The organism is Eubacterium sp. AM46-8, assembly GCF_003466705.1.
In the GTDB taxonomy this organism is placed as follows: Bacteria; Bacillota; Clostridia; order Lachnospirales; family Lachnospiraceae; genus Lachnospira.
In genome coordinates this window covers 1-57671 of sequence record NZ_QSEU01000002.1, presented here as the reverse complement: position 1 = coordinate 57671, position 57671 = coordinate 1, and the positions used below count along the sequence as shown (strand labels likewise).

The 57671-nt window shown below is 42.7% G+C and carries 57 protein-coding genes and 5 pseudogenes; 34 read left to right on the top strand and 28 right to left on the bottom strand.

Annotated features, from left to right (window positions below; genetic code table 11):
- Positions 1-78 precede the first annotated feature (78 nt).
- The 15 genes and pseudogenes from DW963_RS01720 (at position 79) to DW963_RS01650 (ending at position 17454) form a co-directional block, all read left to right on the top strand.
- Positions 79-561: a PcfB family protein gene (locus DW963_RS01720; RefSeq protein ID WP_074430170.1), complete on the top strand. Its 483-nt coding sequence runs from the start codon at positions 79-81 to the stop codon at positions 559-561.
- Positions 558-2348, top strand: coding sequence for a VirD4-like conjugal transfer protein, CD1115 family (locus DW963_RS01715; RefSeq protein WP_097771237.1), 1791 nt, complete (start codon positions 558-560; stop codon positions 2346-2348). The genes DW963_RS01720 and DW963_RS01715 overlap by 4 nt, the downstream gene beginning before the upstream one ends.
- Positions 2341-2511, top strand: a complete 171-nt coding sequence (locus DW963_RS13365; RefSeq protein WP_179860393.1) for a hypothetical protein — start codon at positions 2341-2343, stop codon at positions 2509-2511. Before DW963_RS01715 ends, DW963_RS13365 begins: the two co-directional genes overlap by 8 nt.
- Positions 2512-2696: 185 nt before the next feature.
- A complete protein-coding gene (locus DW963_RS01710) occupies positions 2697-2912 on the top strand; it encodes a Maff2 family protein (protein ID WP_009906233.1) in 216 nt (71 codons plus the stop codon).
- Positions 2913-2930: 18 nt separating this feature from the next.
- Positions 2931-3800, top strand: a complete 870-nt coding sequence (locus DW963_RS01705; RefSeq protein ID WP_117913599.1) for a VirB6/TrbL-like conjugal transfer protein, CD1112 family — start codon at positions 2931-2933, stop codon at positions 3798-3800.
- Between the two features lie 21 nt (positions 3801-3821).
- Entirely contained in the window at positions 3822-4226 is a 405-nt protein-coding gene (locus tag DW963_RS01700; RefSeq protein ID WP_097771236.1) for a PrgI family protein, read from the top strand.
- Complete coding sequence (locus DW963_RS01695) at positions 4174-6603, top strand: VirB4-like conjugal transfer ATPase, CD1110 family (protein ID WP_117913598.1); 2430 nt, start codon at positions 4174-4176, stop codon at positions 6601-6603. Before DW963_RS01700 ends, DW963_RS01695 begins: the two co-directional genes overlap by 53 nt.
- 152 nt (positions 6604-6755) lie before the next feature.
- Positions 6756-8542, top strand: a pseudogene (locus tag DW963_RS01690) (CHAP domain-containing protein).
- Positions 8543-8573: 31 nt separating this feature from the next.
- The gene (locus tag DW963_RS01685; protein WP_005933780.1) at positions 8574-8843 is read left to right on the top strand and encodes a DUF4315 family protein; all 270 of its coding nucleotides are present in this window, start codon (positions 8574-8576) and stop codon (positions 8841-8843) included.
- Positions 8833-9558: a DUF4366 domain-containing protein gene (locus DW963_RS01680; RefSeq protein ID WP_015529207.1), complete on the top strand. Its 726-nt coding sequence runs from the start codon at positions 8833-8835 to the stop codon at positions 9556-9558. Before DW963_RS01685 ends, DW963_RS01680 begins: the two co-directional genes overlap by 11 nt.
- Before the next feature lie 197 nt (positions 9559-9755).
- Positions 9756-11846 carry a DNA topoisomerase 3 gene (locus DW963_RS01670; protein ID WP_117913597.1) on the top strand — a complete coding sequence of 697 codons (2091 nt, stop codon included), beginning with the start codon at positions 9756-9758 and terminating at the stop codon, positions 11844-11846.
- A 216-nt stretch (positions 11847-12062) separates the two neighbouring features.
- Positions 12063-15935 (top strand): antirestriction protein ArdA, encoded by a 3873-nt coding sequence (locus DW963_RS01665; RefSeq protein WP_117913596.1) that lies wholly within the window; start codon positions 12063-12065, stop codon positions 15933-15935.
- A gap of 3 nt (positions 15936-15938) precedes the next feature.
- Positions 15939-16883 (top strand): hypothetical protein, encoded by a 945-nt coding sequence (locus DW963_RS01660; protein WP_117767613.1) that lies wholly within the window; start codon positions 15939-15941, stop codon positions 16881-16883.
- A 2-nt stretch (positions 16884-16885) separates the two neighbouring features.
- Positions 16886-17092, top strand: a complete 207-nt coding sequence (locus DW963_RS01655; RefSeq protein WP_015529203.1) for a transposon-transfer assisting family protein — start codon at positions 16886-16888, stop codon at positions 17090-17092.
- Entirely contained in the window at positions 17089-17454 is a 366-nt protein-coding gene (locus DW963_RS01650) for a cysteine-rich VLP domain-containing protein (RefSeq protein ID WP_005933796.1), read from the top strand. Before DW963_RS01655 ends, DW963_RS01650 begins: the two co-directional genes overlap by 4 nt.
- Positions 17455-17600: 146 nt before the next feature.
- Here DW963_RS01650 and DW963_RS01645 read toward each other — a convergent pair whose 3' ends face one another.
- The 5 genes and pseudogenes from DW963_RS01645 to DW963_RS01625 form a co-directional block, all read right to left on the bottom strand.
- On the bottom strand, positions 17601-17894 hold the full coding sequence (locus DW963_RS01645; RefSeq protein WP_025579757.1) for a hypothetical protein: 294 nt from the start codon (positions 17892-17894) through the stop codon (positions 17601-17603).
- 46 nt (positions 17895-17940) lie between these two features.
- Positions 17941-18210 (bottom strand): helix-turn-helix domain-containing protein, encoded by a 270-nt coding sequence (locus DW963_RS01640; RefSeq protein ID WP_015529202.1) that lies wholly within the window; start codon positions 18208-18210, stop codon positions 17941-17943.
- A gap of 60 nt (positions 18211-18270) precedes the next feature.
- Positions 18271-19619: pseudogene (locus DW963_RS01635) on the bottom strand (relaxase/mobilization nuclease domain-containing protein).
- Positions 19580-19909 (bottom strand): plasmid mobilization protein, encoded by a 330-nt coding sequence (locus DW963_RS01630; RefSeq protein ID WP_015529200.1) that lies wholly within the window; start codon positions 19907-19909, stop codon positions 19580-19582. The pseudogene DW963_RS01635 and the gene DW963_RS01630 overlap by 40 nt, the downstream one beginning before the upstream one ends.
- Before the next feature lie 264 nt (positions 19910-20173).
- On the bottom strand, positions 20174-20527 hold the full coding sequence (locus tag DW963_RS01625) for a helix-turn-helix domain-containing protein (protein ID WP_005933802.1): 354 nt from the start codon (positions 20525-20527) through the stop codon (positions 20174-20176).
- Between the two features lie 160 nt (positions 20528-20687).
- On the opposite strand from DW963_RS01625, the gene DW963_RS01620 reads away from it, so the two are divergent.
- From DW963_RS01620 to DW963_RS13230, 13 genes are all read left to right on the top strand, one after another.
- Positions 20688-20876 carry a helix-turn-helix domain-containing protein gene (locus DW963_RS01620; protein ID WP_025578756.1) on the top strand — a complete coding sequence of 63 codons (189 nt, stop codon included), beginning with the start codon at positions 20688-20690 and terminating at the stop codon, positions 20874-20876.
- Positions 20869-21567: a response regulator transcription factor gene (locus DW963_RS01615; RefSeq protein ID WP_005933804.1), complete on the top strand. Its 699-nt coding sequence runs from the start codon at positions 20869-20871 to the stop codon at positions 21565-21567. The genes DW963_RS01620 and DW963_RS01615 overlap by 8 nt, the downstream gene beginning before the upstream one ends.
- 1 nt (position 21568) lies before the next feature.
- Complete coding sequence (locus tag DW963_RS01610; RefSeq protein ID WP_005933807.1) at positions 21569-22492, top strand: sensor histidine kinase; 924 nt, start codon at positions 21569-21571, stop codon at positions 22490-22492.
- Between the two features lie 105 nt (positions 22493-22597).
- A complete protein-coding gene (locus DW963_RS01605) occupies positions 22598-23365 on the top strand; it encodes an ABC transporter permease (RefSeq protein WP_021421428.1) in 768 nt (255 codons plus the stop codon).
- Between the two features lie 15 nt (positions 23366-23380).
- The gene (locus DW963_RS01600; protein WP_021421427.1) at positions 23381-24304 is read left to right on the top strand and encodes an ABC transporter ATP-binding protein; all 924 of its coding nucleotides are present in this window, start codon (positions 23381-23383) and stop codon (positions 24302-24304) included.
- Positions 24297-25028 carry an ABC transporter permease gene (locus tag DW963_RS01595; RefSeq protein WP_021421426.1) on the top strand — a complete coding sequence of 244 codons (732 nt, stop codon included), beginning with the start codon at positions 24297-24299 and terminating at the stop codon, positions 25026-25028. Before DW963_RS01600 ends, DW963_RS01595 begins: the two co-directional genes overlap by 8 nt.
- An 8-nt stretch (positions 25029-25036) precedes the next feature.
- Entirely contained in the window at positions 25037-25774 is a 738-nt protein-coding gene (locus tag DW963_RS01590) for an ABC transporter permease (RefSeq protein ID WP_005933814.1), read from the top strand.
- 463 nt (positions 25775-26237) lie between these two features.
- Complete coding sequence (locus DW963_RS01585; protein WP_021421424.1) at positions 26238-26678, top strand: RNA polymerase sigma factor; 441 nt, start codon at positions 26238-26240, stop codon at positions 26676-26678.
- Positions 26659-26919, top strand: a complete 261-nt coding sequence (locus DW963_RS01580; RefSeq protein ID WP_005933821.1) for a helix-turn-helix domain-containing protein — start codon at positions 26659-26661, stop codon at positions 26917-26919. The genes DW963_RS01585 and DW963_RS01580 overlap by 20 nt, the downstream gene beginning before the upstream one ends.
- 431 nt (positions 26920-27350) lie before the next feature.
- Positions 27351-27554: an excisionase gene (locus DW963_RS01570; RefSeq protein ID WP_009905235.1), complete on the top strand. Its 204-nt coding sequence runs from the start codon at positions 27351-27353 to the stop codon at positions 27552-27554.
- Positions 27555-27633: 79 nt separating this feature from the next.
- On the top strand, positions 27634-28827 hold the full coding sequence (locus DW963_RS01565; protein WP_117913595.1) for a site-specific integrase: 1194 nt from the start codon (positions 27634-27636) through the stop codon (positions 28825-28827).
- Between the two features lie 200 nt (positions 28828-29027).
- On the top strand, positions 29028-29885 hold the full coding sequence (locus tag DW963_RS01560) for a hypothetical protein (RefSeq protein ID WP_147347572.1): 858 nt from the start codon (positions 29028-29030) through the stop codon (positions 29883-29885).
- Positions 29886-29893: 8 nt separating this feature from the next.
- Positions 29894-30046: a hypothetical protein gene (locus DW963_RS13230; protein ID WP_158568603.1), complete on the top strand. Its 153-nt coding sequence runs from the start codon at positions 29894-29896 to the stop codon at positions 30044-30046.
- 60 nt (positions 30047-30106) lie between these two features.
- Here DW963_RS13230 and DW963_RS01555 read toward each other — a convergent pair whose 3' ends face one another.
- From DW963_RS01555 to DW963_RS01500, 12 genes and pseudogenes are all read right to left on the bottom strand, one after another.
- Entirely contained in the window at positions 30107-30799 is a 693-nt protein-coding gene (locus DW963_RS01555) for a Fic family protein (protein ID WP_117913593.1), read from the bottom strand.
- Positions 30800-31087 carry a nucleotidyltransferase family protein gene (locus tag DW963_RS01550; protein WP_117913592.1) on the bottom strand — a complete coding sequence of 96 codons (288 nt, stop codon included), beginning with the start codon at positions 31085-31087 and terminating at the stop codon, positions 30800-30802.
- A 506-nt stretch (positions 31088-31593) separates the two neighbouring features.
- On the bottom strand, positions 31594-32427 hold the full coding sequence (locus DW963_RS01545; protein WP_286168895.1) for a formate/nitrite transporter family protein: 834 nt from the start codon (positions 32425-32427) through the stop codon (positions 31594-31596).
- Positions 32428-32778: 351 nt separating this feature from the next.
- Positions 32779-33201 carry a FoF1 ATP synthase subunit delta/epsilon gene (locus DW963_RS14105; RefSeq protein WP_502694393.1) on the bottom strand — a complete coding sequence of 141 codons (423 nt, stop codon included), beginning with the start codon at positions 33199-33201 and terminating at the stop codon, positions 32779-32781.
- 24 nt (positions 33202-33225) lie between these two features.
- Positions 33226-34617, bottom strand: coding sequence for a F0F1 ATP synthase subunit beta (gene atpD, locus DW963_RS01535; RefSeq protein ID WP_055216024.1), 1392 nt, complete (start codon positions 34615-34617; stop codon positions 33226-33228).
- A gap of 20 nt (positions 34618-34637) precedes the next feature.
- Positions 34638-35530 (bottom strand): annotated as a pseudogene (atpG, locus tag DW963_RS01530) (ATP synthase F1 subunit gamma).
- 35 nt (positions 35531-35565) lie between these two features.
- A complete protein-coding gene (atpA, locus tag DW963_RS01525; RefSeq protein WP_117913591.1) occupies positions 35566-37071 on the bottom strand; it encodes a F0F1 ATP synthase subunit alpha in 1506 nt (501 codons plus the stop codon).
- Positions 37068-37589 (bottom strand): ATP synthase F1 subunit delta, encoded by a 522-nt coding sequence (gene atpH / locus DW963_RS01520; protein WP_022098939.1) that lies wholly within the window; start codon positions 37587-37589, stop codon positions 37068-37070. The genes atpA and atpH overlap by 4 nt, the downstream gene beginning before the upstream one ends.
- Positions 37567-38019 carry a F0F1 ATP synthase subunit B gene (gene atpF / locus DW963_RS01515; RefSeq protein WP_012739711.1) on the bottom strand — a complete coding sequence of 151 codons (453 nt, stop codon included), beginning with the start codon at positions 38017-38019 and terminating at the stop codon, positions 37567-37569. Before atpF ends, atpH begins: the two co-directional genes overlap by 23 nt.
- Positions 38020-38071: 52 nt before the next feature.
- Positions 38072-38299, bottom strand: coding sequence for an ATP synthase F0 subunit C (atpE, locus tag DW963_RS01510; RefSeq protein WP_012739712.1), 228 nt, complete (start codon positions 38297-38299; stop codon positions 38072-38074).
- 46 nt (positions 38300-38345) lie between these two features.
- Positions 38346-39032, bottom strand: coding sequence for a F0F1 ATP synthase subunit A (locus DW963_RS01505; RefSeq protein ID WP_117913590.1), 687 nt, complete (start codon positions 39030-39032; stop codon positions 38346-38348).
- 321 nt (positions 39033-39353) lie between these two features.
- Positions 39354-40253, bottom strand: a complete 900-nt coding sequence (locus DW963_RS01500; RefSeq protein ID WP_117913589.1) for a LysR family transcriptional regulator — start codon at positions 40251-40253, stop codon at positions 39354-39356.
- Positions 40254-40415: 162 nt separating this feature from the next.
- Here DW963_RS01500 and DW963_RS01495 point away from each other — a divergent pair, with 162 nt between their 5' ends.
- Positions 40416-41114 carry a DUF6198 family protein gene (locus DW963_RS01495; RefSeq protein ID WP_117913588.1) on the top strand — a complete coding sequence of 233 codons (699 nt, stop codon included), beginning with the start codon at positions 40416-40418 and terminating at the stop codon, positions 41112-41114.
- A 12-nt stretch (positions 41115-41126) separates the two neighbouring features.
- On the opposite strand, the gene DW963_RS01490 is transcribed toward DW963_RS01495, so the two are convergent.
- From DW963_RS01490 to DW963_RS01470, 5 genes are all read right to left on the bottom strand, one after another.
- Positions 41127-42305, bottom strand: coding sequence for an iron-containing alcohol dehydrogenase (locus tag DW963_RS01490; protein ID WP_117913587.1), 1179 nt, complete (start codon positions 42303-42305; stop codon positions 41127-41129).
- A gap of 2 nt (positions 42306-42307) precedes the next feature.
- On the bottom strand, positions 42308-42889 hold the full coding sequence (locus DW963_RS01485; RefSeq protein ID WP_117913586.1) for a xanthine phosphoribosyltransferase: 582 nt from the start codon (positions 42887-42889) through the stop codon (positions 42308-42310).
- 84 nt (positions 42890-42973) lie between these two features.
- The gene (locus DW963_RS01480; RefSeq protein WP_117913585.1) at positions 42974-45268 is read right to left on the bottom strand and encodes a xanthine dehydrogenase family protein molybdopterin-binding subunit; all 2295 of its coding nucleotides are present in this window, start codon (positions 45266-45268) and stop codon (positions 42974-42976) included.
- Entirely contained in the window at positions 45269-45736 is a 468-nt protein-coding gene (locus tag DW963_RS01475; protein ID WP_012739721.1) for a (2Fe-2S)-binding protein, read from the bottom strand. It abuts the gene before it with no gap.
- An 18-nt stretch (positions 45737-45754) separates the two neighbouring features.
- Positions 45755-46555 carry an FAD binding domain-containing protein gene (locus DW963_RS01470; protein ID WP_117913584.1) on the bottom strand — a complete coding sequence of 267 codons (801 nt, stop codon included), beginning with the start codon at positions 46553-46555 and terminating at the stop codon, positions 45755-45757.
- A gap of 655 nt (positions 46556-47210) precedes the next feature.
- On the opposite strand from DW963_RS01470, the gene DW963_RS01465 reads away from it, so the two are divergent.
- Genes DW963_RS01465 through DW963_RS01450 form a run of 4 tightly spaced genes read left to right on the top strand, consistent with a single transcriptional unit; the run spans position 47211 to position 51157 of the window.
- The gene (locus DW963_RS01465; RefSeq protein ID WP_117913583.1) at positions 47211-48278 is read left to right on the top strand and encodes an ABC transporter substrate-binding protein; all 1068 of its coding nucleotides are present in this window, start codon (positions 47211-47213) and stop codon (positions 48276-48278) included.
- Positions 48279-48291: 13 nt separating this feature from the next.
- The gene (locus DW963_RS01460) at positions 48292-49293 is read left to right on the top strand and encodes a FecCD family ABC transporter permease (RefSeq protein ID WP_117913582.1); all 1002 of its coding nucleotides are present in this window, start codon (positions 48292-48294) and stop codon (positions 49291-49293) included.
- The gene (locus tag DW963_RS01455; protein ID WP_117913581.1) at positions 49290-50090 is read left to right on the top strand and encodes an ABC transporter ATP-binding protein; all 801 of its coding nucleotides are present in this window, start codon (positions 49290-49292) and stop codon (positions 50088-50090) included. The genes DW963_RS01460 and DW963_RS01455 overlap by 4 nt, the downstream gene beginning before the upstream one ends.
- 11 nt (positions 50091-50101) lie before the next feature.
- Positions 50102-51157, top strand: coding sequence for an NTP transferase domain-containing protein (locus DW963_RS01450; RefSeq protein WP_117913580.1), 1056 nt, complete (start codon positions 50102-50104; stop codon positions 51155-51157).
- A gap of 51 nt (positions 51158-51208) precedes the next feature.
- Here DW963_RS01450 and DW963_RS01445 read toward each other — a convergent pair.
- Positions 51209-52631, bottom strand: a pseudogene (locus DW963_RS01445) (uracil-xanthine permease family protein).
- Positions 52632-52767: 136 nt separating this feature from the next.
- On the bottom strand, positions 52768-53472 hold the full coding sequence (locus DW963_RS01440) for a 4Fe-4S binding protein (RefSeq protein WP_117913579.1): 705 nt from the start codon (positions 53470-53472) through the stop codon (positions 52768-52770).
- A gap of 141 nt (positions 53473-53613) precedes the next feature.
- On the opposite strand from DW963_RS01440, the gene DW963_RS01435 reads away from it, so the two are divergent.
- Positions 53614-54264 (top strand): Crp/Fnr family transcriptional regulator, encoded by a 651-nt coding sequence (locus DW963_RS01435; RefSeq protein WP_117913578.1) that lies wholly within the window; start codon positions 53614-53616, stop codon positions 54262-54264.
- Here DW963_RS01435 and DW963_RS01430 read toward each other — a convergent pair.
- From DW963_RS01430 to DW963_RS01410, 4 genes and pseudogenes are all read right to left on the bottom strand, one after another.
- Positions 54261-54719, bottom strand: coding sequence for an NUDIX hydrolase (locus DW963_RS01430; protein WP_117913577.1), 459 nt, complete (start codon positions 54717-54719; stop codon positions 54261-54263). The genes DW963_RS01435 and DW963_RS01430 overlap by 4 nt on opposite strands.
- A gap of 78 nt (positions 54720-54797) precedes the next feature.
- Positions 54798-56111 (bottom strand): MATE family efflux transporter, encoded by a 1314-nt coding sequence (locus DW963_RS01425; RefSeq protein WP_353652610.1) that lies wholly within the window; start codon positions 56109-56111, stop codon positions 54798-54800.
- Between the two features lie 387 nt (positions 56112-56498).
- A complete protein-coding gene (locus DW963_RS01420; RefSeq protein WP_117913576.1) occupies positions 56499-57248 on the bottom strand; it encodes an SDR family NAD(P)-dependent oxidoreductase in 750 nt (249 codons plus the stop codon).
- A gap of 282 nt (positions 57249-57530) precedes the next feature.
- Positions 57531-57671 (bottom strand): annotated as a pseudogene (locus DW963_RS01410) (sensor histidine kinase); the annotation flags it as partial.

Genomic DNA, 57671 nt, shown 5'->3' with positions numbered 1-57671 from the left:
AGCGGACGCTCTTTTTCATGCCCGCCCCGCTTCCCGGCGGCGGGCATACCACCATAGAACACGAAAGGAGGACACCCATTGCAGGAGGAAACTAACGAAAAGACCATAGCCCTTTACATCAAGACCGGGAAGCTGACGGCACAGCAGCTCCAAAAGGCTATGAAAGCCCTGCTTGCACAGATGAAAAAGCAGCATGACAGACAGAAAATCCCGCATGGAAAGCAGACCCTAAAGCAGCTTATGAAGCAGAACGCGGGCGTTTCCAACATTGAAATCACAAAGGACAATATCAAAGCCTTTGAGAGTACGGCGAAAAAATACGGGATTGACTTTGCCCTAAAGAAAGACAGCACCGAAACCCCGCCCCGTTATCTTGTGTTTTTCAAGGGACGGGACGCGGACGCACTGACCGCAGCCTTTAAGGAGTTTTCCGCAAAGAAGCTGACGCAGGAACAAAAGCCCTCTATCCGCAAGCTGATTGTTTCCCTCAAAGAAAAGGCGGCGGCTCTGAACGCGCAGCGGGACAAAGTAAAAAACAAAGACAGGGGGATTGCAAGATGAACGCTATCAACTGGAAAAAGCTGCTGCTTCCCAACATTCCCTATCTGCTCTTTGTGTATCTCTTTGATAAAGTCGGGCAGGCGGTACGCCTTGCGCCGGGGGCTGACCTGTCCGGCAAGGTGCTTTCCCTTGCAGACGGCTTTTCCGCTGCCTTTACAAATCCGCTTCCGAGCCTTGCCCGTATGGATTTGCTTATCGGTATTGTGGGGGCTGTCCTTATCCGGCTGATTGTCTATGTAAAAGGCAAGAACGCGAAGAAATACCGCAAAGGTATCGAATACGGCTCTGCCCGTTGGGGGACTGCCGAAGATATTAAGCCCTACACCGACCCGGTATTTCAAAATAATGTGCTGCTGACACAGACGGAACGGCTTACCATGAACAGCCGCCCAAAGCAGCCGAAGTATGCAAGGAATAAAAATATCCTTGTTATCGGGGGAAGCGGCAGCGGCAAGACGAGATTTTTCGTGAAGCCCAACTTAATGCAAATGCACTCAAGCTACGTTGTAACTGACCCGAAAGGTACGGTTTTAGTCGAGTGCGGGAGGCTCTTGCATCGGGGCGGCTACCGGATAAAAGTGCTGAACACGATTAACTTCAAAAAAAGCATGAAATACAATCCCTTTGCCTATCTCCGCAGCGAGAAAGACATTTTGAAACTGGTAAACACTTTGATTGCCAACACCAAAGGGGACGGGGAAAAAGCCGGGGAGGATTTTTGGGTAAAATCGGAACGGCTCTTTTACTGCGCCCTTATCGGCTACATTTGGTACGAAGCCCCGGAGGAAGAAAAGAACTTCACGACGCTGCTTGAAATGATAAATGCGTCGGAAGCCCGCGAGGACGACCCGGAATTTCAGTCCCCCGTTGACCTTATGTTTGAACGGTTGGAGGGAAAAGACCCGGAACACTTTGCCGTCCGGCAGTATAAGAAATTTTTGTTATCTGCGGGAAAGACAAGAAGCTCTATCCTCATTTCCTGCGGTGCGCGGCTTGCCCCCTTTGACATTAAAGAGCTGCGCGACCTTATGGAAACCGACGAAATGGAGCTTGACACCATAGGCGACCGCAAGACCGCCCTGTTTGTTATCATTTCCGACACCGACGATACATTTAACTTTGTTGTGAGTATTCTTTACACGCAGCTTTTCAATCTGCTTTGCGACAAGGCAGATGATGAATACGGCGGCAGGCTGCCAGTCCATGTGCGCTGTCTGTTAGACGAGTTTGCAAATATCGGGCAGATACCGAAGTTTGAAAAGCTCATAGCCACCATACGAAGCCGGGAAATCTCCGCTTCAATCATTTTGCAGAGCCAGTCGCAGCTAAAAGCCATTTACAAGGACAACGCCGATACCATAGCCGGCAACTGCGACACCACCCTGTTCTTGGGCGGCAAGGAGAAAACCACCCTCAAAGAAATGTCGGAAATCTTGGGGAAAGAAACCATTGACAGCTTCAACACTTCTGAGAACCGGGGGCGGGAGGTATCACATGGACTGAACTATCAGAAGTTAGGCAAGCAGCTTATGACGGAAGATGAAATAGCAGTCATGGACGGCGGGAAATGTATCTTGCAGCTACGAGGGGTGCGCCCGTTCTTCTCTGATAAGTACGACATTACAAAACACCCCAACTATAAATACCTGTCCGACTATGACAAGAAAAATACTTTTGATATGGAAAAGCATTTAAGACGCAGACCCGCCCTTGTGAAGCCGGACGAACCCTTTGACTATTACGAAATCAGCGAAGCAGATTTGCAGGAGGACACCGCCCATGAATAGACGTATCCGAAAGAAACAGGATAAGAAAATCACAGAAGCCATAAACGGGCTTATTTTCATTGCCGAGCGACGGGAGCAACAGCGACAGGCAGCTATCCGGCAGTTTGTAAAACGGTGTGAAACCCTGTATGAGCAGCAGCGAAAGGAGGAATTGACGCAGTAACAAAGAAACAGATAACTTACAGAATACGCGCCCCTACAAAAATTCCTATCGCTAACAACTGAATACCGCCGCGCGGCAGACACATAGGCAGCGCGGGGACTTATGACCGCGGCAGTTACAAAACTGACCGCCGTTTTTTATGCCCTTTTATGGGGCAAGCCGCATTTGCGGCAGAAAGGAGCTTTATGGAATTTTTTAACTCTGCTATCGACGTATTACAGACCCTTGTTATCGCACTGGGCGCAGGCTTAGGCATTTGGGGCGTTATCAACCTCTTAGAGGGATATGGAAACGACAACCCAGGTGCAAAATCACAGGGCATTAAGCAGCTTATGGCGGGCGGCGGCGTTGCCCTTATTGGCACTATCCTTGTACCGCTTCTTTCCGGTCTGTTCGGATAAGTTTACGGAGGGTAGCCTATGGAGAGCATACTTGACGCGATTAACGAATGGATAAAGGAAATCCTTATCGGCGCGATAAACGGTAATCTGTCAACGATGTTCGGGGACGTAAACGAAAAAGTAGGCACCATTGCAGCGGAGGTAGGCAAGACCCCGCAGGGGTGGAACGCGAACATTTTCAACATGATACAAAATCTGTCCGAAAATGTGATTGTACCCATTGCGGGGCTTGTCATTACCTATGTCCTCTGTTATGAGCTTATCAGCATGGTAACGGAAAAAAACAATATGCACGACGTTGACACATTCATGTTCTTTAAGTGGTTTTTCAAAGCCTTTGTTGCCGTTTTCTTGGTAACACATACCTTTGATATTACTATGGCGGTGTTTGATATGGCGCAGCATATTGTGTCCGGCGCGGCGGGGGTAATCGGCGGCGATACGAATATCGACGTAACCGAAGCCCTTGCCGCCATGCAGGAGGGACTAAAAGATATGGAAATCCCCGAACTACTGTTACTTGTCATGGAAACGAGCCTTGTAAGCCTTTGTATGAAAATCATGTCCGTACTGATAACCGTTATCCTCTACGGCAGAATAATTGAGATATACGCCTACTGTTCCGTTTCCCCTATCCCTTTTGCCACCATGACAAACCGGGAATGGGGACAGATTGGGAACAACTACCTAAAGGGGCTGTTTGCACTTGGTTTTCAAGGCTTCCTCATTATGATATGCGTCGGCATTTATGCGGTTTTGGTAGGCGAAATGGTCTTAGCGGACAACCTGCACAGCGCGATTTTTTCCCTTGCAGCCTATACCGTTATCCTCTGTTTCTCCCTGTTCAAATCCGGCGCACTGGCAAAATCCATATTCAACGCCCACTAAGGGCAGAAAGGAGGTTTTTTCTTGGCGTATGTACCTGTACCCAAAGACCTTTCCAAAGTCAAAACAAAAGTCGCTTTCAATCTGACAAAGCGGCAAATCCTTTGTTTTTCAGTGGCACTTCTTATGGGACTGCCGCTTTTCTTTTTGCTCAAAGACAGCGCAGGGACGAGCCTTGCGGCAATGGTAATGATTGTCGTCATGCTTCCCTGCTTCTTGGTTGCCATGTATGAAAAGCATGGGCAGCCCCTTGAAGTGGTAATAAAGAACATCGTTCAGACAAAATTTACCCGCCCCAAAGTGCGACCGTATCAGACAGAAAACCTATATGCACTCTTGGAGAAACAGCGGGCATTAGAAAAGGAGGTATCAGCGATTGTCAAAAGGACAGACAAAAAAGACGCGGGAAGCCGCAGGAAACAGGCGTAAGCTGACCCGCGCGGAAAAGAAACAGATAGCGGCGGTTATCCGGCAGGCAAAGGGGGACGGCAAAGCCCACACCGCACAGCAGACCATTCCCTACCTTGCCATGTACCCGGACGGTATCTGCAAAGTGGCGCAGCGGAAGTATTCAAAGAGCATTGCTTTTGAGGACATTAACTATCAGCTTGCGCAGGCAGACGATAAGACCGCCATTTTTGAAAACTGGTGCGATTTCCTCAATTACTTTGACGCAAGCGTGAACGTGCAGCTTTCTTTCATCAATCAAGGCTCACAGCAGGAACAGGCAGCGCGGGCAATCCATATCCCGCCGCAAAATGACGATTTTAACTCTATTCGCACCGAGTATTCCGATATGCTGAAAATGCAGCTTGCCAAAGGGAACAACGGGCTTGTAAAGCACAAGTACATCACGTTTTCCATTGAAGCGGACAATCCGGCGGCGGCAAGGGCGCGACTTTCCCGTATCGAAACGGACGTACTCAACAATTTCAAGGTGCTTGGCGTATCGGCGCACCCCTTATCCGGCTATGAACGCTTAAAGGTGCTGCATGGGGTATTCCACCCGGCAGGCGAGCCGTTCTCATTCTCCTATGACTGGCTGACCCCGACAGGGCTTACCACAAAGGACTTTATCGCCCCGTCCTCTTTCAAGTTTGGGGAGGGACGCTACTTTGCTATGGGGAAAAAGACGGGGGCGGTGTCGTTCCTTGAAATCCTTGCCCCGGAGCTGAACGACCGTATCTTAGCGGATATGTTGGACTTGGAAACAGGGGTTATTGTCAATCTCCACATTAAAAGTATCGACCAGTCGGAAGCAATCAAGACCATTAAGCGCAAAATCACAGACCTTGACAAGATGAAGATTGAGGAACAGAAAAAAGCGGTTAGAAGCGGCTATGACATGGATATAATCCCGTCTGACCTTGCTACTTTTGGGAATGAAGCAAAGAACTTGTTGCAGGATTTACAGAGCCGAAACGAGCGAATGTTTCTCCTTACGTTCCTTGTGGTAAACATGGCAGACACGAAACGGAAACTGGAAAATGACATTTTCGCGGCGGCGGGCATTGCACAGAAATACAACTGCGCCTTGACCCGTCTTGACTATCAGCAGGAAGCGGGGCTAATGTCCTCTATCCCTCTTGGGGAAAACCTTATCCCTATTCAGAGAGGGTTGACGACGAGCAGCACCGCTATTTTTATCCCGTTCATCACGCAGGAGCTATTTCAGACCGGGGCTGCCCTGTATTATGGCTTAAATGCCCTGTCAAACAACATGATACTCTGCGACCGTAAACAGCTTAAAAACCCGAATGGGCTTATCTTGGGAACACCGGGCAGTGGAAAATCCTTTGCAGCAAAGCGGGAAATCACAAATGCCTTTCTCATTACTGACGACGATATTTTTATCTGCGACCCGGAAGCGGAATATTATGCCCTTGTAAAGCGGCTTGGCGGGCAAGTGATACGCCTATCCCCAACTGGGAAAGGCATGGACGGTACGCCCCAGTATGTAAACCCTATGGATATAAACCTTAATTACAGCGAGGACGACAACCCCCTTGCGCTGAAAAGTGATTTTATCCTTTCCCTTTGTGAGCTTGTCATTGGCGGCAAGGAGGGCTTGCAGCCCGTTGATAAGACCGTCATTGACAGGGCTGTAAGAAATGTGTACCGCCCGTTCCTTGCAGACCCCGACCCGGCAAAAATGCCTATTTGGGGCGACCTTTACGACGAGCTGCTAAAACAGCCGGAGCCGGAAGCTGCCCGCATTGCGGCAGCATTGGAGTTGTATGTTTCCGGCAGCCTTAATGTATTCAACCACAGAACGAATGTGGAGCTTTCTAACCGCCTTGTCTGCTTCGATATTAAGCAGCTTGGAAAACAGCTCAAAAAATTAGGTATGCTCATTGTGCAAGACCAGATATGGAACCGCGTTACCATTAACCGGGCAGAGAAAAAATCTACCCGCTACTATATGGACGAATTTCATCTGCTCTTAAAAGAGGAACAGACCGCCGCGTACAGCGTGGAGATTTGGAAGCGTTTCCGTAAATGGGGCGGCATACCCACAGCAATCACGCAGAACATCAAAGACCTTTTGGCAAGCCGCGAGGTGGAAAATATCTTTGAAAACTCTGATTTTGTCCTTATGCTCAATCAGGCACAGGGCGACCGGGCTATCCTTGCAAAGCAGTTAAATATCAGCCCACAGCAGATGAAGTATGTAACCCACACCGAAGCAGGCGAGGGACTTATCTTTTATGGGAATGTGGTGCTTCCCTTTGTAGACCATTTCCCGAAAGATACCGAGCTTTACCGCATTATGACGACGAAGCCGGAGGAAGTGAGCAGCCTATGAAACAGTTAAAACCACGCGATAAAATCACGCAGAAAATGACCCGCGACGGTGCGGTGGAAATCAATGAAACACAGCAGACTGCCGAGCGTATCAGCAGCCGGGAAGCAGACAGCGACTTTTCACAGCCGGACACCGCTACCGCAGAGCGTGTCATGGAACACCTTGACGCAGCCCATACCCGAAAGGCAAGCAAAAAGGCAGTCAAGAAAGCACAGGAAGCGGCTGTTTTGCGTACTTCCACTTCACGCTTGCAGTTTACCGACGAGGAACGGGAAACGCCAAAACTGCAACCCTACATCAAAAAATCGGAAAAAGCAGCCGACAAACTGGACGCAGCAAAGGCAGCTCTCCCGAAGCAGAAGAAACTTGTAAAAGAGCGCACCTTTGAGGAAACCACCGGAAAGGCAAAGACCCGTTTACGCTTTGAAGAACAGGAAAAGCCGATACCCGGCGGCAAAGCCCACAGTAACCCGTTATCCCACCCCGCGCAGGAAGCGGGTATTTTTGTTCACAACAAAATCCATAGCGTCGAGAAAGATAATTCCGGTGTGGAGGGCGCGCACAAATCGGAGGAACTTGCCGAGCGCGGCGCAAGGTACGGGACAAGAAAATTAAAACAGGGCTACCGCAGCCATAAGCTGAAACCCTACCGGGAAGCGGCAAAGGCAGAACAGGCAGCGTTTAAGGCAAACGTCAATTTTCAGTATCACAAAGCCTTGCAGGAGAACCCGCAGCTTACAAGCAATCCCTTTTCCCGGTTCATGCAGAAACAGAAAATCAAACGCCAGTATGCAAAAACCGTAAAGAAAAGCGGCTCAGCCACCGCCAAAGCTGCCGCCGGAGCGTCCCAAACAGCAGCAAAGAAAGCGGCTGCCTTTGCAGGACGACACCCGGCAGGCGTGATAATCGCTATCGCCGCGCTGCTTCTGTTCATCATGGTATCCGTAGGGCTTTCCTCTTGTGGGGCAATGTTTTCCGGCAGCATGAACAGCGTGTTAGGGACTTCCTACACGTCCGAGGACAGCGACCTTGTGGCAACGGAACAGAGCTATGCTGCAATGGAAAATGAGCTGCAACAGGAAATTGACAATATCGAAAGCACCCACAGCGGCTATGATGAATACCGCTATGACCTTGATACTATCGGGCATAACCCCCACGAATTAGCGTCGTACTTGACTGCCCTTTTGCAGAGTTACACCCCGCAGAGCGCACAGGCAGAGCTAAAACGGCTGTTCGGCTTACAGTACACCTTGACGCTGACGGAAGAAATCGAGATACGCACCACCACCGACGAGGAGGGCAACGAGGAAGAATACGAATACCGTATCTTAAATGTGAAACTGACAAACAAGCCGATTGCTTCCCTTGCGGAAGAACTGCTGAACCCACAGCAGTTTGAAATGTTCAAGGTGTACTTACAGACACAGGGCAACAAACCGTTGATTTTTGGCGGCGGCTCTCCCGACGGAAGCCCGTCCGAGGATTTAAGCGGCGTGGAGTTTGTAAACGGCACACGTCCCGGAAACCCGGAGCTTATGGAGCTTGCAAAACAGCAGGTCGGAAACGTGGGCGGCTACCCTTACTGGTCTTGGTACGGCTTTAACAGCCGCGTGGAATGGTGCGCCTGCTTTGTGTCATGGTGCTACAATCAAGCCGGAAAAAGCGAACCCCGCTTTGCGGGCTGCGAATGGCAGGGCGTTCCTTGGTTCCAGTCAAGGGGACAATGGGGCGCACGCGGCTATGAGAATATCGCACCGGGCGACGCTATCTTTTTCGACTGGGATTTAGACGGCGTTGCCGACCATGTGGGGCTTGTGCTTGGCAGGGACGGAAGCCGCGTCTATACCGTTGAGGGCAATTCCGGCGACGCCTGCAAGATTAAAAGCTATGACCTCAACTATCAATGTATCAAAGGCTACGGCTGATGAACTGGTAAGCAGCCCCGAAAAGAAAGGAGAATTTATTTTATGGCAAACAACAAAATCGACCGTATCAATAAGGAAATCGCAAAGACCCGCGAGAAAATCACAGAGTATCAGAACAAGTTAAAAGGACTGGAAGCGCAGAAAACCGAAGCGGAAAACCTTGAAATCGTGCAGCTTGTACGCGCTATGCGACTTACCCCGCAGGAATTAAATGCTATGCTGTCCGGCGGCGGTATTCCCGGCATGAACGCCGCACCCGCTACCGAAGCGGCAGACTACGAAGAACAGGAGGACAATGCAGATGAAAAATAAACTCAAACAGACCATGACTGCCCTTTGTGCCGCCCTTATCCTTATGGGCGGTTTTTCTGTCCCTGCCTATGCACAGGGAACAGCCGCAGAGCCACCCACAGAGGACGCGACCAACGACAGCAATGTAGTGGTGGAAGAACCGGAAACGCCGCCCCTTACCCCAAAGGGCAACGCAACACTGGTGGACGATTTCGGCGGCAATAAGCAGCTTATCACTGTTACCACCAAAGGCGGCAACTACTTTTATATCCTCATTGACCGGGCAGCCGAGGGGGAACAGACCGTACATTTCCTTAATCAAGTGGACGAAGCCGACCTTATGGCACTGACCGAAACCGGGGAAGCCACGAAAAAGCCGGAAGTCTGCAACTGTACGGAAAAATGCGAAGTCGGAAAGGTAAATACGTCCTGCCCGGTATGTGCAACTACTCTGACAGGCTGCACAGGCAAGGAACCCACGCCAACACCCACCGAGCAGCCGGAAGAACCCAAAGAAAAAGACGGCAATCCCGGCGCGGTGCTTGCCTTAGTCCTCTTTGTGCTGCTTGGTGGCGGCGCGGCGTTCTACTACTTTAAGTTTGTAAAACCGAAGCATAACGTGAAAGGAAGCACCGACCTTGAAGATTTTGACTTTGAGGATTACGACGAGGACGAGCCGGAAGCAGATACCGGGGAAGTTTCCAAAGAGGAAGAAACGGAGGACGAGGAAGTATGACCCTGTTTACCGACAATCCCTTTGAAAAGATGATGATACAGAAGCCGGACTATGGCAAACGGGAAAAATCCCCGCCGGAGCTTTCTTCCCCACGCTGCGCGGGCTGCCCTTACAAGGGGCAGTCCCCTTGTGTGGGGTACTGTATGAGAAAACTGGAAAACAAACGACAGACCGAACGATAAAAGGAGGAATTATCATTGATTTTAGTTATCGCAGAAAAGCCCAGTGTGGCACAGACAATCGCTGCTGTACTTGGGGCAAAGGAAAAGAAAGACGGATTTCTCACAGGAAGCGGCTATATCGTTTCTTGGTGCGTGGGACATTTGGTAGGGCTTTCCGAAGCTGCCGCCTACGGGGAGCAGTATAAAAAGTGGAGCTATGACAGCTTACCGATTTTGCCGCAGGAATGGAAGTACACCGTTGCTTCTGACAAGGAAAAGCAATTCAAGACCTTAAAGGAACTTATGCACCGGGCAGACGTTTCCGAAGTCGTCAATGCCTGCGACGCGGGGCGCGAGGGAGAACTCATTTTCCGTTTTGTCTACGAAGTTGCCGGGTGCAGGAAGCCCACGCGCCGCTTGTGGATTTCCTCAATGGAAGAAGCTGCTATCAAAGAGGGCTTTTCTCATCTGAAGAACGGCGAAGCATACGACGCGCTCTTTGCTTCCGCATTATGCAGGGCAAAGGCTGACTGGCTAATCGGTATCAACGCCACCCGTCTTTTTTCTGTCCTTTACAACCATACCTTGAATGTGGGACGCGTACAGACCCCGACCTTAAAAATGCTTGTTGACCGGGACGCGGCGATTACCACGTTCAAGAAAGAAAAATACTATCATGTGCGCCTGTCCTTATCCGGCGCGGAAGCTGCAAGCGAAAAACTGTCTGACCGTTCCGAAGCTGACAGGCTGAAAGCTGCTTGTGAAGCGTCAAAAGCAGTCTGTACTTCCCTTGTGAAAGAGAAAAAGACCGCAGCCCCGCCGAAGCTCTTTGACCTTACTTCTTTGCAGAGGGAAGCAAACCGCCTGTTCGGATATACCGCAAAACAGACCCTTGACCTTGCACAAGCCCTGTATGAAAAGCGTTTGCTTACTTATCCGAGAACCGACAGCGCATTTCTGACCGACGACATGGGCGACACAGCGGCGGGCATTATCAAGCTGCTTTGTGGGAAATTTTCTTTTATGGCGGGCATGGACTTTGCGCCGGAGCTTGCAAAAGTGCTGAACAGTAAAAAGGTATCAGACCACCATGCCATTATCCCGACTATGGAGCTTGCAAAGACCGACCTTGCCGCGCTGCCGGAAAGCGAAAGGAATATCCTTACCCTTGCCGGGGCGCGTCTGCTCATGGCGACCGCCGCAGTACATACCTTTGAAGCGGTTACGGCTACATTTGAATGTGCCGGACAGTCCTTTACCGCAAAGGGAAAAACAGTGCTGTACGACGGGTGGAAAGAGATTGACCGCCGTTACCGGGCAGCCTTAAAGAACAAGCCCGAAACGGACGACGCAGACAGCGACACAGAAAAGACCCTGCCGCCATTTACCGAGGGACAGACCTTTGAAAATCCGGTGGCAACGGTAACGGAACATGACACAACACCGCCAAAACCTCACAACGAAGCGTCGCTGCTCTCTGCTATGGAGCACGCCGGAAGCGAGGACACCGACCCGGACGCAGAACGCAAAGGGCTTGGAACTCCCGCCACCCGCGCCGCCGTCATTGAAAAACTGGTAAAGGGCGGTTTTGTGGAGCGAAAAGGCAAGCAGCTACTTCCCACAAAGGACGGTATCAACCTTGTGTGCGTCCTGCCGGACACCTTGACAAGCCCGCAGCTTACCGCAGAATGGGAAAACAATCTGACACAGATTGCAAAAGGCAAGGCAGACCCCGCCGCATTTATGGAGGGTATTGAGAATATGGCGCGGGAACTGGTAAAGACGTACCCGTTTCTTTCTGATGATAAAGCGCAGATGTTCAAGCCGGAACGGGAAGCGTTGGGAAGCTGCCCCCGCTGCGGTTCTCCTGTCTATGAGGGCAAGAAGAATTACTATTGCAGCAATAAGGAATGTATCTTTACCATGTGGAAAAATGACCGTTTCTTTGAAGAACGAAAAGTAACCTTTACCCCGAAGATTGCCGCCGCGCTCTTACAATCCGGCAAGGTAAATGTGAAAAAGCTCTATTCCCCAAAGACGGGCAAGACCTACGACGGAACTATCGTATTGGCTGATACGGGCGGGAAATATGTCAACTACCGGGTGGAGCTTCCGAAGAAAAAATAACTGAATAGCAAGCATAGGAAAAGAGTACCCTTTTCCGTAAAATTCCTGCTTTCTCTACCGAGAACGGCGGGGATTTTTGCTTGTTGGGAAGTTCCCAAACCCTCTGAAATCTTGAAAAAATATCTAAACTCTTTGGCAAAAACGCGGGCGCGGGGTACTGAATGATGAAACTGGAAAGCGCAGCGTCCGCGCTGCCTTTGGGAAAGGAGGTTACACATGGCAAATTTACGGGACACCGTAAAAGACTATCAAGAAGAATTAAGGGACGGTATCGCTTGGGTGGCGTTTTGGAAAACGGGACGTTCTTGGAACGCGGAATATTTCCACCTTGAAATGGGCGATATTCTCTACCCGGAGGACAGAAGCCGCATGGAAGAAATCAAACAGGCTGACCCTGCCGCCGTTGTGGTAAACGGCTATTATTCCGGCTATCTTGGCGAGGACAGGAACCTTGACGAACTGACCGCCGGGGTGCGCCGCCACTACGAAAACGGATATAGCAATATCGGGGAATTTATCGAAGCCCACGACGACAGGCTGCCGCCGGAGCTTATCGAGGAAGCAAGAGCCGCCGCCCACGCTGCGGGGCTGCCTTTTTCTGAAAAAGCCTACCGGGGCGGCGAAGAACCCGACCCCTATCTATTTGACGGGAGCATGAGCATGGAGGACTACGAGCTTATGCACCGCATGATTGAGAAAGAAAGGAGTGAGCGCATGGAAGAAACGATTTTAAGCGGGTATCTTTCTAATCTTGGAAAGTACACCGAGGGCAGACCTGCGGGCGAATGGGTATCATTCCCCACGACTGCTGAACATTTGAAAGAAGTCTTTGACCGTATCGGGATAGACGGCAAAAACTACGGGGAGCTGCACATCACAGAATATCAGTCCTCTATTCCGGGACTGGCAGGGAAATTGACCGAGCTTGAAAGCCTTGACGAACTGAACTATTTGGACGAGCTTTTGAAAATGCAGTTTGACGACGACCGGGAAAAATTTGCTGCGGCTATCACATACGGCGACCATACAAGGGACTTGCAGGACATTATAAACCTTGCACAAAATCTTGACTGTTACTGGATTTATCCGTCCGTAAAAACCGAGGAAGATTACGGGCATTATCTGATTGAAGAACTGGACGAGTTGGAGCTGCCGGAAGAAGCAAAAAACTATTTTCTCTATGAGGAATACGGGCGGGACGCTGCTATCAATGACGGGGGCAGATTTACCGAGCAGGGATATATCTACAACAACCGCAACACCTTTACACAGTGGTATGACGGACGGGACGTGCCGGAGGAATATCGGGTAACACCGCAGCCGCCAGTACAGGAAAAGGAACAGGCAGACCTTGACGCTGCCGCAGCCATACCGACCACTGCCACAGAGCAGCCCCCGGTTCTCCCGATTATCCTATCTTCCGAAAAGCCCGCCAACAAAATGAAAGAGATTACCGACCGACTGGAACAGGGCATTTTGGGGATTTATGAAAGCGACCGTTACGCCGACTATCTGCGTACTATGTCTAAATTCCATGATTACAGCCTAAACAATACAATCCTTATCGCCATGCAGGGCGGCAACCTTGTAAAAGGCTATAAACAATGGGAAAAGGAATTTGACCGCCATGTAAAGCCGGGGGAAAAAGCTATCAAGATAATTGCGCCCGCGCCCTTTACCGTTAAGAAACAGGTGGAAAAAATCGACCCGGACACGCAAAAGCCTGTTTTCGATAAGAACGGGAAAGCCGTTACCGAGGAAAAGGAAATCCAAATCCCCGCCTTTCGTGTGGTATCTGTTTTTGACGTGTCGCAGACCGAGGGTAAGGAGTTGCCCGACCTTGGGATAAAGGAGCTTACGGGCGACGTGGAACAGTATCAGGATTTTTTCGCTGCCCTTGAAAAAACTTCCCCCTTTGCTATGGGATTTGAAGCACTAAGCGGCAGTATAAAAGGACGCTGCAATTATGAGGAAAAGTGTATTCTCATCAACGAGGGCATGGACGAATTGCAGAATATCAAGACCGCTATCCATGAAATTGCCCATGCGACACTCCATGACATAGACAAAGACGCGCCGGAACGTCCCGACCGCCGCACCCGCGAGGTACAGGCAGAAAGCGTCGCCTATGCCGTTTGCCAACACTACGGGCTTGATACGTCGGACTATTCCTTTGGATATATCGCCGGGTGGAGCAGCGGAAAAGAACTTGCAGAACTGAAAGGCTCTCTTGAAACAATCCGCAGCACCGCCGCAAGTCTGATTGATACCATAGACGGACATTTTGCAGAAATCCAAAAGGCACAGGATAAGGAACAGACCACCGAACAGGCACAGACCCCACAGGAAGCTACCATACAGCCCGAAGCAGAAGCAGCCGCGCCGGAGCTTCCCGAAGAAACAGCCCCGGTACAGGAAAAAGAAGCACAGACCGAGCCGGAAGCTGATACAGGCGCAAGCAGCGAAGCACCACAGCCGGAACAAGCTGCACCCGTCGCACCTTATTACACAATCAACGAAGCTGCCGCCAAACGTGCAAAGGACGCAAACAGTTTTTCCGATTATAAGCAAGGCAGCGCGACGGCTGAATACAGGCACTATGTAGATGAAGCCGTACAGCTTGCAGAAAGGCAGAAACAGCGGGTAGACCCGATGTACCATGAGAAAATCGACAGCCTGCTTGACACCTACGCCCGGAAACTGGCGGCGAACATGAACAAGGGCTATGAGATTGACGCGCGTGTTCCCTCTATCCTCATTGCGGGCGGCTCTAACTTCCCCACAAGGAAGAAAGAAAAGCAGAACGCAGCCCGCGACAGCAATTACCGGGAATGGCAGGACATACAAGGACTTCTTGATAAAATCCGCAGTACCGGCATGGGCGGTATCAGTGCAGACGACCCACAGGCAGTACAGAAGTTAGAAAAGAAACTGGAAAGCCTTGAAAAATCACAGGAAACCATGAAAGCCGTAAACGCCTATTACCGTAAGCACAAGACCCTTGACGGCTGCCCGCATTTGTTGCCGGAACAGCTTGAAAAATTAAAAGCGGACATGGCGAGCAGTTGGCATTTGGGGGACAAGCCCTTTGCGACTTGGGCGTTATCCAACAACAGCGCGGAAATCCGGCGCGTGAAAGACCGTATCAAATCCCTTTCACAGCAAAAAGAAATCGGTTTTGTGGGTTGGGAATTCGACGGCGGCAAGGTGGAAGCAAACACCGAAGCGAACCGTCTGCAAATCTTCTTTGAGGATAAGCCGGACGAAGCTACGCGGGAAGCCTTAAAAAGCAACGGCTTCCGTTGGTCGCCAAAAGCCGGGGTATGGCAGCGGCAGCTTACCAGTAACGCCTATTATGCGGCTGATTATGTCAAGGCGATTGCACCTCTTACCGGGGAAAAGCCTACCGAGTTACAGCGGGCGCATATCCGGGCGCAAAAGGTAGCTGCACAGGAACAATTCGCACAAGGGCAGCCGGAGCAGGAAGCCCCACAGGATAAAGACACCTTTTCCATTTATCAGATAAAAGGCGGGGACGAAACAAGGGACTTGCGTTTTGAGCCTTACGACCGTCTGATTGCCGCCGGACACCGGGTAGACGCGAAAAACTATACACTTGTCTATTCCGCACCTCTTACGCCGGGGACTTCCCTTGAAGATATTTACACCCGCTTTAATATTGACCACCCGAAAGATTTTAAGGGACACAGCCTTTCCGTTTCCGACGTGGTGGTACTTCATCAGAACGGACAGGACACCGCCCACTATGTAGACAGCTTCGGTTATAAGGACGTGCCGGAGTTTTTGCAGCCGGAAAATTATCTGAAAGCTGCCGAACAGACCACCGAGCAGAATTACAACATGATTGACGGGCAGATAAACAACACCCCGACCGCTACGGAACTGGAAGAAAAAGCAAAAGCCGGAGGACAGATTTCCCTTGCAGAATACGCCGAAGCCCTCAAAGCAGAAAAGAAACAGGCAGAGCCGGAGAAAAAGTCCTCTATCCGGGCGCAGCTTAAAGCAGCGAAAGAACAGGCACCGAAGAAACAGGCAAGACAGAAAACACAGGATTTGGAAAGGAGCTGACCTATGAAGTTACAAAAATTTGAAAATGTGGACGTTATTGCTTCCCTTGAAGCCATAATGAAACAGAACACCGCTTTTTATCAGAGCGATTTTGACATAGACAAACAGATTTTGCGGAAAGCGGCGGTAAGCCTTATCCCGGAGGACAAACGGCTTTTGTGGTTTTCCCGCCCGTCCGGGACGTGCTGCTTCCGGGAACGGGACGTTTTTCTAAAGGACACAAGGCAGCATAATACATGGCGGTTTTACGGGGAACAGACCCGCGATACTATCCTTGCCTATGCGGTGGAACTGACAGGCACAGAGCAGGAAAAAATCAAGGGCAATCTTTATGAACTGGATTATTTGCAGCATTTCCGGGAAGTAATCGAAAAATCAATCCCTGCCGACAACTACACGCTGATTTATGAGCATGGGGAGCTGACAAAGCCTGCCGGACAATATTTTGACGGGGACACTGACCCGCAACTTGGAAAGTTTATACGTTTTGAAGCACAGCCAAACGACCCGGAAGCCTTAAAAAGCCTTTTGAGGGAACAGCAGAAAAAACGAACACCGCATACGCAGAGGGATTTTCAGTTACATATCGCCGCCCTGCATGATAGACAGATTGAAACAGAAGCCCGCCGGATTGTGGAAAATGTAAAAGGGCTTGGAGAACCGGACAGCCCCGAAAAGACCCATTGTGCGGTAGAACTTTCTCCCTACTTTGTTCCACTGGCAACGGATAAGGATATGGAACGGCTGCTTTCCATGCTCCCTTACAAAAGCCTTTCCTTATCTACGTTGGAGGGCAGGCATGGCGTTTATGCGCTGATAGATAAAAGCGAGAGGAAGAAAGAGATGAAACAGTCCCCTCCCTCTGTCCGGGCGCAGTTACAAACAGAAAAATCCCCAAAAGTCCCGAAAAAGACAGCAAAATCAAAACATCACGAATTGGAGGTATGAGCATGATTAGACTGACCGTTGAAGAAATGAACCTGTTGAGTATTTACCATGAGGGAAGCAAAGCACAGCTTATGGAAAATATGACGGCTGCGCTGCCGTTCATGGACGAGGATATGCGCCCCTTTGCAGAACGCACCTTACAGAAAATTTCCCCGCTAACAGAAAACGAGTATGCGGAGCTTGCCATTTTCGCCGCTGATGAAGTATGACCGGGGGTAAGCGGCTTACGCCGCCACAGAGCCGAAAAGTCAACAGCCTTGTAAAAAAGGAGTGCTGCAACTGCGAGCGCGGACACTGTATCTTACTGGACGACGGGGAGGAATGTGTCTGCCCGCAGCTCATTTCCTGTTCGCTTTTATGCAAGTGGTTTCAAATTGCCGTACTTCCTCTTGATAAGCTACTGTATGCAGAGCTTTTCAAGACAGAGGACAAAAAGCGTTGTACCGAGTGCGGCACGTTCTTTGTATCAAAATCGAACAGCGTCAAATACTGCCCGGACTGCCGGAAGCGGATTACCCGCAGACAGGCAGCCGAGCGCATGAGGAAACGGCGTGCGGCGGTTACGCGATAAGGGCAAAAAAAGCCTTGATTTACAGGGCATAAATGACGTGAAACTGGCATAGGCGATACAGAATACCTTTTCCCTTAAAATGGGGGTTCTACTGCGTAACATTTTAAAATCAGTACCTATATAAAAGAACAGGGTGCGGGAGGTCATTACTGGCTTCCTGCGCCCTGTTCTTTTTGTGTCTGACTGTCTTTATCCTGCATTTCCGGCTTCGGCTGTAATTCTTTTTCTATCCGGTTCCGGTAATGGGTTTTCCTGCGGTAAAAATATTTTGTTACTTCCTGTTCCGGCAGCCATATCCCCGCAGCTTCTATCCGTTCCATAACAGCGGCAACGATTTCCCGGTTGTTGTACTTATGCGGCTCCTGTCCCTTTTCTATCCAAAGACGGCGGTATTCCTCATAAAGCCATGTACTGATAGTTTCTTTCTGCCGTTGCTTCAAATGCCGGAACTGCTTATCTGTCCGCAGCAGCTTCCCGTCTACCTTTTTATGATTTTTTGTCCCGATTTCTTTTTTCCTCTCTTTCCATTTCTTCAAGGGGAAACTGGGGGAGGGCTTCTATCAGCTTCATTGTGATATACTGGCGCATATCTTCATCAATTTCCAGTTTGAATGTTCCGTCCGGCTGACGTTTCTTTACAGTTGCCTGCCTGTCGATTTCGTCCTTGTAGCACATAAGCACCTTTTCCACCGCCCATGTTTCTCCGGTAACGGCGGCGCTTATGGTTTCATAATCGGGTATCGTTTGGTCTGCCATGTTTTCACGCTCCTGTCTATATTGGAATACCTTTATCCTACCACGCTTTTATAGATATTTCTACTGTAAGCGTTCGGTTTCCCTGCCCCGTTCCGGTTCTTTTTCCAGTCTTAAAATACTGTCTATGTTCTGTTTGATAACGTCGTATTCCTTGACCTGTTTTTTCAGCTTGCCATAATCAGTGTAAAGGGCTTCTTTCTGCGCTTGGAGCTTCCCGTATTCTTCCTGCATGGCGGCAAGATTGGGGAGCTTGGTAACGCCCGCCGCTTTCAATGCCTTTGCCGCCGCTTCATGGAGTATCAGACTGCTTTCCTGCTTTGCCCGGTATGTGTCCTTATCCTTTGCCCTGCGGTATGCTTCATAGACGGTTTTTGTTTTTTGGTAGGTGGTAACGTGCTTCATCAGCACCGCCATGTCTGCAAGACGTTTCTCCACGCTCTTTAATGCGTCTGCTGTCTTTTCATTTTCCGCATTTATTTCTTCAATCCGGCTGACTAAATCCGCGTACTGCTCAATCTTGTGTTCTGTCAAGAAATTCATAGTTTTTGCAGCCAGTTTCAGATTATGGATTTTCGCCCACTGTTCATAGCCCCGGCTCTCTTGTGCTTGATACTACTTTCAATGTCGATAAGCAGCGATACGCCGCGCTGCTCTTTGGGAGCTTTCGCTGCCTTTGTGCGCTTGCCTGCAATCCGTTCTTTGATTGCTTCCTCTGTATAATCTGCACCGAGGGTTTTTAAGCGGGTAAAGCGTTCCTGTCCGGGAGCGCGGCAGGAGATATATTTTCCCGGCTTTATCTCATAGCCCGCCGCCTGTAACCGCTGCAATAATTCTTCAAAACTTGCTACTTGGGGGATAAGTGTATCAACGGCAATTTTTAGCTTGCCTTTCCAACTTGTTCCCGTCTTTTCCGCTTGATATTCTGCATAGCTTTTTCCCTTACTGCCTTTACCCGGAATGACAACGGACAGCCCGTTTTCCCTGCACAGCTTATCACTTATGTTCCGTATGCCGTAGTAACTGCGCTTATTGGAATTGTACTTATGGTAGTCAACAAAGTTGACCGCACAAAAAATGATATGGTTATGGATATGCCCTTTGTCTATGTGGGTAGTCAAGACGTATTCATGCTGTCCCTTTGTTACCGCGTCGGCAAGCTGTTTTCCGATTGTGTGGGCTTTCTCACAGTCCACCTCTCCCGGTTCAAACGATTGTATCAGATGAAAGGCTAAGTTGTTCCCTTTCTGCCGAGCCTGCGACAAAGTATATTCAAACTCAATATCTGCCGTTTCATAGCTGCACCCAAAGGAGGACACAAGCGTTTTCCCGTCTGTCTTATCCGGGTTTTGGATATAATCAAGGGCTTTGCTCAACGTGCTTTTAATAGGCTTAATCTTTGTAACCGCCATATCTCCGCAAGCACCCCCTTTATTTCCTCTATGTCCTCTTGGTAGACGCTGCCTGTCGCATTGACACGCTTTGCAATCTGATTGACGTTGACCCCGATTTTCTGTATCTCCGCTGTCATGGCTTTTATGTCGCTATGGTCTGTCTGAATGATATACCCGTCAATGGCAATCTTGCGAAGATACGCCGCCATATTTTGGGTAGGGACGAGCTTCATTTTCTGTTCAATCAATGCCCGTTCTTCCTCTGTTACATAGAATTTGATTTGTACTTTTCTTTTGCGTCCGTTCATGCAATCGTTCCTTTCCATTCCGAGGGTTTGGGACACTTCCCAACAAGCAATTTTTAACCGACGCACCGCAGGGCGGGAGGGCGAAAATACGGAAAAGGGTACTCTTTTCCTATGCTTGCTAAGAAAGTTTTTTATCTTTTATGTCCTTATTTCCCTCTACGGAGAAAAAACCATTTTGCCGAACTTATGCAAAAGAAAAACGCTGCAATCTCAAAAAAGATTACAACGCTTCCGAAAATCCATATTCAATTTTGCCGGACGTTTCTATTTGTCCTCTTTTTCGACTTCTGAAATTTCCTTTGCGGTTGCTGTTACAATCCGTATGCCGTTATCGCTCATATCATCAAGCAGAGCGTCGAGCTGCCGCCGCTTTGTATCTTTTCCGACGGGCGTATCTAAAAGAAACTGGTCTACGGATATATTGTAACGGAGCATAAGCTCAAAAAAGATTTGCAGACTGGGGTGCTGTCCTTTATTCTCAATATTCGCAAGGTAGCGAGGGGAAATATACATTTCATCACTTACCTGTTTGCGGCTTTCCTTGCGTCCTGTCCGCGCAGCTTTTATCGCTTCTCCAAAGGCTTTGAAGTCATATTTTTCTACTGGTCTTTTTGCCATATTTATTCACCCAGTTACATTTTACTGTTCCCCTTTCTTCTTGGATATGTCTATACAGTTCCACTAATTAGCCATAATAATTCATATTTATATACTTGCTATTATTCGTATGTCCGACTATAATTATACTGATATGATTTGTAGAAAGGACTTGGGTGTTATGGAATATATGTCTTGCCCCGAAGCAGCGAAGAAATGGGGAATTTCTGAAAGGCGGGTACAGGTACTTTGCAGAGAAAACCGCATACCGGGTGTTTCAAAACTTGGATATATGTGGCTGATACCAAAGGACGCTGAAAAACCGATTGACGGGAGAACAAAACGAGGAAAGGAGCTGCACCATGAATAAAGTTTTGATTATAGATGATGATAAAGAGCTTTGCGCTCTTATGAAAAAGTGCATAGAGCAGGAAAAATTATCAGCCGTAACTGTATATAACGGTATTGAGGGGGTTCGTCTAATTGATGAAAATAAAGATAGCTATTCCCTTATTATTTTGGACGTAATGCTGCCGGATATAGATGGGTTTCAGATTCTCCAAAAAATTAGAGATACAAGCAATATCCCGGTGCTTATGCTTACTGCAAAAAGCAGCGAAGAAGATAAGGTTTTCGGTCTGCGACTGGGAGCAGACGACTACTTGACAAAGCCATTTGGTATTAACGAGCTTTTGGCGCGTGTCAATTCCCTTATCCGGCGATATACCACCTTAAACCCCTTTACGGCAGACATAGACAGCATATCGTTGAAAGATATGGTAATTGACAAATTAAATCGTACAGTTACGGTCAAAGATATTCCCGTTTTGCTTACAGGAAAAGAATTTGATTTACTTCTCTTTCTTGCTTCCAACAAAGGACGAGTATTTACCAAAAAACAAATTTATTCACAGGTATGGGAGGAAGAATACGCTTTTGATGATAGCAATATTATGTCTTTTATTAGTAAATTAAGGAAAAAGATTGAGCCAGACCCCGACCACCCCTTTTACATTTTAACTGTCCGGGGTGTCGGCTACCGTTTTAACAAGGAGGCGTAACATGGATATAAATGTTTATCTTTTCATAGTGATAGCCCTTATGCTGCTTATTATTATGTATCTCCTTTTTGTCTTACGGCGTGTGCGGACACAGCTTGCGCTGATAAAAGACGCCTTAGAGGATATAAAGGGCGGGAATTTGAACCGACGTATTTTAGCAGGCGAAAACGATATGACAAAAACAATTTGCTATGACATTAACAAAATAGCAGTAAACAGTCAGGCGCAGCTTATACGGCAAAGACAATCTGAACAGGCATATAAACGGCTGATGACAAGTCTTTCACATGATGTAAAGACCCCGCTTGCTTCTCTTGTAGGTTATCTGGAAGCGGTTGAAAACAAAATTGTTATTGGAGAGGAAAAGGACGAATATATCCATGTCGCACATGAAAAAGCCCACTATATGAAATCCTTTGTGGAAAATTTGTTTGAATGGGTAAAACTGGATTCCGGAGAGCAGATTTTTCATTTTGAAAAATTTGACCTTAACGAGTTATCCCGCAACATTATAGCGGATTGGATTCCCGTCTTAGAAAGCAATCATTTTGAATATGAGTTTGTCATACCCGAAACAGAGTATTTTATTCACATAGATGTAAACGCATATACCCGCGTACTTAACAATCTTTTTCAAAATATTATTATCCATAGTGCGGGAGATAAAATGGCACTGCATATTTGTGAAGATATACAACAAGCTAAAATTATAATTTCAGATAATGGAAAAGGAATAGCTCCCGATAAGCTGCCACATATTTTTGAAAGAATGTACCAGTGCGACCAGTCGCGGTCTGCAAAGGGAAATGGTTTAGGACTGGCGATTGCTAAAGAGCTTATCAGTGTTCACAAAGGAACCATTACCGCTGAAAACAGCTCTGATAAAGGGACTGTATTTACTATATTGCTTCCCAAAGCCCTGTAAATAATGCGGGGCTTTCCTGCTATAAAACAAGAAAAAAGCAAGGTTTCGGCAAGGTTATGGCAAGGTTGATACTATATAATGGGAGGTAGAAAGGAGGAAAAGACAATGACTATCATTTCTACTGAAATGCTGAAATGGAAACGCAATAAGACAGTCTTAGGTATCTTTATTCTAACTGCAATTTTAGGAATATTCGCAGTTGAACGTGCTTTCAGTATATCAAGAAGTAGCTCACTAATGAATAGTTTTAGTGATTTATACACATTGGCATTTAAGAACCTTACAAGTTTGTTTCTGCCTATTGTGTTGAGTATGTTTGCAACCACATTGTTCTTTGATGAACAGAAAAATGATACCTTAAAAGGACTTCTGATTATTCCGATTTCCAAAACGCAACTTTATTTTTCAAAGATAGCAGTGGTAATTTTTATGTCATTAGCACTATGTCTGCTTACTTTTGCAATCTGTATTCTTGGCGGCTTTCTTGCAGGCGGCTTTACAGATTTGAATACGGAAACAATTTTACAGGCGGGATTATTATTTTTAGCCGGTGGCGTGTTAGTTCCACTTGCAATGCTCCCCGTTATTTTTTTAGCAACATTGGCAAAGGGATATGTTCTACCGATTGGGGCTGCATTACTTTATCTTGTGCCTGTCGTGCTTATTCCGTCGGGGATTATGGGACTGCACCCACTGGCGAGTGTTATGGGAATTTATCCCTATATTTCATCTGACGCAGCAGAAATGGTTAAGAAATGGGCGGGAGGAATAGAAATAACTATATCTCCGAATATCTGTTTAATTTCTCTTTTGGTAATTGGAAGTATTTCAGCCATTGTTTCCGTACTTGCATTGCGGAAACAGACCTATTGAAAGTGAGGATATATGATGAATAAATATGTAATTGAAACAAAACAACTGACAAAAACTTATGGAGAGCAAACGGTAGTCAATTCTGTTAATATCCATGTGAAACAAGGACAGATATATGGGCTGTTGGGGCGTAATGGGGCGGGTAAAACCACAATTATGAAAATGATTTTGGGGTTGACCGATATTACTTCCGGCGAAGTAGACGTATTCGGTCAAAATATCAAAGGGAGGGAAAAAAGAGTATATCCCCGGATTGGTGCTATTATTGAAACACCCGGCTTTTATCCGAATTTAACAGGTACGGAAAACTTGGAGATATTTGCAAAACTGCGCGGTACTGCTGCGCCAAATGCAGTAAAAAACGCCTTGGAGATTGTCGGTCTGCCTTATCGGGACAAAAAATTGTTTAGCAAGTATTCTCTTGGAATGAAGCAGCGTCTTGGAATAGCAAATGCTATTTTACATGACCCTGAACTGCTAATCTTAGATGAACCCACAAACGGTCTTGACCCGATAGGCATTGCAGAAGTAAGGGACTTTATTAAGACTTTAAGTATCGAGCGCGGAAAAACAATTCTTATTTCCAGTCATATTCTGTCCGAAATTGCACTACTGGCTGATGACATCGGCATTATTGACCATGGTGTACTACTGGAAGAAAACAGCATGAATGAGCTACAAAAGAAAAACAGTAAGTATATACTTCTGCAAGTTTCTGATATACCGAAAACTTCTCTTGTTTTGGAAAGGCAGTTTGGGGTTACCGAATATTCCGTACAGGACGAACACACCCTGCGGATTTATGACACTTCGTTGGATATGGCTGCTGTCAATAAAGCTCTTGTGGTACAGGATATAGCTGTTATCAGTTCTCAGCTATGCAATGATACATTAGAGGACTATTTCAAAAAAATCACAGGAGGAGAAGGAATTGCTTAGGCTGATACAGGCAGAGTTTCTTAAACTGCGTCGAAAAAAATTTATTGTGTTAATGCTGTTATCCGCTCTTTTCATGCCACTTCTTGCAGTTTTTTATTTCAGAAGTGCTGATAAAACAGTTATTGAACCATTACAATTTTATAAGTGGACTACATTCAGCTATACAGCTTGGATTATACTTCCTGTTGTATTGGGTTTGGTTTCTACTATGCTCATGTATGACGAAAATCAAAACGATATGCTCAAACAGTTGTGGATTATACCGATTAGCAAGACAGGATATTTTTTTAGCAAATTTATTGTTGTACTGTCTTATTCCGTTTGTTTTATGTTGCTTACAGCCATAGCGTCTGTATTTTTCGGTATGCTTCCCGGTTATATAACCTTTGAATGGAATAGTATCAGTTATCTATTTAAGAAATGTATTGAAATCGCCATACTTACCGCATTTTCCATATTACCACTTTTAGCGGTTGCAGCTGCCGGGAAGAACTATATACTCCCTGTATGTGTGACACTGGTTTACACCTTTCTTAGCTTTATTTTGCTTATGGTTAATATGTACCTACACCCTCTATCCAGTGCAACAGCAATTATCATGCGAGATATTCCCGGTGTTATTTTGGCACAGGAAGTCAATATTCCGGCTGCACTTTTTTGTATCGGTATATGGACTATTGTTTCTATCGTATTTGCGTACATTTCCTTAAAGCATAGAAAGTGAGTGATTGAATGATGAAAGAATTGATTTGGGCAGAACATCAAAAACTCCGACGTTCAAAAATTGTGTTGGTCGCCATATTCGCAGTTATTATGGTTGCAATTATTGTTTTTACTCAAGGGCAGTTTTCTTTTGGGGAAAAACGCTATATAGATGACGCAGGGTGGTTTATGAACGCAGCACAGTCTTTAGCAACTTTTTTTGTTCTTCCTGCGGTTATTGCACTTTTGGGGAGCTATATGATTTGTCGTGAGGAACAAGAAGATACTATTAAATCATTACGTTTAATTCCTATAAGTGAAGCTAAAATGACGATTGCAAAATTACTTATTACTTTTGCATTTAGCGTACTCTTTTATTTGCTGCTTTTCGGCATTACATTTTTAGTTGAAGTTATTTTACATTTTAGGGGCTTGTCTATCAAAATGATTTTAAGTTTTTTCAAAATCTATTTACTTGACGGCATTGGGATTTTCTTTGCTATTGCACCTGTTATTGCGGTTGTATCAAGAATAAAGAAAGGCTATTGGCTTGCTTTGATTTTTACAGTAATTTATTCTTTTGCAGGATTATTCACAAGTATATCCGATGTTCTTTCGGCTTGCTATCCTATTACTGCTACATTCAATATTTCCGGCTATTATTCTGCCACCTTTGGAGAAATCATTATTAGCCTTATGAGTTTGTTCTTTTGTGGATTGTTTTCTGTCTTGATTTTAATATCTAAAAAAACAATCAAAAATAAGTAATGATACAACCAACATCTGCCGGACGACGGCAAAGAAAAAAAGCCGTCGCAGAGCAGCCATATTTTCACGCGCCTATTCTATTTCGGCGGCTTTGATTTTCAGAGCCGCCGTTTCTTTTTGTCTGTACGACGACCCTTAACCATGTAGACATGGCGGCTTTAGGAGGTAGCCGCCATGAGTTATAAACCACAACAACAAATTCTTACATTCTTTGATTTATCAAAAAAAGCCCGACCGCCACCGGGGATATTCCTACCCTTAGATATGAACTATTAAATCATCTAAATACTTTTTATTATTCCTATGCGCCTGTCCGCGTTTTTTTGCGGACGGGCGCATTTTGTATGCTTAAAAAAATTTTTGAAAAAATTTCCGAAAATATTTGGCATTTTTTCAAAGCTCCGTATTACCCCGCGAAAAGGGGGAAGCACCACCAACTTTCAACGAGAAAGGAGGTGAGAATGTGGAACCTAATAGCAGGGAGTTTTATAAGCAATGTTCTTTTCAGAAGTATTGCAATGCGGTATTGCACAATGAAGCGTGCGACGCTCATAGAGAGCTTCGTACACATAAGGCAAAGGAAGTAACCTTTTCCGACATGACCTTAGATGAAGCGCGACAGCTACATACCTTTGATGAATATTTCAAACGGGAAACTGCTGAAACCGTCTTTGAAAAAGCCGGAAAGAAAATCACGCCGAAGTTGCTTCTTGAAGCAATCCGTACTTTGCCGGAAGAAAAGCGCAAAGCCATATTGCTGTATTATTTCGAGGGAATGAGCGATACAGAAATTGCAGAGTTGCTCAATACACCGAGAAGTACAATACAGTACAGACGGACAAGCTCTTTTGAACAATTAAGAAAATATTTGGAGGAAAATGCTGATGAATGGGACGAATGGTAATCAACCCGGCTACCCTGAAAATGCCCTTGTTCCTTATCCTGTCATTGTGGCAGCGACAAAGGGCGACCCGGACGCTATGAAAATGGTCTTGCAGCATTTCAGCGGTTATATAGCCCGTTTATCCATGCGAAAGTTATATGACGAGCGTGGAAATGTTTATTTTGGTATAGACAACGACATTCGGGAACGGCTGCAAGCCAAACTGATGATGGCTGTCCTCAATTTTAGAACAGAAAAATAACCGCAATCGGCGGTGGAACGTCTTTACTCCCCCTTTTCCGTTCCGCTGCTGACGCGGCAGCACAGCCATTTTGAACCTTGACAAAGAAAGCGACGCAAGAGAACGGCGACGCAGCATAAGGCAAATCGGATACGTTCCTTTTGTGCCGAGCCATGCGGTGGGTACGCCATGACCTTTTTCTTAACCGAAAAGCGAGCGAGAAATACCACACCGTAAAGTAGGGATAGCACCCTGCGGGCGATAACGCACAGAATATATAATGATACTTCCTTACAGCCATAGTCCGAGCGTTAGAAGCGTCGCAGGCAATGGGTAGGGCTTCGGCAGACCGCCGGAGGGGTGCAACTCCCATGAGGTTACGCTAATAGCCGTCCGATTAAAGCCTATGTCACAGATTGATTTTTGACCCGTTAAGAAAGGGGGACGACAAATTGAACAATAACGACGTGCCGATTTGGGAAAAGTACACGCTTACCATAGAAGAAGCAGCAAAATATTTCCGTATCGGAGAAAGCAAGCTGCGGAAACTGGCAGAAGAAAATCCCGTCCCGGACTGGGTAATGATGAACGGAAACCGTATTCAGATTAAGCGTAAGCAGTTTGAAAAAATGATTGATACGGTGGACGCAATCTGATAGTGAAATCGAGCCTTGAATGTGGTACAATGTAGTCAAGCATATCAAGGCTCTTTCCATTATGGAAAGGAGCATAACGATGTCGGAAAAAAGACGGGATAATAAAAATCGTATTCTCCGAACCGGAGAGAGCCAGAGAAAAGACGGAAGATATGCCTACAAATATATAGATACCTTTGGGAAACCGCAGTTTGTTTATTCTTGGAAGTTAGTGCCTACGGACAAAACCCCGGCAGGAAAGCGCGACGATATAGCGTTGAGGGAAAAAGAGAAAGAAATCCAAAAAGACCTTGTCGACGGTATCGACCATATCGGAAAGAAAATGACGGTCTGCCAACTCTACGCAAAGCAGATACGCCACCGGGCAAATGTGCGGCATGGTACAAAGCAGGGGCGAAAACAGCTCATGCGGATTTTGCAGGAGGATAAACTTGGAGCCTGTCGGATTGAAAATGTGAAGCTCTCCGACGCAAAGGAATGGGCGTTACGCATGAAAGAAAAAGGTTACGGCTTCAAGACTATTAACAACCACAAGCGTTCCTTAAAGGCTGCCTTTTACACAGCCATACAGGACGATTGTATTCGTAAAAATCCATTTGACTTCCAGTTGAACACCGTCCTTGAAGATGATACGGAACCAAAGGAACCTCTATCCCCTACGCAGGAAGCGGCTTTTCTGTCCTTTGTGCAGCATGATAAAGTCTATCAGAAATACTACGACGAGATTATCATACTGTTAGGGACAGGGCTTCGCATTTCGGAACTCTGCGGACTGACGGAAGCTGACATTGACTTAGACAAACAGCTTATCAATGTAGACCACCAACTTTTGAAAATTGCAGACGTGGGCTACTATGTGGAAACACCTAAGACGAAAAGCGGCAACCGGGTTATTCCTATGAGTGAAAAAGTGTTGGAAGCATTTCAGCGGGTGCTGAACAAACGGAAATATGCACAGCCTATTATTTTAGAGGGCTACACAAAATTTCTGTTCCTTAACCGGAACGGCTTGCCAAAAGTGGCGGTCAACTATGAAAGTATGTTCCGAGGACTTGTGAGGAAATACAACAAAACGCAAAAGGTAGCATTGCCAAAAGTAATGACACCGCACACCTTACGCCACACATTCTGCACCACGTTAGCAAATGCGGGAATGAACCCCAAAGCATTGCAGTACATCATGGGACATTCCAACATCAATATGACGCTGAACTATTACGCGCATACGACTTCCGAAACGTCGATAACAGAAATGAAGCGGCTAATTGCATAAGTAGTAAACGGAGAATTTACTACTCCACATACTACTTTTGAACATCAAAACATACGGGGATATAAGAAGATTTGAGAGTATCTTCCATAACAAAAAATGCCGGAAAAGCCTGTAACAATAGGCTATACCGGCATATAAGAACTTTTGAAAAGATAATCAAAAATTACTTTGTGATTTAATTTAAATTTGTAGAAAATATCATGATTGGAGAGATTGGCAATATTCTACAAGATGGCATGCCGCATTTTACTCCTAACTGCTCATTGCAGGGAACACTTGAAAAGAGCTGGGTAATAATAAATGGGGAAAGAGGTCTGTTGAAAGGCAACAGTAATAATTACTCATCAGAAAGCATTAATGAGATCATATCTTCAAGACTTCATGAACTGCAGGGATTTGATAATTATACCAGATATTATCTTAAGAAAATAAGTGGCAAGAATTATGATTATGGCTGTTTTTCCAAGCTGTTTACATCCCAGAAACTGGAACTTGTACATGCTTATGACATAGAATGTTCAGAGAAAAAGCCTAATGATATATCAACATATGAACATTTTCTTAGTGTGTCTGCAAAACATGGTCTTAATAAAGATGAATTACGGTCATATATGGATTATATGATAGCAACAGATTTTATACTTTCAGAACGAGACAGACATTTATGCAATATAGCAGCCTTAAGAGATGCAGATACGCTGAAGTTTGTTAAGCCTGCACCGATATATGATAGCGGAAAATGTCTATTTGTAAATGACAGCATACCATCAACGGATAAAGGATTGTTAAGCATACATACAGTAAGCTTTATGGCTGATGAGTTAAGAATGTTAAAGCTTGTAAAAGACCGCAGCCTGGTTGATGTTACAAAGCTTCCATCAAGAAGTTTTATAGAAAAGATATATACAATGGATTCACAAATGGATGAAAAGAGAATATCTGCTATCTGTAACGCATATGAGCGAAAGATTGACCTGTTCAGAATGTATCAGCTTGGAGAAGATTTAAGCGAAATTAAGTTGCAGTCAATACTAAGTCAAGAGACAATACTGGGATGAATTCTTATTTGCTTGATAACGAACTAAATAAATTGGATAATTATAAGAAGAATGAAAAAGATGCTGCATTAGAGGAACTTCTTCAAATGACGCATGAGGGAACTATAACAGATTATAAAAAAGAATTAGCGTCACACAGGGAAGAAAAATATTCAAAATAAAATTTTTGATACAGATTTTATCAAACTGAGTTGGATGATACACTATTTTTGCCCAATCATTCAAGCCTCTATATCATCCTGAACCTGAATTTTATTAACCCCATCCAGACAGTTATCGCATATCCATGATGCGAGTTCATCTGCATTATTACTCTCATAATATGAAACCAGCATCTGCTTAAATGTACCATCAAGTTCTACAGGAACTTTAAATATACCTCTGCCATTTTCTATAAGAATCTTATTTATTGCACAGCTTCCGATTCTTTTATTGCCATCCTTAAATACCTGACAACGCATAAGCCATAAACCTGTCCTTATTGCCCTGTCTGTTACATTAGGATTATCCTGCAGTTCCATAAGTCCTTTATGATAATATTCTACACTATGGACTTCTGGTCTCCAATTTGTACCACTTATGATAACATCGTCTGTTCGTACTATTCCAAGATAAGAATATGGGACATCAAATCTCGCAATCAGCCTATGAAGATTCACAAGATATTCAATATTTAATTCATCATGGATATGTTCCAGCACATATTCCCAAGTGTCTTTTAAACAACATATTTTATTAATATCCTTTGGTGTAAATTGTGATACATTTACATTATTCATAATATCCTGTGTCTGTGCAAATGTTACCGCTATACCCTCAAGATTAGCAGATGTATATACCAAATCTACCAACAATCTTTTAGCAATCCAGATATTTTCTTCTATATCCATGGCATATTTATCTTGTAAAATCATTTAATAAACCTTAACCTTATCTCTTTCTATGCTTTTGGGCATTATTTCATACGCTTCCTTTTCACTTATAACATCAACATTTTTCCCAAATTCCTCCTGAAGAAAATGGTATAATCCAAAAAACTCCAATCCAACAGTACGATTCAGTACTATCATGAAATCTATATCACTTTTTTCAGTTGCCTCGCCTCTGGCATAAGAACCAAACAGATATGCTTCTTTGATAAAGTTCTGTTTGTCAAATACTTTCCGGCATTTATCTTTAATCTGTTCTATCGTATATATCATATCTGCCCCTTTCTTCTCTGGATGATTTTGTGACGGATTACGTCACGCAGCTAACATTTGCATGCTATTGTGGTTCTTTCACCTTTTGGAGTATTTAAAATCTGCGGCTTCTGTCCACATACCGGACAAATCACTGTCTAACTCCCTTTATGTATCATATCCTTCTTGAACTGTCTCACTAACATACGAGATTTTTCTGAATACTCCATATAAATCACTCCTCTGCTTTCACATATTGTATTAAGCAGACCTCTCTTTTAAGTTGTTTTAAGTCGTTAAATATTGTAAATAAGCAATATGAAAAATTCATAAAAAAGAGACCTTTTTCATAATCCAATTCCGGGCTACAAAAAAGGTCTATAAGAATTCTTAATTTTATTATATGCAAACCGAGGAGAAAATCAACAGTTTTGTGGTATTTTTATACCCAACTAATCTTCTAAAGTGTTTCTGTGATGTCTTTCTATTCTGAATCTTCTATCTGTATCCATATACTTTAAAACATTTTACGCTTTCTTCCCGCCAACTCCGTTAATATACATCAGCGGTATTCCAAAGAATGCCATTCCGCCAATTATATTTCCTATTGTAACAGGAATGAGATTGTTGAATATAAAATTCGGTATATTCAGTGTGCTAAGCTGCTGCGCGGTATATCCATACTGCTCCATTGCGTCTTTCACATATAACGGATTTAGCTTTGCTATCATTCCGGCTGGAACATAGTACATATTTGCAACGCAGTGCTCATAACCGCTTACAACAAAGAGCATTATTATAAAAAAGCAGCATAACAGTTTTCCAGTCATATCCTTGGCACGCGCAGCAAGCATAACTGCAGCACATACAAGTATGTTACAGAGAATTCCGGATGCAAGCGCAGTTGTAAAATCGAGGTTACATTTGCCAAGCGCAACTTTGATTGTATATGCGCCGAGTATTCCAGATGAATAGTTGTACTGACCACTTACATAGTCAATACATGTGAGTAATAATGAGCCAAGAAGATTGCCAAAATATACTACAACAAGCATTCTTATCAGCTTAAATGCTGTGTGCTTCTTCTGTACAGTTGCCATAATTGCCAGACAGTCTCCCGTGAAAAGCTCAGCACCTGTCATAACAACCATCATAAGTCCCATTGGGAATACAACGCCGGCAACCAGACGCGCAAGTCCTACATTAACAATATCATGTGCAGCTACACTGCTTCCGGCTGCGCCAAATGCAATCATCATTCCTGCAAGTATGGCTTTCATAAAAAGCTTGTATGCTGGACAGTCAACCTTACCAACACAACCTTCCACATAATTTTCTATAGCTTCTTTCATAGATAACATCTTTCGTTCCTCCCTGATTGTGTATTTCTACACTTCAATCGTTTTGTTTTAACTCTGTATACAAGGCACCCCATATATACTTAATCTCTCTTGTATATACAGCACCTGAATTGTGTATACAAAATACGCTTGCATATTATAGCAAGAGGAATATTCATTTACAAGTATCTTATGAAGTACAATTTACACTTCGGCTTCTCTTTTGGACTTCAAAACGTCCTCCCGCCACTCTAACGTCCAATCCTCCGCGCCTCGGCTCACATTACCCCTGCACAACAAAAAGCGCCTGCCAGAACGCTGTTTTAAAGCGTTCTGACAGGCGCAAAACCACATATGCATCCAACATATATCTTATGCAATTCTACTTTCCAGATGTTGCCTTAAGTCTTGCCATAGCTCTTGCAAGTGCTGCTCTTGAGTGATAATACTCATGGATACTCTGCTTCTGGCGAAGTCTCTCCTCAGCCTCTGCTTAGCTTCCTCTGCTCTTCTTACATCGATTTCCTCAGGCTTTTCTGCTGTCTCAACAAGAAGAGTTACACGGTTGTTAACGATTTCAACGAAGCCCATTCCAACAACAGCGTGAATCCATTCGTCACTGCCCTCTGGCTGGAACTTCATCTGACCTTCATCGATTGCAATAACCATGTCTTCATGATGGGCAAGAATTTCCTTCTGTCCATCAAACTCAGGTACAATGAGTGAACGGCATTTGCCAGCGAAAAACACCCGGTTAGCTGATATTACTTTTAAATAAAATGAACTTGTCGCCATTAGTTTTTCCTTTCTGGCAGGATGTTACTGCATCTTCTCAGCCTTTTTAATAACATCATCTATAGTTCCAACATTGAAAAATGCGTTCTCAGGATATTCGTCCATCTCACCGTCAATAATTGCCTTAAAGCCTCTTATTGTCTCCTTTAATGGAACATATACACCAGGAATACCTGTGAAGTTCTCAGCAACATGGAATGGCTGTGATAAGAATTTCTGAATCTTTCTTGCTCTGAATACAGTAACCTTATCTTCATCTGCAAGCTCTTCCATACCAAGAATAGCAATGATATCCTGTAACTCCTTGTACTTCTGAAGGATTTCCTGAACCTTTCTTGCTACCTCATAATGTTCCTCACCTACGATATCCGGTTCAAGAATTCTTGATGTTGAATCAAGCGGGTCTACTGCCGGGTAGATACCCTGTTCAACTATCTTTCTTGAAAGAACTGTAGTAGCATCAAGATGTGCAAATGTTGTTGCAGGTGCTGGGTCTGTAAGGTCATCCGCAGGTACATATACAGCCTGTACTGATGTTACAGAACCATTCTTTGTTGAAGCGATTCGCTCCTGTAATTCACCCATTTCAGTTGCAAGTGTTGGCTGATAACCTACGGCTGAAGGCATACGTCCAAGAAGTGCTGAAACCTCTGAACCAGCCTGTGTGAAACGGAATATATTATCAATGAATAAAAGCACATTCTGATGCTTCTCATCACGGAAATATTCAGCCATTGTAAGTCCTGTCTCAGCAACACGCATACGTGCTCCAGGTGGTTCATTCATCTGACCAAACACCAGGGCAGTTTTTTCAAGAACGCCCGACTCTTTCATTTCTGTCCAGAGGTCGTTACCTTCTCTTGATCTTTCTCCTACACCTGTGAATATTGAATATCCACCATGCTCTGTTGCAATATTGCTGATAAGTTCCTGAATAAGAACTGTCTTACCAACTCCGGCACCACCAAACAGACCAATCTTACCACCCTTTGCATAAGGTGCTAAAAGGTCAATTACCTTGATACCTGTCTCAAGAATCTCTTCTGCAGGATTCTGTTCTTCAAATGTTGGAGGTTCTCTGTGGATTTCCCACTTTTCCTTGGCATCTGGCTGTTCTTTGCCATCAATAGCCTCTCCTAATACATTAAAGAGACGGCCAAGAGTTTTCTCTCCAACAGGAGTCTTAATGCCGCTGCCTGTAGCTGTTACTTCCATATCTCTGCAAAGACCTTCACTGGAAGCAAGCATGATACAACGGACTGTATCATTACCGATATGCTGTGCAACTTCCATCACACATTTTTTATCACCATTATTAACTTCAAGTGCGTCCCTGATTGCCGGAAGGTTCTCATCTTCGAACGCTACATCGACAACAGGTCCCATTACCTGTATAATCTTTCCTTTATTACTCATATTATCTCCTATCCGTCGCATTATTTCTTTCGTTTCTTCTTCTGCGACTTCGCACCAGCGATAACCTCAGTTATTTCCTGTGTGATTGAAGCCTGTCTGGCTCTGTTATACTGTATATCAAGGTCGTGCAGCATATCCTTTGCACTCTTTGATGCAGCCTCCATCGCCATCATACGGGCATTCTGTTCGCAGGAGAATGACTCTACCAAAGCTCCGTATACGAAACCAACTATATAATCAGGAACAATTCTGTCCATAACTACTTCTGGGGAAGGTTTTAATGCAAGTTCCTCTCTTTTGAAATCAACCGGTATCTGGATATTGAAATCTGCCTTCTTAAGAGGAAGAAGCTGTTCAATCTGTGTTTCCTCCTGAATAGCATTAATCATACTTGTGTATATGATATACACCTCATCAAGTTCACCTTTTCTGTACAGTTCTATTATTTCTTCTGAAATATTTCTTGCTCTGTTAAGAGTAGGATTCTGAACTGTATAGTGGAACTGCTTCTCAATCTCAATACCGCGCTGTTCAAAATAATGTCGTCCAAGTTCTCCTAATACAAATAATGAATGATTAGGATTCTTTTCAAGCTGCTCCTGCGCAATCTTTAAAACATTATGGTTATATGAACCTGCAAGTCCTTTATCAGCAGTAATAACTATGTAGCCTACCTTTTTATCCGCTGCGTCTTTATCCTCATTTGTCTTAAAATATATACTGCTTATATCAGGTATATGTCTTAAGATTCGGCTCATTTCTGACTGCAGAGTGAAAAAGTATGGTTCCGTGTCTGAAAGCATTTCTTAGATTTCTTAAGCTTGGAAGAAGAAATCATATACATGGCATTAGTAATCTTTAATGTATCATTGATACTTTTTATTCGATCCTGAATTTCCTTTGTGTTTGCCATATCTATACGCTTACCTTTCTTTTAGCACACATGCATTATGCAAATTCTTTTACTGCTTCCAGAATATTATTAACCAGCTCATCATTAATCTCTTTCTTATCTTCAATCTGCTTTCCTATTTCAGGATGCTTGAGATCTATGAATTCAAGTAATTCTGTCTGGTGTTTCTTAACTTCCTTAGTAGGTATCTCATCAAATACGCCATTGTTAGCCATAACAAGTGTCATAACCTGCTCATGCATTGAAAGTGGATGGCAGAGTGGCTGCTTTAAAAGCTCCATAAGAGCTTTTCCGTGCTGTAACTGTGCCTTAGTTGCATCATCAAGATCTGATGCAAACTGTGTAAATACTTCCATCTCTCTGTACTGTGCAAGGTCAATTCTTATGCTTCCTGATGCCTTCTTCATTGCCTTAGTCTGGGCTGCACCACCAACTCGTGAAACCGAAAGACCTACATTAACGGCTGGTCTCATACCTGAATTAAACAGGTTAGTTTCAAGGAATATCTGACCATCTGTGATAGAGATAACATTTGTTGGAATGTATGCTGATACATCACCAGCCTGTGTCTCTATTATAGGAAGTGCTGTTATTGAGCCTCCACCTAACGCATCACTTAAACGGCTTGATCTTTCAAGAAGTCTTGAATGAAGATAGAATACATCTCCAGGATAAGCCTCTCGTCCAGGTGATCTTTCAAGCAGAAGGGAAAGTGCTCTATACGCTACCGCATGTTTGCTCAAATCATCATATACAATAAGAACATCTTTTCCCTGATGCATGAAATGCTCTGCCATTGCAGTACCTGCATATGGAGCTATATACTGAAGTGATGCAGGATCACTCGCTGTTGAAGATACAACAATTGAATAATCCATTGCACCATGCTTAGTAAGTGTTGATACAACCTTGGCAACTGTAGATGCCTTCTGTCCGATTGCAACATACACACAGATAACGCCTTTACCCTTCTGGTTAATAATTGTATCTGTGGCAATTGATGTCTTACCAGTCTGACGGTCACCAATGATAAGTTCTCGCTGTCCACGGCCAATTGGGAACATTGAATCAATTGAAAGTATTCCTGTTTCCATTGGTGTACTTACAGACTTACGGTCTACGATACCAGGAGCATCTTCCTCAATTGGTCTGTAATCTTCTTCTTTAATATCGCCTTTTCCATCAATAGGCTCGCCAAGTGCATTGATTACTCTTCCTACAAATGCGCTGCCTACCGGAATTCCGGCTTTTTTCTTGGTTCTTACAACCTTAGTTCCTTCTTTGATTCCTGTATCCCTGCCGAACAAGATAACACCTATCTCATTCTCACGGATATCCTGAACCATTCCTTTTACTCCATTATCAAATACTACGATTTCACCATACATTGCATGGTCAATACCGTATACTGTAGCAATTCCATCACCGACCCATATTACATTACCGGTCTCACGGCTTGCTTCATCCCAATTGAAATTCTCAATCTCACTCTGGATAATGGAGATAATATCTGTTGCACTAATTGCGCCCACAGGGGTCACCTCCCAGTTAATTTTCTTTCAAGCTGACAAAAACGTCCTTCAAAACTTCTGTCGTATTCCTTGTGATGTGCTCTTATAACATATCCGCCTAAGAGATCCGCATCCACTGTCTTTGTCAGTTCAATTGTATAATCCGGATATCTGCTCTTTAAGAAATCCTGTGCCTGCTTTGCATTATCATCTTCATCACTGCTGTCTGCACTTATAAGCTCTGCTTTTAAAATGTGGTTTGCTTCATCATCAATTCTGTAATATGAATCAAATATGTCTCTCATCTCATCACAATAACCAAGCTTGCACATTTCTTTAATGAAATTCTTCATAAGCTCCTTGGTATCATCAAGTGCAAATACTTTATCAATGATGTCGTATTTCTTTGCAAGAGGTATTTCAGGATTCGTGAGAATTTTCTGAAGTTCTGAAGTTTTGCTGTATAACTCATCAGCCCTTCTTACATCCTCTCTGCTCACAGACAACCGGTGTAAAACTATTGCATTATTTACTGCTGCCTGCGTCATGAGCATCACCTGTCTTTACGATTTTTCTTGCAGCTATGAGAGCGAGTCTTGCAATATCTGCCTGTGCAGCTTCCGTTGCTTTCTCTTTCTCTGTAGCTATATCAGCCTTTGCCTTTTCAAGCATTACTTCTGTTTCTTTTCTGGTCTTTTCCAAAGCTGCCTCATGCTCTTCCTGTGCTCTGTTTCTAGCATTTACAATAATCTCATCAGCTTCAGTCTTCGCACTTTCAAGCTTTTCGTCATATGAAGCCTTTAATGCATCTGCTTCTTCCTGACTCTTCTTAGCATCATCAAACTGCTGCTTAATCATATCTTCTCTTGCATTGATTACTTTCATAACAGGCTTAAACAGGAACTTCTTAAACACCAGATATAAGACGAGCAGATTGACTACTGTCCATAATATATTCCATGGATCTATACTTAACACTAGCTTCGCCTTCCTTTCTATCTTGTCTTAGTTATCTTTCCCATAAATGTTATTAGCCTAAGAAAAGGATTATAAGAAGGGCGATAACGAAACCATAAATAGCTGTTGCCTCTGCAAGGGCACAACCTAAAAGAAGTGACTTACTAATCTTGCTTTCTGCCTCTGGCTGTCTTGCGATAGCGTCTACTGCACTGCTTGTTGCCTTACCGATACCAAGACCAGCACCGATACCTGTTAATACTGCTATACCTGCTCCGATTGCTACTAAAATTGTTGACATAATAATAATCTCCTTTTTAAAACATTTATTCTTGTTACATATACTCTTACTCTGTAGCCTCTTTTATAAAAAGACCAGTTAAGAATACGAAAACATACGCCTGTATCAGTCCATCGAATATATCGAAGTAACAACTGAATACTGCCGGTAAAACTGCCGGAACTACCATCTTTAATAATTCCATGATTACAAATGAACCTAAAACATTACCGAATAATCGCATGCAAAGTGATAAGGGCTTGATAAATACTTCCAGAATATTAATAGGAAGTATTATCGGCATTGGCTCTGCAAAACTCTTAAGCCAGCCTTTAGTTCCTCTGGCTCTGATTCCTGCGACCTCAATAAGCACAATACTCATCAATGCCAGTGTTGCTGTAACATTCATATCCTTAGTTGGCGGCTTGAAACCAAGCAGTCCTATCAGATTCGCAATTCCTATGTAAATAGCAATTGCTGACAGATATGGAATGTATGCCTTTCCTTTTTCTCCTACCGTCTCAGTGAAGAAATCATTGAGCCCCTTTATTGCTGTTTCTACAACTACCTGTCTGCGACTGGGGTTTTCCACACTTAGACTTCGGCTTAGCAGAATACACAATAGGAACACAACAGCCATGATAATCCATGTAACAACAACGGATTCATATACTGGGATTCCACCAAACAAAGGTATAGTGAACACTGTCTCGCAATTAAGTTCTTCCATAAGCCCTTCTACCAAAGCATCCATCTGCACGACCTCCTTTCTAAATATGAACCATATTTCTTTTCTGTTCACGGATTTTATTCCACAAAAAAAATAATGTCAAGCCTAGATTCTGCCTAGGTTTGACACTATTTTCCTCTTTAATAATCGTACATTTTTAACAAAAAATTATTTATGACCAGCGTTCATTTTTGTTATTTTTCACATTGAATTCTGGCAAACTTTATTTTTATTTAATATTTTCATTAAAATTTGTCAAAAATGTATCAATAAAACCTGTTAATTTTTCTACAAATTTGTCATTTAATTAAGATATAACCGGTTATTCATTAATTATATTAATCTCTATAAAGCCTTTAAAACACTTGAATTCTCTATAACAAAGTTCCTGAATGCCTCTGCAACAGGAGACATGTATGTACTATTATCATTAACCATATAAAAGCTTCTTTCATATTCAGGTGACTCGATTTCAAATATTTCTACAGACATCTTTTCCAATATATCCATATATGGAACTACCGCTATTCCAAATCCATTAGCAACCAGCCCGGCAATAACCTGATCTTCCTCAGTTTCATATGCAACCTTTACTGTTATGTCCGATCTTTTCAACATTTCATCAAATATGCTTCTTATTCCAGAGTTCTTGTCAAAACATACATATGGATAGTCTGCTGTCTCTGCAAGATTAATGTTCCTTTTCTTTTTCTTAGCCAACGGATGTCCTTTGGGAGTAATAAGCACCAGCCTCTGCTTCATGACAGGCTCAGCCGTAAAATGATATTCTTCTGATGGCTTAGAGCAGAACAACAGATCATACTTCCCAAGCTGCATATCATCAAGCAGCCTGCCTGTAACATCTGTATGAAATGTAAAATCTATATCGAGCTGCGGATTCTTCTTTATAAATGCTGCCGCCATCTCTGGAACATAGTTTATTCCTAATGGTCTTACAAGTCCTAATCTTATCGTTCCATTTCCCATTGCACTTCTTTTAATAGAATCAATACCATCATCTAACACATCCAGAGTCTTTTCAGCATAAGAAAGAAACTCCTCTCCGAATTGAGTCAGCGTTATCTTATGTCCGTTTTTTTCAAAAAGTCTGACACCAAGTTCCTTTTCCATCTGTGATATTGCATGACTAAGACTAGGCTGTGTAATGCACAATTCTTCTGCCGCCTTTGTATACTGACGGATTCTAGCAAGTGTAACAAAATATCGCAGGTTATATATATTCATATCAGCCTCCCATGCACATTTATTATCTTTATCTTAATTATAAACAGTTCTATAGACAAAATCTATAATTTCATTAAAATTATTCATTTGTTATTAATCAATAATGAAACTACACTTAGAGACTGTGATTATGTTCTTTATTAAAAGGAAAGGGGATTCATTATGAGTTCAATTGATAGTGCAATAGATTTAAATGCTGGTTCTGTTTCTGAAAATGTTAAGACTACGCTTAGAGGTGAACTTGTTCTTGCCTTTGCTGTTATAATCAACAGCCTTGGAGTTGTGCTTATGCTTTACTCAGGAACTGGAATATCTGCAATCTCAAGCGTTCCATATGCTTTTTCCGAAGTCTTCCCTAAGATTACTCTTGGTACATTTACATATATGTTCCAGGGACTTCTTGTACTCAGCCTTATGATTCTGCGAAAGAAGTTCGTACCATCATATCTGTTTTCATTCGTTGTCGGATTCATATTTGGTGAATGCATCGACATGCACAATATGTGGGTTCCAATGCTCCCAACTGCAATCGGATTCAGAGTTATGTACTTTATTATAAGCTACTGCCTGATAAGTCTCGGCATAGCTCTTTCTAACAGATGTAAGCTTCCAATTATCCCTACCGACCTGTTCCCTCGTGAACTTGCTGACATAACTGGCGTTGCATATTCACGCATCAAGATTTCTTTCGATGTTATATGCCTTGCCGTAACTGCATGTCTTACCGGTCTGATATTAGGTCATATTAAGGGGCTTGGCATCGGTACGGTTGTCGCTGCATTTACAATGGGAAAAGCCATCGGCCTTGTCGGCAGATGGCTTGATAAGAAGTTTGATTTTGTTTCATTTATGAAGAAATAGCTTTTTCACATATTATCTATACGCCCTCTCGTATATACCCGCAATTTCTTCATCAGTAGTTTCCTGAGGGTCTCTTACGAACAATCTCATCATTGTTGCCCTTGCGTTCTTAGCAAGTGTCATTGCTTCTTCCTTCTTTATCCCGTAATCAGACATTTTAAGGTCATCAACTCCACATGCCTTCTGTAAATCAAGAAGCGCTGTGATGAAATCTTCCGGTTTAGATGCATTTCCCATTCCAAGAAAATGTGCCATATCAATGAAGCGTTCATCACATACATGCTTATTAATCCAGAATGTGAAGTACTCCTTAGACAGCATGATAAGTCCTGCTCCATGAGGAAGCTCAGGGTGATATGCACTCATTGCATGCTCCATAGAATGTTCTGATATACATGATGTTACAACCATTGAATAGCCTGACATTGTATTAGCGTATGCAACATGTTCTCTTGCCTCAATATCGTTACCATCCTTAACTGCTCTTGCAAGATATTGTCCGATATTTTCAATTGCGGCACGCTGAATCATATCTCCCATAATATTATGTTTGTTGCTTATATACCCTTCCAATGAATGAAAAAGCGCATCAAATCCCTGATATGCAGTGAATTTCGGTGGAACTGTTTTCATAAGCTCAGGGTCAACAATTGCATACTTTGCAAACATGCCTGCCATTCCACCAATACCAATCTTTTCATTAGTATCAGGATTAGAAATTACTCCGATAGTATCAACCTCTGAGCCTGTTCCTGCTGATGTAGTAATTGCAATCCATGGAAGCATCTCATTAGGAGGTGTCATCTTGCCACCTGATGGACTGTTAGCATAATCCCACAGATTATCTGATGGCTGTGGAATGAACATTGCCATATTCTTAGCCGCATCCATAACTGAACCGCCGCCTAAAGCAACAACAAAGTCAACTCCATTCTCGCGACCAATTCTTGCGCCTTCTTCAACTGCTGACTTCAGCGGATTAGCTCCTATTCCGTTATAAAGCACATATGAAACATCAGCTTGTTTAAGTTCATCTATTGTTCTGTCAAGTGAACCATTCATCCTTGCAGACTTACCATTGCTTATAACAAGAAGTGCTTTCTTTCCTGGCATCTTAAGAGTATGCAGCTTAGAAAGACTTCCGCATCCAAATACGACATCTACTGGTGAAAAAAACTGATATTCATTCATGATTACTCCTCCCTGAAATTAATACTGCCATCTGCAGCATTCATTCCATCAACAATAGCTAGAGATTCAAGCTGGTATCCAAGGTTACGGATAATCTGTCCTCCTGTCTGGAAGCCCTTCTCAACTGCAATTCCAATACCTTCAACAGTTCCGCCTGCCTGATTAACAATAGAGATAAGTCCCTGAAGTGCACAGCCATTGGCAAGAAAATCGTCAATAATAAGTACATGATCCTCTGGACCTACAAACTTTTTAGATATAAGAACCTGATTCTTACACTTATGTGTAAATGATTCAACCTCCGCAGAGTACACATCTCCGTCAATATTGACACTCTGTGACTTCTTTGCAAATACAACCGGTACATCAAAACATTCTGCAACTATACAAGCAATACCAATTCCTGAAGCCTCAATTGTTATAATCTTATTAATATTCTTTCCGGCAAATCTTCTCTTAAATTCTTCTCCCATCTGCTTGAAAAGCCTGACATCCATCTGATGATTAAGAAAACTGTCTACTTTAAGAATGTTGCCTTCTTTGACAACTCCGTCCTTCATAATTCTTTCTTCAAGAAAATTCATAGTAATGATTCCTTTCGTAAGTAAATTATCTGTCATATTATAAGAAATTATTCTAACATTACAAGGCTCTATGGTCAATCAATTTTAATTATCTTTTACACCTGCCATTGCAATCTGGTCAGGAGTTATAGGAAGCTCGTAAAATCTCTTTCCTGCCGCATGGCTTAATGCATCTGTAATTGCAGGAAGCGGTGTATTAATTACAACCTCTCCGATTGATTTCGCACCAAAAGGACCTGCATTCTCGTAACTGCTCTCAAACTCAACATTAATATGTCCGATATCCATTCTTGACGGAATCTTATACTGTAAAAATGAGTTCTCATACAGCTTGCCTTTATCTGAATATGTGATATTCTCTGACATTGTCATTCCGATTCCCTGTAAGATACCTCCCTCTGCCTGTACTCTTGCAAGGTTAGGATTAACAGGTGTTCCACAATCAACACATGCGTCATACTCAACAACACGGCTCTCTCCTGTGAGAAGGTCAACCTCGACCTCCGCTGCTCCAACCATGAATGGTGGTGGTGAAATAGGTGATGTATGTGTATTGGTAACTGAAAGTGCTATATCATTACCACACATGGATGCTGTTGATATATCGGCCAGGGTTACACATTTATCCTTGTTCTCACCTGATTCGCATATTACTTTCTTTCCGTCAAATGTGACATCACATTTCTCGCAGCCTAACATTTTAGCACCAAGCTTTTCGATTCTGTCTCTAAGCTCTAATGCACATTTTTCAACAGCCTTACCTGTTACATATGTTGTACTTGATGCGTATGAACCTGAATCATAAGGTGATATGTCAGTATCTGCACCAAATACACTTATATCGTCTGTGCTGCATTCAAGAACCTCTGCTGCAATCTGTGCAAGTATTGTATCACAGCCTGTTCCCATATCAGCAGCTCCAATGTTCATAGTATATACGCCTTCATCATTAAGCTTTAGTGTCGCACTGCCCACATCAACTCCTGATATACCTGATCCCTGCATTGCCATGCCCATTCCGACAAAACGTGCCTTAGTATCAGAAATCTTTCTCATAGGATATTTCTCATCCCATTTAATCATCTCTTTGACCTTTACAAGACATCTGTCAAGTGCACAGCTTGTATTAACCTGTCCATAGTAAGCAGGCATTACATCGCCCTCTTTTACTATGTTCTTAAATCTGATTTCAAATGGATCCATATGAAGTCTGTCTGCCAGTTCATTTACAGCCGACTCAACTGCAAAAAGACCCTGTGTCGCACCATAACCTCTGTAAGCACCCGCTGACATTATATTAGTATATACAACATCACTTACAAAACGGAATGCCTCTGCCTTTCCATATAACGGAATTGACTTGTGTCCAGAAAGACCTACTGTTGTAGGACCATGCTCGCCATATGCACCTGTATTAGATAATGTGTATAAATCAATTCCTTTTACAATACCATCCTTAGTTGCACCAAGTCTTACATGCATCTGCATCTCATGTCTTGGTGATGAAGCTGACTGTGTTTCTTCCCTTGAAAATATAATCTTAGACGGTTTTTTGGTCTTCCATGTAACAAATGCAGGATATATCTCTGACACAGATGTCTGCTTTGCTCCAAATCCGCCTCCGATTCTTGGCTTGGTAACTCTTATCTTAGATGGCGATATTCCAAGTGCATGTGAGATAATTCTCCTGCAATGGAATACTATCTGTGTAGAACTAACGACATGAAGTCTTCCATAAGTATCTATTGTGCAGAAAGTTCTGAAAGTCTCCATCATGCTCTGCTGGCATGCCTTAGTATGATATGTCCTGTCAATCACAATATCACACTCATCCAGCACCTTATCGATATCTCCGTTGCCACTCTCATCATGTGCACAAAGATTCCTTTTATTATCAGCTCCAACCGGACATAGTGCCTCCCAGTTCTCCTCAGGGTGTACAAGAATCTCATTATCCTTTGCCTTAGTGAAATCAAGCAATGGTTCAAGTACTTCATACTCTGTCTTAATAAGCTTCATTGCCTTATCAACACAGCGTTCATCAGCACCTGCAACAATAGCTACAGGATCACCTATGAATCTTACATGCTTATCAAGAATAAGCCTGTCATAAGGACTTGGCTCAGGATAAGTCTGACCTGCACATGTGAATCTTTTCATATTCTGGTCAACATCTTTATATGTAAATATTGCTTCTATTCCTGGCACCTTCATCGCAATATCAGTATTAATATTCTTTACAAATGCGTTGGCATATGGTGAGCGCAGAAGCTTTACAACAAGGCAGTCCTTAGGTGCAATATCATCTGTATACACCGGCTTTCCAAGAAGCAGTTCCATCGCATCTTTCTTTCTGATAGCTTTATTAACCGACTTCATCTATTCAGCCTCCTTTGCTTTCTTTGCCTCAAGGAAATTCATAATTCCTCTTAACTGTCCCTCATAACCTGAACATCTGCACAGATTTCCTGAAAGGAACTCCTTTATCTCCTCTTCATCAGGATAAGGGTTCTCTCTAAACAGGGCCAATGCATTCATAACAAATCCCGGATTACAGAATCCGCACTGCTCTGCTCCCTGGTCTGCTATAAATGTGACAAATTCAGACGCCTCCTCCTGTAATCCTTCGAGTGTTGTAACACTGCATTTGTCTGCTCTTGCTGCAAGAACTGAACATGAAAGGACAGGCTTATCATTAAGAAATACTGTACATAAGCCACAGTTAGATGTTTCACAGCCACATTTTACGCTGTAACAGCCATGCTCTCTCACGAATTCATAGAGTGTCATGTCTGCCGTAATATCTGCTTTAACAGATTTTCCATTCAACTTAATATCAACTAACATATATTCTCCAATCCGTAATCACCAATTATCTCTGTTAATATTCTGAAGTGCCCTGCCTGCAAGAACGCCTGCAAGATGGCTTCTATACTCAGCACTTCCTCTCATATTGCCCGCTGTAGGCACATTTGTCTTAACAAATGTACTGAATTCCTCTACCGACTTCTCATTAATACCGCCTGCAAGTATTCCATCTGTATCTTTAACAACAATTGCTCTTCCCGGTCTTGCACCTATGCAGATATTGCAGACTCCAGTATCTTTAAACTTTACTCCTGCACATGTAAGCACCGGCAGATCTGTTTCTGTTATTCTCACTGCTTCATAAAACATATTCACCGGTCTTTTCTTAACAATAATATTAACAACAATGTCCCTGTCATAATCACGGTCAGCATACTCAGTTAATGGTACAATGCCTCCCTTGTATAGTTCTACATAAGAATCCAGTCCGATTAAAAGCGTAAGCACATCAGAAAATCCATATCTTCCATATATACTTCCACCAACTGTTGCAAGATTTCTGAACTGCACACCTACAATATGCCTTAAAGCCTCCTTAGCACAGCCATCTGTATATTCATTAAAACTCTCATGAACTTCTAACTGTCTTAAAGTAGTCATACAGCCAATCTTAAATTCTTCATCTGATTCTTCAATCTTATCAAGTCCAAGCCCTGACATATCAATAGCTGTATTCATTCTGTTGTCGCCCATACGCATCCACATCATGCCGCCGACAATACGGTTAGCTTTCTTCTGATTAAGCTCATAGGCTTCTTCAAGGCTTTCTACTTTCTTATAATTCTGTATAGTAAGCATAAAAACTCCAATCTGTTTATTAGTGAGAGAAAGACGGACGGTTGTGGCAGCCAGACCCGTTACCTGTAGGTGATGGCTCTCATGGCAGCTTAGCTAGTGGGAGTAGATGCCGCCATCTGCAAAGTCTATTAGTGTGCAGAAAATCAAACGCGCTGCGCTTGAACGATATTTTCTGCACACACCTTTAAGCATATGGCGGCATAACTCCCACACAGCACGCTGCAAATCGAGCCCTCGCCTGCTGGCATCGGGCCTGTGCCCGCCACAACCTGTCTGTCATCCTTCGCTACTAAATTCTTTACTCACCAAGAAATCGATAAATAATCTCATTCTCTTTCCTTATATAAATATAACGGCTTGTAAAACCCTTGTCAATCTGATAAAATCCATTTGCTAATATAATTTATGAGAATTGTTTTATGAGATATTTAGAACAACAGCTACAAAAAATTGTTAAATCCAACGCAGGACGCTTTGGAGCCGCCGGTACTTGGTAAGCGGGAATAGTTGGCACGAAGTGACAACAAATTCCCGTGAACCTAGTACCGCTGCGAGCGACAAGCAGCGAAAGCGTGTCCTGCGTTGGATTTAACAATTTTTTGAGGCGTCCGTTCTAATACATCTCCACAAACCAATTCACAGAAAGGATTTTAACATGAAGAATTTTAAAAGATTTACCGCCCTCTTTTTAGCAATGCTCATGCTTTTTTCATTAGCAGCATGCGGCAATTCCACAACTGCTGATAAGAGCACAGAAGAAGCAACTACTTCAGCATTTGACATAATGTCACAGTTTAATGAGATTGGCGTAAGCTATCCTCTTACTGTTACCGACCAGGCTGGAAGAACCGTAACATTTGAAAAGGCTCCGGAAAAGATTGCATCATCTTACTACATTTCAACAAGCCTTCTTCTTGCACTTGGATTACAAGATAAACTCGTTGGAATCGAAGCCAAGGCTAACACAAGAAATATTTATAAGCTTGCAGCTCCAGCAATCGTAAGCCTTCCTAACATGGGAACAGCCAAGGAATTCAACACAGAAGCATGTGTAGCTGCTGCACCTGATGTTGTATTTCTTCCAATGAAATTAAAGAAAACAGCTGATACTCTTGAAAGTCTTGGAATCAAGGCTGTTGTTGTGAATCCAGAAGACCAGTCACTTTTAGAGGAATGTATAACTCTTGTTGGAAAGATTACTAACAATGTCGGTCGTGCTGAAGCACTTAATAATTCAATCAAGACATTTTTAGCTGATAACAAGACTAATGTTTCTGGCGAGAATACCCCATCTGTATACCTTGCAGGTAACAGCTCTGTTCTCTCAACTGCCGGAAGCAAGATGTATCAGAATACTCTGCTTACTAACGCAGGTGGTAAAAATGTTGCTTCTGAACTTACAGATACTTACTGGGCAAATGTTTCTTACGAGCAGATTCTTGCATGGAACCCTGATTACATCGTTATCGCTGCGGATGCAACTTACTCAGCTGATGACATCTTAAACGATGCTAATCTTGCCGGCTGCAATGCTGTTAAGAACAAAAATGTAGTAAAGCTTCCTAACCATATCGAAGCATGGGATTCTCCAGTTCCTGGAAGCTTCCTTGGAAGTATATACATTGCTTCTGTTCTTCACCCAGAAAAGGTAACTAAAGATTTCTATGAAACTTGTGTAACTAAATTCTATGAAAGCTTTTATGGATTTACACCTGCAAAATAATTAAGGATGATTTATGTTCAAGAATATTAATAATTACAGGAACAAAATTATACTATTATCTGTCATGTGGGCACTGCTTCTTATAGCAGTGTTTACATGGTCAGTTCTTACCGGACAGTATCCACTCACATTAAAAGGACTGCTGTCAGGGGACACTATGTCAATTATGGTCTTTAAAAGACTAAGACTTCCACGCGCCATTATGGGTATTATTGGAGGTTTTGGCCTTTCAATATCTGGTTATGTATATCAGATGATATTTAAAAATCCACTGGCATCACCTGATGTTGTTGGTGTTTCTTCCGGTGCAAGTGCCGGCGCAGCTTTTGCTATAGTTGCGGTTTCGTCTTTAACCCCTGTTGTATCAATATCCGCATTTGCCGGAGGAATAATTGCCCTTATAATCACATTACTTGTGGCTTATCTTGTTCCCGGCAGAAACAGTTACACAATTGTACTTGCTGGCATTGCCATTCATTCTGTAGCACAGACAATTCTTATGTTTCTCAAACTTGCTGCAGATCCTGAAAAACAGCTTGCTTCTATTGAATACTGGATCATGGGAAGCCTTAACGGTGTTTCAAAGGACAGCCTTGCTATTCCTTTCTTTGTAACATGTGCAGGCTTTATAATCATGACTTTATTATACAGACAGATTCTCATTCTCTCGATAAATGAGGATGAAGCTGCCGCTCTTGGTGTCAACGTCACAGTTCTGCGTTTTATCATATTAATGATTGCAACATTAATCGTATCATCAATTATATGTGTAACAGGACTTATCAGCTTTATTGGACTTATTGCACCTCACATTGCCAGATTACTTACAAGACGCAATGACAGATTCACATACATATCAAGCGGACTGGCTGGTGCCATAATCATGACACTTGCTGATATATTTGCAAGAAGTGTATCCTCATCAGAACTTCCTGTAAGCATATTTACATCACTCCTTGGTGCGCCGCTGCTTATAATCCTGCTTATCAAAGCTAATAAAAAGGAGGTTGTATGATGTCCGATTTATTCAATCCTGAATTATATGTTTCAGATGTATCAGTATATTATGGAAGCAAATGTGCTGTCCAGAATGTAAACTTTAACATTCAGCCTGGACAACTTACAGCAATTATCGGTAATAACGGCTGCGGGAAAACCTCTCTTATAAGAGCTGTTATGAATTTTGTTAAACATAGCGGAAAGTGCATGCTTGGTGAGCTTCAGCTTGAAAGTATGTCTGTCAGGAAAAGAGCTGGCATGATAAGCTACATTCCACAGAGAACCGGAATAAGCGTAAGTATGACTGTAAGAGAGGCCTGCCTGCTTGGCTTTAATCCACAGCTTCACATGCTTGAATCGTATAACTCCGACATGAAATATCGTGCTGATAAAGCTATTGATTCCGTTGGACTTGCTGGATTATATGATACAGACTTTCTCACATTAAGCGAAGGTCAGAAACAGTTATGCATACTCGCACGCACACTTATAGAAGATTCGGCGCTTCTGCTTCTTGATGAGCCTGACAGTGCGCTTGATTTTTCTAACCGCCATATGCTTATGAAACATATCCGGAATATTATTTCTGATAAAAAATGTGCTCTCATGTGCATACACAGTCCGGAACTGGCACTTGAGTACTGCGACAGGATTCTTCTTATGAAAGATGGAAAAATTGTTTCAGATATTGATGTACATACAGCCAGTCTTTCAGAAATCAATGAGAAAATGTCTCTTATATATGATAATATCAATGTTACTGAATGTACTGATGCCAGGGGAAATGTACACAGAATAGTTCTTGCTTTGTAATAGGGGGATTTATGAATAATTGTTATTTGGACGCAGAAGCCGTAATTACATTTTTCAGGATGACCGGCAGAAAACACATTTTTATAACAGGCAGCCGCGGCAGTGGAAAATCTTATCTTGTTAATAATATGTTAAAACATATGTCCGATTCTTTCAATCTTTTACAGAGTCATAGAACTGATACGCCACAGGTTGTCATTAAATCTAATCTTGTTGCTGACAATAAAGAATTCGTGATTGGTGTACCCCGGACATCTGGAATTAATCCTGCATCTAAAGGCAATAATATGACAATTATTGAAGATGGATTTATTAATTGCGCAATTCCTGCCATTGATACACATCTTGATACAACTCCTGAAAGGTTATTTGTTATTGATGAGCTTGGTTATCTTGAAAGCTCTTGCATCCCATTTCAGAAGGCTGTTGAAAAACTGCTTGATAATTCACATGTTTTAGCTGTAATCAGAAAACAATCCACAGAATTTCTAAACAGAATCTGTAACAGGAGGGATGTTCTTGTTATTGATATTGACAGAACATTTGAAACGCTTTCATGCATTATTATGGCTTCCGGTATGTCAAAACGATTCGGCTCTAATAAACTGATAGCAGACTTTAACGGACGCTCTCTTTTTGAAAATGCAGTATCTATAAGCCATTTTGCCGGCTTTGGTGAGACACTTGCAGTAACTCGACATGATGAAGTGGTTCATATATGTGAAGATAAGAATATACATTTTCTGCGACACGACATGCCATACAGAAATGAAATGGTCCGGCTTGGAGTTACCAGAATTCTATCAGATAACGCTTCTTCAGGTAATCTGCAGCCTCAGGGAATCCTTTTCCTGCCATCAGACCAGCCGCTTATTACAAGGACAAGCCTGCAGCTTCTGTGTCTTACATTTCTTTATAATGATGATAAGATATGCAGACTTTCCTACAATAAAAATGCTGGTTCTCCATGTATATTTCCTGCAAAATATTACGATGAGCTTCTAAATCTTCCTGAGAAAAAAGGCGGCGGGTTCTTAACAAAAAATATCCCGCACAGGTTGTATTAGTTCCTGTACGGGATGAATATGAACTATATGATATCGATACTCCAGACGATATTACTCGTCTTTTGAAGTTTCTTCATTAGCCGGTTTGCTCTTAGGAAGTATCACATTAAGTAATATTGCCACAAATGCTGCAGGTACAATACCTGACTCACCAAACATAAGCTGTACTGCCTGTGGTGTATGTGCAAGAATTGCAGGGCTTACACCCATTCCGTAACCTACACCAAGCGCAACTGAAACAATTGAAAGTCTTCTTGCATCAAGTGGCTCTTTAGTAATAAGCTGGATACCGCTTACTATGATTGATGAGAACATCATAACTGCTGCACCACCAAGTACTGACTGTGGCATGATTGATATAAGTGCTCCAAGCTAGGTATAAGTCCGCATAATATAAGAAATACCGCACCTGATGCAAGTGCAACTCTGTTGACAACCTTAGTCATTGCAACAAGTCCTACATTCTGGCTGAATGATGTATTAGGAAGCACACCGAACATTGCTGCAAGTGTTGAACCAAGACCATCACACATTACGCCTCCAGAAAGCTCCTTATCTGTTGCCTCTCTTCCCATTCCACCTTCCATAACGCCTGAAATATCACCAACAGTCTCTACTGCTGTTACAACAAACATTACAAGTACAGGAAGTATTGCTCTTAAATCAAAAACAGGCTTAACTGGCATAAACCTTGGAATTGCAATCCATTTAGCCTCTGCTACCTTGTTCCAGTTAAGTACCCATGATTTAGTATACTCAACTCCATCAGCTGTAACTGCTGTATGTGGAAGAGCCAGTCCCATAATAATTGCAACAATATAACCCACAATAATTCCAACAAGAATTGCAGATGAACTAAGATATCCCTTAGTCCAGTGCTTAACAAACAATATAACTACAAGCACAACAAATGCTAAGAAAAGATTTTCCAATGAACCAAAATCCTTAGCAGAGCTTCCACCGCCAAATGAATTGATACCTACTGAGATGAGCGACAATCCAATTGAAAGAACTACTGTTCCTGTTACTACTGATGGGAAGAATTTTCTTAATGGTTTAATAAATGCTCCTAGTACAGTCTCAAAAAGACCACCTATAATAGATGCTCCCATAATTGCACCATAAGCTAATATTCCGCCACCCATAATCTTGGTAACACTGCTGAATACTCCGATAAATCCAGAGCTTGTACCCATAATAATAGGTACCTTGCCACCAACGGGTCCAATTGAAAACAACTGGATAAGTGTTACAATACCTGCAATAATCATTGCATTCTGTAAAAGTGCAACCTGGATAGATGCATATTCACTTCCTGCCCCAATTCCACATGCACCTGTAATAATAAGCAGAGGTGTAAGATTACCTACAAACATTGCCATTACATGCTGAAGTCCAAGCGGTATTGCCTGTTTAGCGGAAGCTTTCCATTAAAGTCATATGCTTCCGGCATAAGCGCTTTTATTTTTTTCATAAGTCCTCCAAATATTTATAAGAATTTTATAAAGCACTAATACTATAATTCAAAATACGCATATTGGCAATATTTTAATGTTGTTTGTATTTATTATTTTAATATCTTTCTATAAATAATTAGTTCATCAAATCCTTTAATCTAAAATATTACCGTCAATTGAGATTGTAACAACCTGCCATGGAATGAATTTTCCACTGTTCTGTAATGCTGTCTTTGCAGCATATTCAAGTCCTCCGCAGCATGGAACTTCCATTCGAACAATAGTAACGCTCTGAATATTATTGTTACTTATTATCTGTGTAAGCTTTTCGCTGTAATCAACATCATCAAGCTTCGGACAGCCGATAATAGTAATCCTTCCCTTCATGAAATCCTGATGCATATTGGCATATGCATATGCTGTACAATCCGCCGCGATTAAAAGCTTTGCTCCGTCAAAATATGGTGCATTAACCGGCACAAGCTTAATCTGGCATGGCCATTGTGCAAGCTGGGATTCTGGTGCAACCGGGGATGCATTTTCCTGATTATTCCTGTTAAACTGTCTCATCATGCTTCCAGGGCATCCTGAAAAATGTGGTTTCGCTGCAGCCTGCTCATTTGCAGCTTTATTGGCAAGAACCGCAGCTTCATCATATGCTGCCGCTTCTCTTTCTACAAATGAAATTGCCCCTGTAGGACACTGTGGCAGGCAATCACCAAGGCCATCACAGTAGTCGTCTCTCATAAGTCTTGCCTTTCCATCAACCAATCCGATTGCCCCCTCATGACATGCTGTCACGCATGCTCCGCACCCATTACATTTATCCTCATCAATATGAATAACTCTTCTTATCATTATATTAATCTCCTTATGTTCTGAATTGATTTTGTGATTAAATAATAATATAATGAGCATAATAAATATGTTGTTTTAACCACATTTTTGAAAATTTATTAGAAATATATTTAGATTTAACTAATAATAAAAGGAGAGCTTATGGCAATCATTAAATCACCTGTATTTAAAGGCATTAGCGAGGCTGAAATATCAGAAATGACCTCAGCCGGCTTCCTGCGTGCCAGAAAATTCCGCAAAAATTCGTTTATATATCATGTAACAGACAGTGTTCACGAAATTGGAATTGTTGCATCTGGTCAGGTAACTATTGAATATATAGATTTGTGGGGCAACAAAGCTATTATGAGCAATATTACTCCTGGACATGTATTTGCTGAAACATATGCTCTGACTGGCGAACCGCTCATGGTAGATGCGGTCGCTTCTGAAACAAGTGTGATTCTTTTTCTTGATATGGATAAATTGATGAGTTCACAATTTGAAAATACACACTGCAAAGATACAATCCTTAACAATCTGCTGCACATTTCCATTCAGAAGAATCTCACCCTGTCTAACCGGATATTCTGCACATCACCTAAGACAATCCGAGAAAGGCTTCTTATATATCTGTCCAATGAGTCAAGAAAAGCTGGCAGTCAGGAATTCGTAATTCCATTCGACCGCCAGCAGCTTGCCGATTATCTTAACGTTGACCGTTCAGCACTTTCCAAGGAACTTGGAAAAATGCGTAATGAAGGGCTTATTGAATTCAGAAAAAATGCATTTCATCTGCACAGCATTTGCTAAGAATTCTGTTCTATAAACCGTTTCACCACTGGTCTTATCGGTGGTGAAATGTTATCCAGTTCAACCTCGGCAATATTGAAAAACTTCAGTTCTTCAATTTCTTCTTCCTGTCTCTTTAATTCTCCATGGTATTTTCTGCACACATATATAATCTCAATATTAGACACTTCATCTCCATTAGGATACACGTAATGCACCTCCGGACCGGAATTCACCATAAAAAATTCTATCTCATCTGCAATAAGACCTGTCTCCTCAAACAGCTCTCTTCTTGCACAATCCTCCACTTTCTCGTCAAGTTCAATAGAACCCCCGGCATATCCCCATTTGTGATTATCTGTACGCTTTCCTAAAAGAATCTGGTTCTTTTCATTCACTATTATTATGCTTGCGGCGCACTGCATCAGTGTCCTGTGTCCTACAAGCTTTCTTAAATCCATTATGTAACTTGGCATTGTTTAATCCTTTCAACAGTAAATTCCAATTTATCCTCTAACTGCCTCTCCACACGAAGAGACATATTCTCTTCTATTCTACAAGACTCTTACTTTTCCATTTTCCACTTTTCCATCTAAGCACCATTCCAACTGCTCTCGCACACTCGTCACCTGCCATGCAATATATGCCCCTACCGCAAGCAGCCCCATATGTATTCCAAGAAAATATGTTCCACCAACTGCAAACAGATACATAAATATTGCACCCATTATAACAGGGAAAATAGCATCTCCACTTGTTTTTAATGCCTGACCATATACAAGATTTGTCACTCTTCCAAATTCAAGAAATATATCTACTACCAACAGTTTTACTACAAGCTCAATCATCTGTATATCATTCGTAAATATATGAACGATAAAACGTCCGGTAATTGCAAATGTCACAGAAAAGCACGTTGCTGTTACAAGACCATATATCACAGCTTTTCGCGTACCCCTGTCACATTCCTCATACTTCTTTGCCCCGATTCTCCAGCCCGTCATAATGGCATTTGCCTGTGCAAGCGCAGCTCCCACACAATATGAAAAATTGGCTATCTGCATAGCATACGAACGAGCTGTAACATTCATTCCATCCGTATCCATATGGTTCATAAAACATACTATAAATGTCATTGCCACATTATAAAGTGCAGTTTCGAATGCCGAAGGAAAACCGATTTTAACAATCTGTGCAAGTATCTTTCGTGGTTGTGCGCGCTCAGGACTTTGCTTTGCTTTTATAAGTACAGCTCCCATTGCTGCTACAATAATAAGATTCACAACCTTTGAAAAAACTGTTGCAGCAGCAACTCCCATTACTCCCCAGTTAAACACAAACAAGAATACCGAATTCAATATAATATTAATTACATTACCAACAACTGTGCCTATTAAGGAATGTTTTGTATAACCAAACACTCTTAAATAACTCGAAAAAATTGGAATAAGCGCATTTAAAAAACTTGCACCTCCAACAATTTTAAGGTATGTTTCAGCCGGCTCAAGTAAAGCAGGGGCAATACTCACTATCTTAAGTATCCACCCAGAAAAAGCAGCAAGAATAAAAGACATCAGGATACCTGTCAGTGCATTAAATACAAGTCCAAGCTGTCTGGCCTGATATGCAATTCCAGGTTTTCCAGCTCCAATATTTTGTGACATAACTGCTACCATACCGGATGATATTACCCCGAACATGATAATAAAAACACCTATATATGTATTTGCTGTTCCAACAGCCCCCACAGCCTGATCACTTACTGATGATAACATCAGTGTATCAACCATACCTGAAAGCATATAAAATAAAGTTTCCAGGCATATTGGCACAGATAGCTGTGTCAATGTTTTTCTTTCACCTTCCATACATTCTCCTTAAAATACTAATGTAATATATATTATCAAATTCAGTTTCCGCATGAATCGTCCCACCAGTGTTTACGAACTCTGATAAGGGCAAAAAATCTGATAACACATTATAACACAAAATGAAAATGACATGGTGATTAACCAGTAGGAAATGTTGCATGATTAATCTGCTGTTTTGGCTGCCTTGATACTTCTTAGGTTGACGGCTAGATACGCATTAGAGATGTCTCCATCCAAATGCTGTTCTAGCAAGTAACTTTTCCCTTGAACCCTTTGTTTATTATATGTGGGGCGCTTTTCGCCCCCAAATAGTGAAAGTTGGGGCACTTTCTGCCCCCGCTGAATTTATTCTTTTCATACTTTTTATCAACATAATCCTATTATTTACTTATCTACATTGGCTGTCATTTTTGAAAGTAAAGTACCCATTTTTATAGGGAATACATAGCACCCCATTGTTTGGATTTTCTGATTGAAACTATGGCAGATTATGTATCTCTTTGAATTAATATGTTTCGCAAGACCATAACCAACTTTTTCTGGAGATGCCTTAAATTCATTAGGCACCGGTAATGGAGAAGCCGATTTTGTTTGTGTAAGGGGTGGATGCATAATATGAAAAGTAATATTATCCTTTGCATATTCAATACGAAGACATTTAGCCAATGCTTCTAAAGCTCCCTTTGTTGAACTATACGGTGAAATATTCATAAAACCTGTTACACCTACACCTGAACTTGTAAAAATGACCTTGCCCTTCTTCTTGGCTGTCATATACGGAATTATGCTCTTAGCAAAACGCAATGCGCCAAAATAATTTACATCAAAAACATCTTTATAGGTATCAAAATCTGTTTCAATTTCACTTTTAAAAGTGCATTTACATGCATTATGTACAGCAATATCAATAATACCAAACTCTTTAGCTGTTTTATCTACTGCCATTTTTACCTCTTCATTATTTCTCAAGTCAACCTTATAAAAAATAAAATTGCTATTGTACTTATTTTTTAGGATTTCAAGATTTTGAGTTTCAATATCTAGAACGGATACCCTATTTCCATCAGCAAGTAATTTTTTTATCATATAGTATCCGATACCTTCATTTGCTCCTGTTATAATTATATTTGCCATTATTTATTTTCTCCCATTTCCGTAAAAAATATTTGAATATGTTTGTATGCAGCTTCGCGAAAAGCTATTTTATTTTCCTCAGTAAGTTCCTCACTAAATAACCACTTATTTGCATAAAAATAAATGGGCGAATAATATTTTATTGCAAGATATTGACTATCACAATTTGGAATTATGTCAAAGTTCATCAATGTTTGAAAGATTTTGCTTTGAATTTGTAACGGTTTATCAAGGAGCCATTCCCGATACAGTTTCAATAAGTATTGCAAAATTATATGTTGTTTAAGAAAATATTTTAATTTTAAAGATAAAAAATTCTTCATCCTGCAATGCTTTATATTCCATATTGTAATTATTCAGAATATTACTTACAATATATAAACCTAATCCATTACTATTTTCCTTATTTAAATCAAATTTAAC

Bases quoted from the DNA above. Each gene is read 5' to 3' on its own strand.
- DW963_RS01715 (WP_097771237.1), top strand. From the start codon at position 558: ATGAACGCTATCAACTGGAAAAAGCTGCTGCTTCCCAACATTCCCTAT.
- DW963_RS13365 (WP_179860393.1), top strand. From the start codon at position 2,341: ATGAATAGACGTATCCGAAAGAAACAGGATAAGAAAATCACAGAAGCC.
- DW963_RS01710 (WP_009906233.1), top strand. From the start codon at position 2,697: ATGGAATTTTTTAACTCTGCTATCGACGTATTACAGACCCTTGTTATC.
- DW963_RS01705 (WP_117913599.1), top strand. From the start codon at position 2,931: ATGGAGAGCATACTTGACGCGATTAACGAATGGATAAAGGAAATCCTT.
- DW963_RS01685 (WP_005933780.1), top strand. From the start codon at position 8,574: ATGGCAAACAACAAAATCGACCGTATCAATAAGGAAATCGCAAAGACC.
- DW963_RS01680 (WP_015529207.1), top strand. From the start codon at position 8,833: ATGAAAAATAAACTCAAACAGACCATGACTGCCCTTTGTGCCGCCCTT.
- DW963_RS01665 (WP_117913596.1), top strand. From the start codon at position 12,063: ATGGCAAATTTACGGGACACCGTAAAAGACTATCAAGAAGAATTAAGG.
- DW963_RS01660 (WP_117767613.1), top strand. From the start codon at position 15,939: ATGAAGTTACAAAAATTTGAAAATGTGGACGTTATTGCTTCCCTTGAA.
- DW963_RS01655 (WP_015529203.1), top strand. From the start codon at position 16,886: ATGATTAGACTGACCGTTGAAGAAATGAACCTGTTGAGTATTTACCAT.
- DW963_RS01650 (WP_005933796.1), top strand. From the start codon at position 17,089: ATGACCGGGGGTAAGCGGCTTACGCCGCCACAGAGCCGAAAAGTCAAC.
- DW963_RS01640 (WP_015529202.1), bottom strand. From the start codon at position 18,210: ATGGCAGACCAAACGATACCCGATTATGAAACCATAAGCGCCGCCGTT.
- DW963_RS01630 (WP_015529200.1), bottom strand. From the start codon at position 19,909: ATGAACGGACGCAAAAGAAAAGTACAAATCAAATTCTATGTAACAGAG.
- DW963_RS01625 (WP_005933802.1), bottom strand. From the start codon at position 20,527: ATGGCAAAAAGACCAGTAGAAAAATATGACTTCAAAGCCTTTGGAGAA.
- DW963_RS01620 (WP_025578756.1), top strand. From the start codon at position 20,688: ATGGAATATATGTCTTGCCCCGAAGCAGCGAAGAAATGGGGAATTTCT.
- DW963_RS01615 (WP_005933804.1), top strand. From the start codon at position 20,869: ATGAATAAAGTTTTGATTATAGATGATGATAAAGAGCTTTGCGCTCTT.
- DW963_RS01610 (WP_005933807.1), top strand. From the start codon at position 21,569: ATGGATATAAATGTTTATCTTTTCATAGTGATAGCCCTTATGCTGCTT.
- DW963_RS01605 (WP_021421428.1), top strand. From the start codon at position 22,598: ATGACTATCATTTCTACTGAAATGCTGAAATGGAAACGCAATAAGACA.
- DW963_RS01600 (WP_021421427.1), top strand. From the start codon at position 23,381: ATGAATAAATATGTAATTGAAACAAAACAACTGACAAAAACTTATGGA.
- DW963_RS01590 (WP_005933814.1), top strand. From the start codon at position 25,037: ATGATGAAAGAATTGATTTGGGCAGAACATCAAAAACTCCGACGTTCA.
- DW963_RS01580 (WP_005933821.1), top strand. From the start codon at position 26,659: ATGAATGGGACGAATGGTAATCAACCCGGCTACCCTGAAAATGCCCTT.
- DW963_RS01565 (WP_117913595.1), top strand. From the start codon at position 27,634: ATGTCGGAAAAAAGACGGGATAATAAAAATCGTATTCTCCGAACCGGA.
- DW963_RS01560 (WP_147347572.1), top strand. From the start codon at position 29,028: ATGATTGGAGAGATTGGCAATATTCTACAAGATGGCATGCCGCATTTT.
- DW963_RS01555 (WP_117913593.1), bottom strand. From the start codon at position 30,799: ATGATTTTACAAGATAAATATGCCATGGATATAGAAGAAAATATCTGG.
- DW963_RS01550 (WP_117913592.1), bottom strand. From the start codon at position 31,087: ATGATATATACGATAGAACAGATTAAAGATAAATGCCGGAAAGTATTT.
- DW963_RS01545 (WP_286168895.1), bottom strand. From the start codon at position 32,427: ATGTTATCTATGAAAGAAGCTATAGAAAATTATGTGGAAGGTTGTGTT.
- DW963_RS14105 (WP_502694393.1), bottom strand. From the start codon at position 33,201: ATGGCGACAAGTTCATTTTATTTAAAAGTAATATCAGCTAACCGGGTG.
- atpD (WP_055216024.1), bottom strand. From the start codon at position 34,617: ATGAGTAATAAAGGAAAGATTATACAGGTAATGGGACCTGTTGTCGAT.
- atpH (WP_022098939.1), bottom strand. From the start codon at position 37,589: ATGACGCAGGCAGCAGTAAATAATGCAATAGTTTTACACCGGTTGTCT.
- atpE (WP_012739712.1), bottom strand. From the start codon at position 38,299: ATGTCAACAATTTTAGTAGCAATCGGAGCAGGTATAGCAGTATTAACA.
- DW963_RS01505 (WP_117913590.1), bottom strand. From the start codon at position 39,032: ATGGATGCTTTGGTAGAAGGGCTTATGGAAGAACTTAATTGCGAGACA.
- DW963_RS01500 (WP_117913589.1), bottom strand. From the start codon at position 40,253: ATGAATATATATAACCTGCGATATTTTGTTACACTTGCTAGAATCCGT.
- DW963_RS01495 (WP_117913588.1), top strand. From the start codon at position 40,416: ATGAGTTCAATTGATAGTGCAATAGATTTAAATGCTGGTTCTGTTTCT.
- DW963_RS01490 (WP_117913587.1), bottom strand. From the start codon at position 42,305: ATGAATGAATATCAGTTTTTTTCACCAGTAGATGTCGTATTTGGATGC.
- DW963_RS01485 (WP_117913586.1), bottom strand. From the start codon at position 42,889: ATGAATTTTCTTGAAGAAAGAATTATGAAGGACGGAGTTGTCAAAGAA.
- DW963_RS01480 (WP_117913585.1), bottom strand. From the start codon at position 45,268: ATGAAGTCGGTTAATAAAGCTATCAGAAAGAAAGATGCGATGGAACTG.
- DW963_RS01475 (WP_012739721.1), bottom strand. From the start codon at position 45,736: ATGTTAGTTGATATTAAGTTGAATGGAAAATCTGTTAAAGCAGATATT.
- DW963_RS01470 (WP_117913584.1), bottom strand. From the start codon at position 46,555: ATGCTTACTATACAGAATTATAAGAAAGTAGAAAGCCTTGAAGAAGCC.
- DW963_RS01465 (WP_117913583.1), top strand. From the start codon at position 47,211: ATGAAGAATTTTAAAAGATTTACCGCCCTCTTTTTAGCAATGCTCATG.
- DW963_RS01460 (WP_117913582.1), top strand. From the start codon at position 48,292: ATGTTCAAGAATATTAATAATTACAGGAACAAAATTATACTATTATCT.
- DW963_RS01455 (WP_117913581.1), top strand. From the start codon at position 49,290: ATGATGTCCGATTTATTCAATCCTGAATTATATGTTTCAGATGTATCA.
- DW963_RS01450 (WP_117913580.1), top strand. From the start codon at position 50,102: ATGAATAATTGTTATTTGGACGCAGAAGCCGTAATTACATTTTTCAGG.
- DW963_RS01440 (WP_117913579.1), bottom strand. From the start codon at position 53,472: ATGATAAGAAGAGTTATTCATATTGATGAGGATAAATGTAATGGGTGC.
- DW963_RS01435 (WP_117913578.1), top strand. From the start codon at position 53,614: ATGGCAATCATTAAATCACCTGTATTTAAAGGCATTAGCGAGGCTGAA.
- DW963_RS01430 (WP_117913577.1), bottom strand. From the start codon at position 54,719: ATGCCAAGTTACATAATGGATTTAAGAAAGCTTGTAGGACACAGGACA.
- DW963_RS01425 (WP_353652610.1), bottom strand. From the start codon at position 56,111: ATGGAAGGTGAAAGAAAAACATTGACACAGCTATCTGTGCCAATATGC.
- DW963_RS01420 (WP_117913576.1), bottom strand. From the start codon at position 57,248: ATGGCAAATATAATTATAACAGGAGCAAATGAAGGTATCGGATACTAT.